Below are 55,022 nucleotides of genomic sequence, written 5' to 3' on the forward strand. Positions count from 1 at the left end.
CGGCTCCACACGACAAACACTCGCCATGGCCACGGCGGGGGACGGGACGATTTCGTTCGATGTCGGCGGAACGGCCACGAACATCGCGACAGGCGGCCTTGCCGGGCATTCGGCCACTCTCAGCGGCGTCGTGTCTTCAAAGGCGCAGATCGATGCCGCGGCAGACAACATCATAAATCTCGTCAATGCCTCACAAGCTGGGGGCGTGGACCTCGCGGGCAATCCGGGCAACCCGATTTTCTCAGGTTCTGGTGCTGCGGGGATCGCGATGACCCTTGCATCTCCGTCGGGAATTGCGACGGCTCCGGCCGGATCGCCAGCAAGGAGTCTGGACTCCTCGCATATCCAGGCGTTGGCAAACGCTCTCGACAGCGGCGCTGCGGCCGGACGCGTCAGTGATGCGATCTTTTCCGTGTCCAGCACGGTGGCCAATCAGCGTATCGCCACCGAAGCTCTCGAAACCATTGCTTCGAAGGCACGGATCGCACTCGATCAACAGAGCGGCGTCGACCTCGATGAGGAAGCGGCCAACCTGGTTCGATACCAGCAAGCGTTCCAGGCTTCCGGCCGAGCTATGCAGGTTGCCTCGGACCTGTTCGATACATTGCTGGGGATCGCACGATGACTACTGTCAGCACTTCGGCATTCTACGAGCGCAGCAATCTCCAGCTTTCAAGCTTGCGTAAGCAAACCGAAAAACTTCAGACGCAAATCGGAACCGGGCAACGACTTGGGACATCCGCAGATGATCCGGTAGCTGCGGCACGGTTACGCGTCCTCGACCGTCGCGGCTCGCTCGCGACGGTGGACAAAGCCTCCGCTGACCGGGCGCAGGGCAATCTCGACCTTGCCGACAAGGCAATCGGTGAAATGGCCAAGCTTGTCATTCGAGCCAAGGAGTTGGCTCTTCAGGCGGCCAGCGATACGCTGGGCGACGCGCAACGGTCCTCGCTTGGCAGCGAGCTTGCTGCGCTGCGCGAAAACCTGCTGACTTTGGCCAATGGGCGCGATTCCAACAACAATGCGTTGTTCGGCGGGCTGACCAGTGGCCAAGCTTATCAGTCCACCCCGCCCGGCGCGACCTATCTCGGTACCAACGTGGCACCGACGACCGACCTCGGAGCCGGCCAATCGGTAATTGAAGGCGTACCGGGCCCCGATCTTTTCGATTTTTCGCACAAGGGTTCGCCGACCAACCTCTTTGCTGTACTCGGCAACCTGGCCGATGCTTTGACGGCGGGCGGGACGGGGGCCGGCGCCGCAGCGTCGGACGCGCTTGGCGCATTCGACACGGGCTTGGACAAGCTTACTACCACGCAGACCGTCGTGGGTACGCGTTTGGTGTGGATCGATACGGTCAATGACCGGCGCCTGGATCGTTCGGAACTTGAGGCCAATGAGCAGTCCGAGATCGGCGGTGCCGATCTCGCAGCCTCCATATCCAAGCTTCAACAAACAATGACCATTCTGGAAGCGAGCCAGGCCAGCTTCGTCAAACTGGCCAACCTGTCGCTCTTCGACCTCCTGCGCTGATCAGCGCGGCCATAAATTACTGGGGACACTGAGTTATGTTTGTTGCGGTCGGATTCGTCCTGCTCATCCTTTTTGTCTTCGGTGGCTTTGTGATTGCCGGTGGCGCGCTTGGGCCGGTTTTGCATGCTCTGCCCCATGAGATGTTGATCATCGGAGGCGCGGCGGTTGCCGCCGTCGTCACGGGCAATTCGATGCATGAGCTCAAGGCTTTGGGAGCAGGCTTTGCAAAGCTGTTCAAAGGTCCCCGCCATGACAAGCAGGACCACATCGACGCCATCGCACTGACCACCCGGCTGATGAAGATCATGCGCACGGAAGGACCGGTGGCGCTTGAATCTCATCTCCAGGATCCAAAGGCATCACCGATTTTCGCGGAATATCCCAAGCTGCTCGCCAACGGGCCGCTCATTAGCCTGGTTGCAGACGCACTGACCCTGATCGTCGTGTCTTCCGGGACGCTCGATCCGCAGGCGGTGGAAGATGTGATGGACAATGCGTTGAAGACGCATTTCCACGAAATGCACGAACCGCAGCACATCATGCAGAATCTGGCGGATGCGCTTCCGGCGCTCGGCATCGTTGCGGCCGTGCTCGGCGTCGTGAAGACCATGGGATCGATCGACAAGCCGCCCAGTGTTCTAGGCGGGATGATCGGCTCAGCTCTGGTCGGAACGTTCCTTGGCGTGCTTCTGGCCTATGGCATCGTCGGTCCGATGGCGGGCCGTCTTAAGCAGATTGTCGAGGCGGACGAACAAATCTTCCACGCGGTCAAACAGGTAATCATCGCGTCTCTGCGCGGGCATCCGCAGCCGCTGGTGGTGGAAAGCGCCCGTTCCGGCTTGGGCCATGCTTTCCGCCCTGGCCTGTCGGAGTTGCTCGACACTTTGAGGAAGCGTTGAAATGGCTGCTAAGCGCGGCAAGAACGAGCTGCCAACGCCTATCATCGTCAAGAAGATCACGATCGTCGAAGGCGGGCACCACGGCGGTGCATGGAAAGTTGCCTATGCCGACTTCGTGACCGCGATGATGGCGTTCTTCCTGCTCATGTGGTTGCTCGGTGCGACGACGGAGAAGCAGCGAAAGGGTCTGGCGGATTACTTCACGCCCACACTCGTGAAGCTCAAGGAGCAAAGCGCCGGGGCCAATGGCCTTCTGGGCGGAGCATCGATCACCGACGTGGATAATTACCCAAATCGCCAGGGCCAGACCGGGACGAAATCCTTGACGATCCCGCGGGATGCTTCTGGCGGCCCTCGCGAAGCCGCCAATCACGTCACCAAGATGCGCGAGCGCCTCGAAAAGGCGATGGCCGAGGATCGCAAGCTGCGCAAGCTCGCCCGCAACATGCGCATGGTGATGACGAAGGAGGGCGTAAGGCTCGATCTCGTGGACGATGCCAACTTTTCCATGTTCCACCTCGGAACCACTGTGCTCACTTCCGATGCGCGGGCTTTGATCAGTGCGATCGGTCAAGCCGTGGGACCGGTCGGGGGCGGGCTGGTCGTGCGTGGCCATACCGATTCGCTGCCATGGAAACCGGGAACGCAGGCCAACAACTGGTCCTTGTCCGCCGGCCGAGCCGAAGCAACCCATCAGGAACTCGCACGCCGTGGCATCGCGGAACGGCGATTCACCAGGATCGAGGGTGTCGCTGATCGCGAGCCTTTGATCGCGGACAATCCTCAGGATCCACGTAACCGCCGGATTTCGATTACCATCCTCAACAACTGACCTGAGAACGTCGGCCTTGAGTATGGGGCCATTTAAACGGGTCGCAGGATTGGTCGCCGGGGTGACGTGATTCACGTCCGCGTAGCGGAGGCGTTGGTGATGTCTGGCCCGTTTTTATGTAACGAGGCGCAGATTCCGCATCGATCCGATTTGCGTTGTAGCGATGTGAGTCTTCTTACCGACCGCAAAAGATCATCTGCAATCGTCGCATCGGATGGAGCCGCCCTGGCGTATCCAATCGCCTGTTAGCCGAGCTGACCCTAGCGTGCTCAACAAGAAGTTCTGTCCCGATCTATCGGGCGAGCGCGAGGCGACCTGAACCCTAGGCTGCCCGAGGAGTGCGATGGTGCATCAAGCTGGCCGCCATTGGTGACGGCCCAAATGCGCGTCCACAAGGGTGCGGCTCTGCTGCCGCCATCCCGCGACCTGATCGCTGACCGGGCTACAACAGCGATCGCTTGCGCGCCGATCCACCGGACGCGGCAAGCCCTTCGTGCGATGGTGATGGAGTGAAGGGGCGGCTTTATAAGACGGGGCGAAGAGCGATCCGATGATCTGCTGAATGCCAAGACTTGGAATCAAAGAGGGGCCCATCCTTCGCAGGATGGGCCCCTCTCTATTAGTCTAACTAGGCGGCTGCGCGGCTGCGTCCGTCGGCCTCTTCCAAGCGTTCGCGGAGGCTTTCCAGGTGAATATGCTCGAAACTATTCGGCATGCCTTCCTCGCACAGTACCAGGCCGACCTGACGGACCGTCTGGCAGATTAGGTCCAAGCCCTGGAGGGAGCCCATGTGCTTTTCCATCAACGCAAAGTCGCTGCACAGGCTTGCCCCGAGCACTTCCACCGCTTGTGCGGTTTCGTCGAGTATGGTGGCAAGCTCGCGCAGGGTATGAGTGGAATGCGAGCTGGCGCTCATGCCGCCTTCGCCATCGCCGAATCATCGGCCAGCTTGGACAGTTCGAGAACCATCAGCATCTCGCCCGCCTCGTCGATCGTGGTCAGCCCTTCGATGCAATCGGAAACGGTATCTTCCGCTCCGGCGGCCGGCTGCTGCAGTGTCTCATCGTCGATGGTCACGATATCGTTGACGGTATGCACGATCAGCCCACGCAGCTGACCCTCCCATTCCGCCACGATGATCGGATTGCGCGGCGTTGCTTCCACAGGCTCCCAGCCGAGACGGGCAGCCAAGTCCACGACCGGCAGCACCACGCCACGCAGATTCACCACGCCAACGACATGGCTGGGTACCTTGGGCAGGCGGGTGACCGGCGACCAGGCGCGGATTTCGCGGATCGCCATGATGTCCAGCCCGAAGAGCTGATCACAGACCTCGAAGGTGATTAATTCGCGTCGCATTTCGTTTGCCTCCCGTATCTCAGTGAACCACGCGGCGAACCGCGGTTGCCAATTTGTCCGGATCGAACGGTTTTACGATCCACCCGGTGGCGCCGGCATCGCGGGCGCGCTTCTTCTTTTCGTCGCTGCTCTCGGTGCTGAGAACCAGGATCGGGCGGTCGGCATGCCGCGCGCTTGAGCGCAGTTCGGAAATCAAACCGAACCCATCGAGGCGAGGCATATTGATATCGGTAATAACGAGGTCGACTTCGTTGGTGGCCAGCCACTCCAGTGCTTCCTGGCCGTCTTCGGCCTGTTCGACGCTGAAGCCATGCGCGGCGAGAGCATGGCGCAGCAACGCCCGCATGCTGGCGCTGTCGTCGACCGTAAGGATACGCGTTGACTGAGACATGTTTTCCCTCACTAGAAAAGCTCGACGTCACCGAGCGAAGCATCGCGCGTCGTGACTGGTTTTTGGACAACTGGTACTTCGGTAACGTTCTTCCGACATTTGACCTGGCCGGACGCAGGGCGAAAATGGACGCGGCGCGCGCAGGTGTCGCCCGTGTCCGCATATGTCAGCTCGATGCCTTCGCGTTCGAGGAAATCGCGCGCGAACTGAGCGTTGACAGTGCCGATCGGCCGCCATCCGGCATGCATGTTGGCGCCGCCGTAGATGCGAGCCTTCATGCGCCGTTTGGATGCACCCAATGCCATCATTTGGTTTATGAGCAGTTCCATCAGATACACGCCAAAATGCTCATCTACCTCTGAACCGGAAGAATTCTTGGGCGGTTCGGCGAGAAGAAAATGGTTCATTCCACCCACACGCGCTTTTGGATCGTAGAGACAGGTGGCGATGCAGCTTCCAAGTACGGTGTTGAATTCGACGTTTGCATCGTCGCTTGCGCGCACTTCTCCCTGGAGAACGGTGTCGCGAACGATAGGGCGCCCGGTCGATGAGGATGAATTAGGCAACATGGCGTTCCAATCCCCTTACGAGTGCGCGGCGAGCGATGGACTTGAGCGGAAGAACCTGCTGTGCGGCACCAAGAGCGATTGCTGCCCGCGGCATGCCGAAGACGGTGCAGCTCTCCTCATCCTGCGCTATCGTCATCGCCCCTTTCTGCGCCAGCGCCAGAAGGCCGCGCGCGCCATCCTGGCCCATGCCCGTCATCAGAATCCCGGTGACATCGCTGCCGATCTTTTCCGCTGCGGCACAAAACAGGGCATCGACGCTGGGGCGGTGGCCGCTGATGGAATTCCCTGCCCGCAGGACAGTGCGCATCGGCCCACCACTTCCCCCGGCGACCATGAGATGGCGCTCGCCGCCAGGGGCGAAATAGATATGGCCAGGCTGCATGAAGGTGTCCGCCTCTGCCAGGACAACCGTGGCCTGCGTGGTTTCGTTCAGCGAACGGGCGACAGCTTCAGCGAATGACGGGTTCACGTGCTGAACGATCATGGTCGGCGGGCAATCCGGGCCGAAATCAGGCAGCACCTGACGCAGCGCTTCAATGCCGCCGGTCGATGCGCCGATCACGATCAATTTGGCAGCCGTGCGCGGTCCGCTCGACGGTATTGAAGAATGGATGGGTGTCGGTTGGCTCGGGGCTCGGCTCTGATCGCGTACGGCCCTTTGCGGGCGGGCTTGCGAAGCTTCGCGCACCAGATTGCCGAGCGACCCGCAACCTTCGCCGCTCGCGGCAGCCGTCAGCTCGGATTTCCCGAAGCAGCCGATCGCGCCGAGACCCAGTGCGCGGGCGGCGATTTCCGTGCCTTTCTCGGCCAGGCTGGAAACGACGACCACCGGCGTGGGGCGCAGTTCCATGATCTTCCGCAGGAAGGACAGACCATCCATGCCCGGCATTTCGATGTCCAGGGTGACGACATCGGGATTGAGGGCTTTGATCAATCCGCGAGCCTCGTTGGCATCGCAGGCCAAGCCGACGACTTCGATATCTTCTTCCCGCGACAGGGCAAGCTGCATCAGCTTGCGCATGGTCGGAGAATCATCGACGATGAGAACGCGAATGCTCATTGCGCCACCCTCCGGTAAACGGTTGGACCACAGGGCTCGAGAAGGCGGGTCGCCGGCCCCGAGACGCGTTCGGAGTGGCCGATATAAAGGTAGCCACCCGGTTGCAGCTGCTGCGCGAAGCGGGCGACGAGCCGTTCCTTGGTAGGGTTGTCAAAGTAAATCATGACATTTCGACAGAAGATGACATCGAATAATGAACGAAGCGGCCAGTCGCCCAGCAAGTTGAGCTGCCGGAACCGGACGAGATTGCGCATCTCATCGACGATCACGCGCTCATCCCCCTGTGCGCGGGTCCAATTCGACCGCAGGTCTTCCGGCATCGGTTCGATCGCCTTGCTCGCATAGGTCGCGGCCTTGCCCGCCGCGATAGCGTGCTCGGCCAGATCGCTGGCGAGCACGACTAGATCCTTGGACGCGATGCGCCGGCCCTCTGCTTTGTCGCTGCCGAGAAAGTAAGAAAGCAGCGTCCAGATTTCCTCGCCGCTCGAGGAACCTGCCGACCAGATGCGTACGCTGCCGCCGCCCATAAGGCGCGTCACCAGTTCGGTGCGAAGATTGTCGCGGAAATGATCGAAGTGATGGGGTTCACGATTGAAATAGGTGTGGTTGGTGGTGAGCGCTGCGACCGTCTTGTTCAGCAGGTCCGCATCGCTTTCGATAAGGGAGAGATATTCGGCGAAGGTGATGCACTGGTTGCGTCGCAGCAGGGGGCTGAGGCGGGAGTAGGCGAGCATACGCTTGCCGTCGGACAACACGATGCCCGATTCACGCCCGATGAGGGCAGCGATGCGGTCAAAATCCGCCTGCGAATAGATCGCTGGACTCACGCCTGGAACGATCGATCCGCCTTGGTTTTTTGCCAGAACTTGCGACATCGTCAGGCCGCCTCGGCCTGCTGAACGGCGCTGACGCTGTTCTCGACGAGTTTGTCGACATCGGTGATCAATGCGACGCGACCGTCGCCAAGGATGGTCGCACCAGCGAGACCTTCGATTGAACGATAGTGAGTTGCCAGGCTCTTGATGACCATCTGGCGCTGGTCGATGATGTTGTCGACCAGAAGTGCCGCCTGATTGGACGTTTCGGTTTCCACGATCACAAGAACGCCGTTGCACGGATCGCACGATGGAGCCCCGTGATTGAGCACCTTCGCAAGCGAGACGATGGGGATGTAGCGGCCGCGCACATTGAGCATCTGGCGGCTCATCCCAACCTTCTTGATGTCCTCCGCAACAGGTCGCAGGCTCTCCACGACATGGGTGAGCGGGATGACGAGCGTTTGATTGTCGCTGACGACCACCATGCCGTCGGCAATTGCAAGCGTCAGGGGCAGCGCAAGCACGAAAGTGGTGCCTTTGCCCTCTTCGCTTTCGATGGTGATGCGGCCGCCCAGGTCCTTCACGTTCTGGCGGACCACGTCCATGCCCACACCGCGTCCCGAGATCGATGAAACCTGCTGCGCGGTCGAGAAACCGGGGGCGAAGATGAGGTTGCAGATCTCTTCGTCGCTGAGCGAGGCGTGGGCATCGATGACACCTTTTTCGACCGCCTTGGCCAGCACACGTTCGCGATTGATGCCGCGTCCATCGTCTCCGATACGGATCACAATGCGGCCTGCCCTCTGCTCGGCGGAGAGGGTCAGTACCCCCTCGTGCGACTTGCCGGCGGCAACGCGTTCCTCTGGACCCTCGATCCCGTGGTCGACGGCATTGCGGATCAGGTGGGTGAGCGGTTCGCTCAGACGCTCGATCACGGTCTTGTCGAGTTCAGTCGCCTCGCCCTCGATCAGGAGCTTCACGTGCTTGCCGGTGGAGCCGGCCAGTTCGCGCAGGAGGCGGGGGACGCGATTGAAGACAGTGGCGATAGGCTGCGCGCGGAACGCCATCGCCCGTTCCTGGATTTCACGCACCAGTCCTTCGACTGCGACCAGTTCGTCGATGCCGCCAAGGCCGGAACCCGCGAGACGCTGCGCCAGCATTGCCTGCGCAATGACGAGTTCGCCTGCCCCATCGATCAGGCGGTCCAGTTTGCCCAATTCGATCCGGATCGATGCGTTGGCGTTGGCTGAGTTGGATGCAGCGGGTGCGCTGCTGGCGGGCGTCTTGGCCTGTTCGTCGGCAGGCACATCGGCCGTGGACTTCACTGCCTCGGCGGGGGCGGGGGCGGGCGAGGCAGCCGGAACTGGGGGGCTGGCGGGAGCCTGCCCGGCTTCGGGCTCGGCCGATTCCTTCCGGGCAATCGGCTCCGCGCTCACGAGCTTCGCCTGCGAGAGCTTTGCGGGGGGCATGGCGGCATCCTCGCCCAGCGCAACCGAGCAGTCATCGCCTACGAAGTCGAATATCTCGCGTACCGCATCCTCCGAGACACTCTTCGGCATTTCGCAAACCCAGCCCAGATAGCCTTGCCGGGGATCGCATTCGTCGATCGACGGCATGTCGCCAATGTCGCAGCTGATCGAAACCGCGCCCAGCAGCTTGAGCTCGCGCAGCCATAGCAGCGGTTCACTGCCGTTCGACATCGCACCGCTGTGGGGGCGCACGAATACCTTGTAGGTTTCGACATCGGCATCGGTAGCTGCGCCGCCTTCGGAAGGCGCGGGCTCGTCGGAAGCGCTCAGATCGTCGAGCAGCGCGTCGAGATCGAAGTCGAGATCGAGTCCGTCATCCGCTGGCGCATCGGCTGCGGGCGCGCCTTCTGCAGGCTCGGCGGCGGCTTTCGAGGAAGCCTGGGCCGCTACGATCTGCGCGATCACAGCCTCGTCCGAAGGCGAATCCGTGCCATTCTGCGCGGCGTCAACGTGATAGCGCAGCGTATCGAGCGAGATCAGGAGCAGATCGACCAGCTCGGGCTCGATCGACACCGTTCCGTCGCGCACGTCGGACAACAACGATTCGAACTCGTGCGTGAAACCTTGCATCGGCATATAGCCGAACGCGCCCGCACCGCCCTTGATGGAGTGGACGGCGCGGAAGACCGCATTGATCGTCTCGTCGTCATGCGTGCCTTCGCGGCAGGCCGTCAGACCCGCTTCGGCGGCTTCGAGCGCCTCTTCGCATTCAACAAAGAAAATTGACTGGATGTCGTCGGAGTTCATTATGCGGCCTCCAGCGAGAGCACACCGGCCAGACCGGTCAGGGCCACCGCGGACGTGAAATTCTCACTCGGGTTCTTGATGGCGATGCCGCCGCTTGTGCGGGCCGCGGCTACGAGTACCTGAAAACAGGCCTGGCCAATTTTCTCGACATCCGACGCATCGACTTCGATCACGCCGATGCCGCAGACATCGCTCATTTCCGTCTTCAGCGCTTCAGATGCGAGGCTATCGCACACCGCCGGCATTTTGATTTCACACATTATTTCTCTCCAACCCGCGGTGTATTCAGATTAATTCCCGGTAAAGTTCGACCGGCTCTTCGGCCATGGCGGCTTTTATTGCGTTGCCGCGCTCACCTCAGCCCCGCCGAGCCTGCCCAAGCCCGATCGCACCCGCGATCAGCAGCGTGGGGCACAACAAGCGGCGATCCGATGAGCTGGATCAGGCGGGTGAGAATCATGCAGTGGCCCCCGAAAAGCAGGTTGCGAGTTCGATGCCCCTGTTAACCAGCTTTGATCGAAGGATGCTTTTCCCGGCCTTAGGCAGAAGTACCTATCGATCAGAAATCTTTGCTTGAGAGGCGATGGTTAAGAAGGGCCCGTGATCCGGCGGCCCAAGTCGCGGCCGCAAACCAATTTTCGCAAGGAAACCGGGAAAGATGCACACCGTTAAGGTTTTGGTGGTCGATGATAGCGCGGCTATGCGCGCCTTGTTCTGCGATATCCTGGAAAAGGCCAAGGGCGTGGAAGTCGTTGGTGCGGCGCGCGGTGCCGACGAGGCCCGCGACATGATCACCAGCCTGCGTCCCGACGTGCTGACGCTCGACGTGGAAATGCCGGGGATGAGCGGCCTGGAATTCCTGACCGAGATCATGGAGGAACGGCCCATGCCCGTGGTGATGCTGTCCAGCGTGACTCAAAGCGGGACGGGTACGGCGCAGAAGGCTCTCGATCTGGGCGCGTTCGCCTGTTTTCCCAAGCCCCTGCGCACCTCGCCCGAAGAATTCAACGCCGTTGTCCAGAAGCTCGGCAGCCTGGTCATCAAGGCCGCCACCGCGAAGGATGCCAAGCCTAGCGCTCCGGCGTCTCAGCCCGAAACCAGCATGGTGCCCAATGGCACCGCAGTGGTCATTTCGGGCGGCAGCGGAGCGGTCGACGTGGTGCGCGAAGTGCTGGCCACCTATCCCGCGAATTGCCCGCCGACCGTTATCACTTTGGATGCGGAAACCGAGGGGGCCGGGCTCATCGCGAGGCTGGACGGGTTGGTCGCCTGCCAGATCAAGGCGGCTACCGACGGGTGCAAGCTGGAGCCGGGCGTGGTTTACATCGCCAACAATGGCGGCGCTCATGCCATCATGGAAGGCGCCGACACGATCCGACTGAGCCCCCGCGACCCGGTGGCCGGGGTTCGCCCTTCCGGAGATCTGCTGTTTGGGACTGCCGCGCGCGGATTGCAGAAGGCAATCTGCATTCTCCTGGAAAATGCGACCGGCGACGGAGCCAAGGGCTTCAAGATGGCCGCCGACGCGGGTCTGAAGGTCATCGTGCAGAAGCCGCGGGCAACCGGGGCAGTTGCGGGCCATGACACCGCCCGCCGTCTCGTGGGCGGGGCCGAGGTGCTGGAAGCGGGCGATCTGGGCGCCAGGATCATGTCGGAGGCGATGGCCGAAGTCGCGCTCGCCTAGGACTGCATTCCCTGTTTGGGGCGGGGGCTCGCCCTCCGTCCTGGCGCCGGCCGTTCAGGCGATGGCGCCGCTTTCGCGCAAGGAAGCGATCTCGCCGTCATCCATGCCAAGCAGGCGCAGGACCCGATCGCTGTTTTCTCCGGGCAAGGGGGCCGGCTGCGGAACATCCGCAACGGTGCGTGAATAGCGCGGCGCGGGCGCCGGCTGCGTATCGGACCCCACCGTCACGAACGTCTCGCGTGCCTTGTTGTGCGGATGTTCGATCGCCTCGCTCATGGTGAGGACAGGGGCGTAACACACGTCGGTGTGTTCCATGATCGCGTCCCATTCGGAGCGTGTCCTGGATTTGATCAGGGCGGTCAGCTTGTCCTTCAGGACCGGCCATTGCGTCCGGTCGTGCTGGGCGTCGAAATCCTTGTCATCCTCAAGACCGGCAAGCCGGCGCAATTCGGCATAAAACTGCGGTTCGATACTGCCCAGCGAGATGAAGCCGCCATCGGCCGTTTCGTAGGTGTCGTAGAAATGGGCGCCGGTATCCAGCATGTTGCTGCCCAGATCCTCGTTCCACACGCCCATGGTCCGCATGCCATGGATCATGCTCATCAGAACTGCGGTTCCATCGGTCATCGCCGCATCGATGACCTGGCCTTCGCCGCCGCGCGCCACATTCAGCAGGGCAGATGCCATCCCGAAGGCCAGCATCATGCCTCCGCCGCCGAAATCGCCGACCATATTGATGGGGGGCGTGGGTTTCCCGCCCTGCCGGCCGAAATGCGCCAGCGCGCCGGCCAGCGCGATGTAATTGATGTCGTGCCCTGCATAGGGGGCGTAAGGCCCGTTCTGACCCCAGCCCGTCATCCGGCCGTAGACCAGCTTGGGATTGTCCGAGAGCAATTCGTCGGGTCCCAGGCCGAGCTTTTCCATGACGCCGGGCCGGTAGCCCTCGATCACACCATCGGCACTGGCGCACAGGCGGCGGGCGAGGGCGACGCCTTCCTCGCTCTTCAGGTTGAGGGCAATGGACTGGCGGCCCCGTGCGAGAACGTCGCTGCGGGTGACGGGCATGGATCCGCCCCTGCTACCGCTGACACGGTCGATCCGGATCACCTCCGCGCCGTGATCGGCAAGCATCATTCCGCAGAACGGACCCGGTCCGATCCCCGCGAATTCGATGATCCGCAATCCCTTGAGCGGTCCGGCCACAGTCATTCTCCCATTGCGTTTCGCAACGCAAAGCAGGCCCGTCCGGCCAAAGCAAGCGCCCAGCGCAAGCTCTCCCGACGCCGGGTCTCAGCTTCTATCGCAGAGCAATCTTGCCCTTGCCGCCCTCGCCGCGTAGCCACGCGGGGATGGATGACAGCGCGCAAGCAACCAGACTGGTGGACGGGTGTGGCCGCCGCATAGATTACGTGCGGCTGTCGCTGACCGATCGCTGCAATTTGCGATGCCATTACTGCATGGCGGAGAGCATGACCTTCCTGCCGCGCCGCGATCTGTTGACGCTGGAGGAAATTGCCGAGTTGGCGCGCCACTTGGTCGGGCGGGGCGTGCGCACGATCCGGCTGACGGGGGGCGAGCCGTTGGTGCGACGCGGGTTCGGCAACCTGATTAAGGCGCTTGGCGCCTTGCAGTCCGAAGGGCTGGAAGAGCTGACGCTGACCACCAATGGCACGGCCTTGCCGAAATTTGCCGCGCAATTGGCGGAGGCTGGCGTGCGGCGGGTAAATGTCAGCCTCGATACGCTGGATGCGGAGCGCTTCTGTGCCATTACCCGCGGCGGAAAGATCGCAGAGGTTTTTGCCGGGATCGAAGCCGCGCGCGATGCGGGGCTGGCGGTGAAAATCAACATGGTGGCCCTTCGCGGCACCAACGATGGTGAATTCGCCCGGATGCTGGCGTGGTGCGGCGAGCGGGGGCTGGACCTGTCGCTTATCGAGACCATGCCGCTGGGCGAGATCGAGGGTCAGCGCGAGGACAGCTTCCTTTCGTTGACTGAGGCGCGCGCGGCCCTGGAGAGGCAGTTCACGCTGGTTCCTTCGCTGCATCGCACCGCCGGCCCGTCGCGCTATTGCGATGTAGTGGAGACGGGCACGCGCGTCGGCTTCATCACCCCGCTCAGCGCCAATTTCTGTTCGGCCTGCAACCGTATCCGGATCGCAGCGACGGGGACGGTGTATGGTTGTCTGGGCCATGACCAGCATGTCGAGCTGCGCGAGATCATGCGCAGCGGGCAGGACGGCGCGCTCGATGCGGCGCTCGATACCCTGTTGGCGGGCAAGCCGGCCCGGCACGATTTCGACATCGCCCGCGCCGAACCGGCGGTGGCGCGCCATATGAGCGTGACCGGCGGATGAGCTGGAACAGCTTCGGACGCGTGTTTCGCTTCACCACCTGGGGCGAGAGCCACGGGCCGGCGCTGGGCGCCGTGGTGGACGGGTGCCCTCCGGGCCTCGACTTGGCCGAGGGCGACATCCAGCCCTGGCTCGACGCACGCAAGCCGGGCCAGAACAAGTTCACCACCCAGCGCAAGGAACCCGACCAGGTGCGGATACTGTCCGGCGTGTTCGAAGGGCTGACCACCGGCACGCCGATCAGCCTGATGATCGAGAACACCGATCAGCGGTCGAAGGACTATTCCGAGATATCGCAGGCCTATCGTCCGGGCCATGCGGATTATGCCTATGACGCGAAATACGGGCTGCGCGACTACCGGGGCGGAGGGCGCAGCAGTGCGCGCGAAACGGCGGCACGGGTTGCGGCGGGTGCGGTGGCGCGGCTGGTCATACCCGAGGTGCGGATATTGGCCTATGTCGCCGAGATCGGCGGGGACGCGATCGATCCCGAATGCTTCGACGTGGACGAGATCGGCAAAAACCCGTTCTGGTGCCCGGACCCGGCGGCGGCCATGCGCTGGGAGGCCTTGGTGGACGATGCCCGTAAGGCCGGATCTTCGCTGGGCGCGGTGGTCGAATGCGTGGCGAGCGGCGTTCCGGCGGGCTGGGGTGCGCCGATCTACGCCAAACTCGATGCCGATCTGGCTGCGGGAATGATGGGCATCAACGCGGTCAAGGGCGTGGAGATCGGCGACGGTTTCGGCGCGGCGCGGCTTAGCGGGGAGCAGAACGCGGACCCGATGCGGCCGTCTGTTGGCGGTGAACCCGGCAATGGTCCCCGGTTCGAGGCGAACCACGCGGGCGGAATCGCAGGGGGTATCTCCACGGGTCAGCCGGTCGTATGCCGGGTTGCGTTCAAGCCGACGAGTTCGATCCTGACCCCCGTACCCAGCATCACCCGGGACGGTGAGGCGACCGAAGTGCGAACCAAGGGCCGCCATGATCCCTGCGTGGGCATTCGCGGCACGCCGGTGGTGGAAGCCATGATGGCGCTGGTGCTGGCCGACCACAAGCTGCTCCACCGCGCGCAATGCGGCTGAACGCCGACTAAGTTTGCACGGGGTCCTGCGTCGCATGGCTCCCCTGACTGGCGAGCTTCCCAGCCGAAACAATGGCTTGAACCATGTTGCACAGCGTTGGGAAACAGAAACACCCCATTCACGACGCGCAACTAGTTGCTCAAACTGCAACATCACAACGCCTTCCATTGCAATAAAAGAAAGTGTCGAGCCACTGATCGATTATTTCAATCTTAGCGTTCGCACAAAATCGCTTTTTTGCGTCGCAGCAGGACCTATCTGGGGTCGTGACAATTCAACCCACACAGATGGAGACACGACGCATGGGTATCATCGGAAGCCAGATCAAACCGTTCACCGCCACCGCCTTCCAGGCTGGCAAGGAATTCTTCGACGTCAGCGAAAAGGACATCGAAGGCAAGTGGGCGGTGTTCTTCTTCTATCCCGCCGATTTCACCTTCGTCTGCCCGACGGAGCTTGAGGACCTGGGCGAGAAATACGACATGCTCCAGGGCATGGGCGTCGAGGTATTCGGCGTTTCGACCGACACGCATTTCAGCCACAAGGCATGGCACGACACCTCGGACAAGATCGGCAAGCTGAAGTTCGCCTTCCTGGGCGATCAGCACCACACGCTGTCGAACAATTTCGGCGTGCTGCGCGATGGCGCCGGTCTGGCCGACCGTGCGACCTTCGTGGTCGATCCGGATGGCGTGATCCAGATCATGGAAATCACGTGCGAAGGCGTGGGCCGCAACGCGAACGAACTGACGCGCAAGATCAAGGCCGCACAGTATGTGCGCAACAATCCCGGCCAGGTCTGCCCGGCGGCGTGGGAAGAAGGCAGCGAGACGCTGGCTCCCTCGCTCGACCTCGTCGGCAAGCTCTGATCGCATAATCGCGCCCGCCCCCCAACCGCGGGCGCGACAAGAGCCCGAGCCCTGCTCGGGTCGCTGGAAGACCCGGGGTCACCTCCCCCCAACCTCAGGCCCCGGGTCTTTTTCCTTTCCGCCATCCCTATCCCGGAGTTTCCCCATGCTCGATGCCGCGATGAAGCAGCAGCTTTCGACCTATCTCGCCAATCTGCGCGAGCCGATCGAACTGGTCGCCTCGCTGGGCGATGACGACAAGTCGCGCCAGACACGCGAGCTGTTGACGCAGATCGCCGAACTGCACGAGCATGTCGGCGCAAGCTTCGACGGGACCGACGATCGCAAGCCCAGCTTCATTATCCGCCGCGCCAGCGATGCGGAAAAATGGGTCCGCTTCGCCGGGCTTCCCATGGGCCATGAATTCACCTCGCTCGTCCTGGCATTGCTCTGGGCGGGCGGCCATCCGCCCAAGGTCGATGCCGATCTGCTCGAGCAGGTCCGCGGGCTTGAGGGCGATTTCGCCTTCGAGATGTATTTCTCGCTCAGCTGCCACAATTGCCCCGACGTGGTGCAGGCGCTGACGCTGATGGCGCTGGAAAACCCACGCATTACCGCCACGCTGATCGAAGGCGGCACCTATCAGGAGGAGATCGAGGCGCGCGACGTGATGGCCGTGCCCGCCACCTTCCTGAACGGCGAGCCGTTCTACAACGGCAAGATGGAACTGGCCGAGATCCTGGCCAAGATCGACACCGGCGCCGATGCGAAGGCGGCCGAGAAATTGTCCGCGAAAGATCCTTTCGAGGTGCTGGTGATCGGCGGCGGGCCCGCCGGTGCCACCTCCGCGATCTATACCGCGCGCAAGGGTTTCAGCACCGGAATCGCGGCGGAGCGGTTCGGGGGCCAGCTGCACGATACGCTGGGGATCGAGAACCTGCCCGGCACCCCTTATACCGAGGGACCCAGGCTGGCGGGAGATCTGGAACGCCATGTCGGCGAATACGAAATCGACCTGATGAACCTCGCGCGCGCGGTGGAGCTCGTCCCCGCCAGAGAGAAGGGCGGCTTGCACGAGGTGAAGCTGGCCAACGGCGCCAGTCTCAAGTCGCGCAGCCTGATCCTTGCCACGGGTGCGCGCTGGCGCAACCTGGGCGTGCCGGGCGAAGCCGAATATCGCAACAAGGGCGTGGCGTACTGTCCGCACTGCGACGGGCCGCTGTTCAAGGGCAAGCGTATCGCGGTGATCGGCGGTGGCAATTCCGGCGTGGAAGCCGCCATCGACCTCGCCAAGATCGTGGGTCATGTGACCCTTGTCGAATTCGACACCCAGCTGCGCGCCGATGCCGTTCTTCAGACCAAGCTCAAGAGCATGGCGAATGTCGAAATCGTAACCAACGGCCAGACAACCGAGATCACGGGCGAAGGCGGCAAGGTCAACGGAATGATCGTCAAGGATCGCGCGTCCGGTGAAGAGCGCCGCATCGAGCTGGAAGGCGTGTTCGTCCAGATCGGCTTGGTGCCCAACACCGAGTGGCTGCAATCGAGCGGGCTGGAACTGTCCAGGCACGGCGAGATCGTGACCGACACGGAAGGTCGCACGAACCTTCCCGGCATTTTCGGCGCAGGCGATTCCACCGCGACACCGTATAAGCAGATCGTCGTGGCGATGGGCGAGGGATCGCGCGCAGGCCTTTCGGCCTTCGACTATCTGATCCGCACCGAACCGGCCGAAGCCATAGCGCAGGCGGCCTGACCCGAACGTACCGGTGCCCCCGAAGGGTCACCGGTACCGGTCGGTCAATCGGAATAGAAGGTGTAGGTCAGGGCCACGCCGCCCGAGTATTGGTCGCGCGATCCATAGACGCGCACGATGGGAGATTCCGCCGCATCCCCCACGAGACGATCGTATTTGGCATAGGCATATACGCCCCAGTGCCTGCCGAACTGGCGCGTAAATCCCGCGGTCGCGCCGACCGCCTGGATGCCGCCGCCCGCATTATAGACAGGAAGGCCCGCCGCCGCCGCATCCTCGGGGCGAACCGAGAAATAGGCATCCTGGAAGCTGTTGTCGGCGATCGTCAGGCGAGGGCCGATGGCGAATTCCTGCACCAATCCTTCGCGTAGGATATAATCGGCGCTCAGCAGCGAAATCAGCCCCTCATGCCCGGTCACGCCCTTGCGAACTTCCGCGCGCGCACGAAAGTTGTCGCCGAACTCCTGCTGCACGAATCCGCCGATCTCGACGGAAAAATCGACTTCGGGCAACAGCGTCCCGGTCTCCGTGTCTTCCCGCTTGCCCTCGAATCCCACAGATGGGCCGATGGAGAACCCGCCGGATCGGAACAGGGAAAAGCCGAAGCTTTCGTCAGGGGCTTCGAAGGTGAACGGCTCGTCTACCTTGGCACGGTCGAAGTTGAACAGCGGGGCAATGCTGACACCGTCGGACCCGGGGAAACTTGGCACCAGTTGCGGGCCGAGCGCGATGCGGGTTCGCTTCGTCTCGGTCGGTTCAGTGTCGTCGGCCTGGCTCCAGGCGACCACGGACAGGCAGAGATAGGCGGCGGACAAGCCGGCAGTGGCGAGGCGAATTGCAATCATCGAGAAGTCCCTTTTTTTCGCGTTCTATGCCAGCTCGGCCCGGCGCACAACAAAACTGCTCGCAGCAGGTCCGCGCGAACTGGCAATGCCCTGCCGACAAATCGCCTCAGTCAATCGAATACACCCATTCAATCGATTGGACGAATGACTGTTCGCAAGCCAAGGTGGTGGGGTAATCAACGGAAACCTTGCAGGAGAGCGAGACATGGACGCGAAGACAGGTTCGATTTCGGGCGGATGCCCCTTTACCGGCAATGGCGATATCCGAAGCCTTCTGGGCCGTCGCAATCGCGACTGGTGGCCCGACAGTCTCGATCTGGAAGTTCTCACTCAGGAAGGCCGCAAGGTCGATCCGATGGATGAGGATTACGATTACTGCGAAGCGTTCAACGCGCTCGACTACCAGGCATTGAAGGCCGACCTTACCGCCCTGATGACCGACAGCCAGGAATGGTGGCCGGCGGATTACGGACATTACGGCCCGTTCTTCATCCGCATGGCCTGGCACGCGGCGGGCACCTATCGCACCGGCGACGGTCGCGGCGGGGCGAGCAGCGGTCAGCAGCGCTTTGCGCCGCTCAACAGCTGGCCCGACAACGGCAATCTCGACAAGGCGCGCCGCCTCTTGTGGCCGATCAAGCAGAAATATGGAAAGAACATCAGTTGGGCCGATTTGTTCGTGCTCACCGGCAATGTCGCCATCGAAAGCATGGGCGGCCCGGTGTTCGGCTTCGGCGGGGGCCGGAAGGATGTGTTCGAGCCCGAGCACACCTATTGGGGCACCGAGGAACAGTGGGTGGATGAAGGCGTGGAGACGCGCATCATCCCCGACGAGGGCAAGGCGCTGGAAGACCCGCTCGCGGCGATCCAGATGGGCCTCATCTACGTCAATCCCGAAGGACCGGGCGGCAATCCCCACGATGCCGAGGGCATGGCGCGCGACATGCGCGAAACCTTCGCCCGCATGGCGATGAATGACGAGGAAACCGTCGCGCTGACCGCCGGGGGCCACGCCTTCGGCAAGGCGCATGGCGCGAAGCCCGCCGACACTTTCGGCAAGGCTCCCGAAGGCGAGAACCTGCACACCATGGGCTTCGGCTGGCTGACCGACCCCGAGGAGATCGGAAAGGGCCACATCACCACCAGTGGCATCGAAGGCGCGTGGACCAACACCCCCACCTCATGGGGCGGCGACTATTTCCGTCTGCTGTTCAAATACGATTATGAGCTCGTCCAGAGCCCGGCGGGTGCCAACCAGTGGCAACCGATCGATCAGGAAGAGGCGGACATGGCGCCCGACGCCCGGGACCCGAACAAGAAGGTCCCGACCATGATGACCACCGCTGACATGGCGCTGAAGCGGGATCCCGAATATCGCAAGATTTCGGAGCGCTTCCGTGACGATCAGGCGGCGCTGGACGATGCCTTCGCCCGCGCGTGGTTCAAGCTGACACACCGGGACATGGGGCCAAAGGTCCGCTATCTCGGTTCCGATGTCCCCAGCGAAGACCTGATCTGGCAGGATCCGATCCCTGCCGGGTCCAAGCCATCGGACAGTGCGGTGGCCGACTTCAAGGCAAAGGTTCTCGATAGCGGGCTGACCGTGTCCGAACTGGTCAAGGCGGCCTGGGCCTCGGCCTCCACCTACCGTCATTCGGATCATCGCGGCGGCGCCAATGGCGCGCATATCCGCTTCGACGCAATCAGGAACTGGAAGGTCAACGACCCGGAGGAACTCGGCAAGGTCCTGGCCAAGCTCGATGAACTGCGCGGCGACCTGTCGATGGCAGACGCCATCGTGCTGGCGGGCGCAGCGGCCGTCGAGAAGGCGGCGAAGGATGGCGGTTTCGACGTGAAGGTCGATGTCACCACCGGTCGCGGCGATGCCCGGCCCGAGGATTTCGATGCCGAAAGCTGGGAGCCGCTCGAACCCTTCGCGGACGGTTTCCGCAACTATCTCAAGACCAAGGCGAGCGTGAAGACGGAAGACATGCTGCTCGACCGGGCACACCTGCTCGGCCTGTCGGTACCGGAAATGACCGTGCTGGTCGGCGGCTTGCGCGCCTTGGGCGCGGTATCCACGCACACCACTCATGGCAATTCGATCGGCGTGTTCACCGATCGCCCCGGCGTGCTCAGCAACGACTGGTTCGTGAACCTGCTGCATATGGGCACCGTATGGGAAGTGGTCGACGAGAGCGGTGACGAGGAGTTCGTGGGCAAATGCCGCCTCAAGGGCCACGAAAAATGGCGCGCGACCCGCACGGATCTCGTTTTCGGCTCCAACTCGCAGCTTCGCGCCGTCTCCGAAGTCTATGCGGAAAACGGGCACGAGAAGAAATTCGCACGCGACTTCGTCAAGGCCTGGACCAAGGTGATGGACGCCGATCGCTTCGACCTGACCTACGCCAAATACCACTGATAAAGAGCCCGGTCCCCCGGGTCGCGAAGGAGGGGCCACGGCAGCGATGCCGTGGCCCTTTTTGCATGAGTGAGACAGTCGGGCTGCAATAAATGATGATTCGAAGGTCTCGGGTGGAACGGAGGCAGTAAGCGGTTCGTAGGGATAGCGTGGTTGCGCCGGCGGGGCGCACCGCTTTACCTGAAAGGATTCCCATGGCCGACGAATTCGAGCTTTCCGAGGGCGGCGCCAATCACCAGAAGCCGCTCGGCGACGACGATATCATGACGACGGCTCAGGGGGCCCCGGTGGCCGATGACCAGAACTGGTTGACGGCCGGACCGCGTGGACCCCAGCTTCTGGAGGATCACATTGCGCGAGAGAAGATCTTCCACTTCGATCACGAGCGCATTCCCGAACGTGTGGTCCACGCGCGCGGATACGGCGTTCACGGCCATTTCGAATTGAAGAAGGCGATCCCCGAGTACTCGCGCGCCGCGATCTTCAACGAAGAAGGGGTAAAGACCCCGACTTTTACGCGCTTTTCCACCGTGGCGGGCAACAAGGGTTCGCCCGATCTCGCGCGCGACGTGCGCGGTTTTGCCACCAAGTTCTATACCAATGAAGGCAATTGGGACCTGGTCGGCAACAATATCCCGGTCTTCTTCATCCAGGATGCTATCAAGTTTCCGGACCTCATCCATGCCGCGAAGCCCGCGCCGGATCGCGGTTTTCCTCAGGCCCAGACCGCCCACGACAACTTCTGGGACTTCGTTTCGCTGACCCCTGAATCCATGAACATGATCATGTGGATCATGTCCGACAGGACGATCCCGCGTTCGTTCCGCTTCATGGAAGGGTTCGGCGTGCACACCTTCCGTCTCGTGAACGCCGAAGGCAAAGCCAGCTTCGTCAAGTTTCACTGGAAGCCCAAGCTGGGGCTGCAATCGGTGATCTGGAATGAAGCGCTCAAGGTTAACGGTGCCGATCCCGATTTCCATCGCCGCGACATGTGGGATGCCATCGACGCAGGTGACTTCCCGCAATGGGACCTCGGCATCCAGGTCTTCGACGAGGAATTTGCTGAAAACTTCGAGTTCGATGTTCTCGACGCAACGAAGATCATCCCTGAAGAACAAGTGCCCGTAGAAATAATCGGAACCCTGACGCTGGATGCCAACGTCGACAATTTCTTCGCGGAAACCGAACAGGTGGCGTTCTGCACGCAAAACATAGTTCCCGGCATGGATTTCTCGGAGGATCCGCTGCTTCAGGGTCGCAATTTCTCGTATCTCGATACGCAGCTGAAGCGACTAGGCGGCCCCAACTTCACGCATATCCCCATCAATGCCCCCAAATGTCCCGTGCGTCATTTTCAGCAGGATGGGCACATGGCCATGACCAATCCCAAGGGTCGCGTGAATTACGAGCCGAACAGCTGGGGCGAAGGGACTGGTCAAGATCGAGGCCCCCGTGCGTGCCCGATGAATGGTTTCACAACCTACGAAGCCCCCGTGACCGGTGCCAAGGTGCGTCATCGCTCAGAGACCTTTGCCGATCACTACAGCCAGGCGCGCCAGTTCTACGTGTCTCAGACGCCGGTTGAACAGACGCATATGGCCAATGCACTGACCTTCGAACTTTCCAAGGTCGAACGAGTGGACATTCGCGAACGAATGGTCGGTCATTTGCTGCGCATCGACGAAGGTCTTGCGCAGGAAGTTGCCGATGGCCTCGGCATGGAATCACTCCCCGACAAGGTCCCGGCCGCGCGTGAGACGATCATGGATTTGAAGCCCAGCCCGGCGCTTTCGATCATCAAGAACGGTCCTGATTCGTTCAAAGGGCGCAAACTGGGCATCTATATCGCCGAGGGAGCGGACGCCGCGGTCGTCAAGGCTCTGAAGGATGCAGCAAAAGATGCTGGCGGGATGGCCGAAATCATTGCGCCACATGTCTCCGGTGCCAAACTTTCCGATGGCTCCATGATGAAAGCCGATCAGAAAATAGATGGCGGTCCGTCGGTGGTTTATGACGCCGTGGCGGTGGTGATGAGCGAGGCTTCGGCCAAACGTTACAACACCGACAAGCCGAGCATCGACTTCGTTAATGACGCCTTTGCCCATGCGAAGTTCGTGGCTTATGTCCCGGCGGTGCAACCGTTGTTCGAAACGGCGGGCGTCTGGAACTGGATGGACGATGGATTCGTCGACGTTTCCGACGGGAAAAACTCCGCGAAAAGCTTCATCGGTAAGTGCGGACAACTTCGCTTCTGGGATCGGGAGTCGGTCAAGCAGGACTGAAGACGATAGCGATACCGTGAGCTTGCCCCACTCAGGGCAAAAAGGCTCGCGCGACTAAAGACGGCAGGGCGTCGAGCCGGGTGATGACCCGCTCGGCGCCCGCTTCTTTCAGGCGCTCTGCGTGGCCCGGGCCGACATGGCTCGCGCCGGCAAACCCGATCACGCGCATCCCGGCCGCGACGCCGGCACGAACGCCGTTCTCGCTGTCTTCGATCACAATACATTCGGAAGGGCGCACACCCATCCGTTCGGCGGCGTAGAGAAAGATGTCCGGCGCCGGCTTACCATGGCGCACCGCATCCGCACTGAAGATCGCGTTTCCGAATAGACCGGCCAGACCGGTGATCTTCAGCTTCTGATGAAGCAGATATTCCGAACTGCTGGATGCCACGCAGCGTGGGCCGGTGATGGCTGCGACCGCGGTTTCGACGCCGGCAACGGGCTTCAATTCCGTTTCGCTCCGCCGGATGATTTCCGCCTTTACCCGCCTGTCGTAATCGCCGGGCAGGGGGCGCCCCAGATCCCGAGCCAGCTCGCGATACATGGCGCGGTCCGTCATCCCGAGGAAGCGCTCGTGCAGTTCGTCGTGCGAGATGTCGAGGCCGCACTCGCGTAGGGCCCGCACGTGGACATCCGTGACAAGCAGCTCGCTATCGACGAGGACCCCGTCGCAATCGAAAATGACAAGCATCAGGTTGCCTTCAAAGCCAACCGGCCTGCTTGAGTTCGGCGAGACGTGCGCGGGCGACAGGAGCCTCGAGCCCGCCTTCGAGTTGCAGGCGGACGTTTCGCCCGTCGCGCTTCACGCCCGTGACCGAATCGCGCGCGACCCACCAGCTGCGATGGACCTGTTCCCCCTCCAGGCTGTCCAGCTCGGCAACGGCATCGCGCATTCGCATCAGGACGAGTTCGCTTCCCAGCACGGTGTGCGCGCGCACGTAATGGTCCTCCATCTCCAGCGCGATCAGATCGCTGCCGATCGCGGTTCGAAGCCGGTAGATCAATTTTGCAGCTTTCGGACGGACAGTATCGTCACCGCGCACCGGCGACATCGTGGGGCACAAACGCCAGCTGGTGGGCACCTATCTGGGCGCCCTGCTGTTCGGCTGAGCGTTCAGCGGTCGCGCTTAAGGATCACGTAGAGCGCACCTTCGCCTCCGTGGCGGCGGTGCGCCTTGCGGATTGCCGCGATGGCGGAGGCATGGCGGCTGGCGGCCAGCCAGTCGAGCAGCTTGGCCCGGATCGCGCCGCGCTTCTCCGCACGGTCCGCGGCATGGGTCGGCCTTTCGCGCCCGGCGATGATCAGGATCACGCGCGCGCCTGTTTCGCGGGCGATGTCGATCCCGCCGAGCACCCGGTTGTAAGCCGCGTCCAGCGAGTGTTCGTGAAGGTCGAGCGTGAAATCCGGCGAAAGCGATCCCGCACGCAGCTTCCGCTCCCAGTGGCCATCCAGGCCCGAACGGTCCTGGCCGGAGCGGGGAGGGGGGGCGACCGGCGGCGACCGGACGGCCACGATCTGCTTCGGGGCGGATTTGACAGGCACAGGGCGATCCAGCAGCGCCGCGCGTGAGGGCGCTGGCTTTGCGGCGCTTGCCCCATCTTCGCGCTGCGCCTTGGCCCCACTGCTCGGAGAATTATGCAGAGGCGTAACGCTCGCGGCGACCCGGGCCCAGGCGTCCGATTCTTCGTCACTCAGGCCGCGCGGCGGCCTCATTGCGTCAGCAGGCGCGCGGGCACTCCCTTGGGCAGCAGCACCAGCGCATCGCCCCGCGCGGTCATGCCTCCGGCGATACGCCGCGCGTCCTCGCCATTGCCCCAGAAGGTATCGAACCTGTTGGCCCCCTTGATCGCGCCGCCCGTGTCCTGCGCGATCCACAGCCCATCCGCCTCGGCGCGGTCGACATCCAGCCAGACGGGCGCGCCAAGCGGCGTAAACGCCGGATCGGCGGCAACCGATGCGCGGGCGCGAACTGGCACGTTCAGCGCGCCATAGGGGCCATCGCCCACGACCTCGCGGAAGAAGATCCAGCTCTGGTTGCGATTCATCAGCGCCGCCCCTTCGACCGGATGCTCGCGAATATATTGCATCAGACCCTGCATGGAGCCGGGATACTGGCCTGGCCCATCGCCCAGTAAACCCTGTTCACGCATGACCGCGCCGATCGCGGTGTAGCCCCGGCCATTCTGCCCGGCGTACCCGATTCGCATGATGCCGCCGTCGGGCAGGCGGAGCAGCCCGGAGCCCTGAATTTGCAGGAAGAAGAATTCCACCGGGTCCGCGGCCCAGGCAATCACCGGCGCGCGGCCATCGGCGGCGGGGGGTGGGTAATCGACCCCGTCCCGATAAACGAGCGGCGTGTTGGAAGGCAGCAGCGATCCGGCCACGATCTCGGCCCGATCGTCGTAGGGTTTGAAGCCGTCTGCGGTCATCTTGCCCAGCGGAGCGCGGCCATCCCCGGTCCAGTTGGGATCGCGGATCAGATCCCCCGGCATGGCGAACACGGGTTGATCGTATCCGACGCGCCGTTCGCGCGATCCGCGAATTTCGGGTTCGTAATAGCCGGTGAGGAAGGCCTTGCCGTCGGCGATCCTTACGGTTTCGAATCGGTCACGGAAGAACGCGAGCGCATTGCCCGGTGCGATCGTGGTCGCGGCCTCGCAGACCCCGCGCCAGTCTTCCGCTCTCGTCAATTCGCTGTCGTCCTCGCGCGCGAGCAGCTTGGGGCAGGATTCCACGAAGGATCGGAGTGCCCGGTCGGCCTGCGCCTCGCTGATCGCAAGGCTCGCAACATCGGGACCACGCGAGATACGTGGCGGCAATTGCGCCTCGGGCGGGGATGGGGGCGCCGTGCCGGGGCCATGCCCCCCGGGAACGGCCGCGCAGGCGGACAGCGCCAGAGCGCCCAGGATGGCAGCGAAAAAGCGCATGTCCCGAGCCTTCCCGGATAGAATGAGCGTCAGCCCTCGTCGGTTTCGTCGAGTTTCCAGTCCGGCGCGCTCGAATCGACATGGCGCATGAACGTCCAAATGTCGCGGCTTTCGATCGCATCGTCGAGCGATCCGGCGACGACGTTGCCATCCTTGTCGCGGGTGACAGCGGCGATATCGGCCACGAACAGCACCGCGATTCGCGCGATGCGTCCGTCCAGTTCCGCGCTCTTGATCGCGGCGTCTTCGATCCGGATCAGGCGGTTGTCCATCGTCTCGCCAGCGGCTTCGCGCTCTTCGATGGCTGCGGCAAACTGCGCATATACGTCATCGTCGCACAATTCGCGCAGCGCCTCATGATCGCCCTTCCAGAATGCTTCGAGCACCATGCCGTAGGCGGACTTGGCGCCTTCCAGGAAGGCGATGATGTCGAATCGGGGATCGGCCTGGGCAATGGCGCGCACACCCGCCTCGTTCGGAAGCGCGGCATCGCGGCGCTTGAGAATATCGTGCGGCAGCATGGCGGGCTTGGCCGCGGGGCGTTCGGCGCCAGGCTCTTCGGCGCGTTCGAATCGGGAAGGGATCGCTTCTTCCTCGTGTTCGGCACGGCGGCCCAGCACGGCGAACAGACGCAGGCCGAGAAATGCGGCCACCATGGCGAGAATTACGATTTCGAGGATCACGCTGTCAGCTTGCTCCTGAGCGCGACATGACGCGCCCTTTAGGGGGTTTGGTCTCTAATGCCCTAGATAGGCATCGATTTCAAACGAACAACAGTGTGGGGAGATTGCCCCCGCTTTCTGCCGGTGCTACGCGCGCCGTTCGTTTCAAGGGCGCTCATGCCAGCGCCCCTCCCGATACCGCAACCGAAAGCGACAGATCCCATGGCCGACGAAGGCGACATTCTCACTGACATCAATCTCGATCCTGCAGCGGGTGGCAACGGCGCGGACAATGGTCCTGTCGCTGGCCTTATCGCGCAGTATATCAAGGATCTTTCGGTCGAAAACCCGAATGCGCCCACCTGCTATCAGTGGACCGACCAGCCGAATGTCGACGTGCAGTTCAACATCGCCGCCACGCCGGTAAATGACGAAGTGCACGAGGTTGAGCTGAAGATCACGGCCGGCGCCAAGATGCCGCAGGGCAATCTCTATCTGGTAGAGCTGAGCTACGGCGGCCTCGTCGGCCTGCGCAACATGCCAGAACAGCACAGCCACGCCTTCCTCTATGCCGAAGCGCCGCGCCTGCTGTTCCCGTTCGCCCGCCGCGTGATTGCCGATGCAACGCGCGATGCCGGCTTCGCGCCGCTGATGCTGGATCCGATGGATTTCGGCGCGCTTTACCAGCAGCAGATGGCCGCCCGCCAGCAGCAGGGCGAAGGCGAATCGCCCGCGCCGGGTTCGATGAACTGAACCAGGCCCGCACGGCCGGCCCCCGGTTGAGCGCCCCATGAGCAGTCTGGTCCGCAGCGTCGGAACGATCGGCGGGCTGACAGCGGTCAGCCGCGTGTTCGGATTCGCGCGCGACATGCTGCTCGCGCGCGTGCTCGGCGCGGGGCTGGCGGCGGACGCCTGGCAACTCGCCTTTACGCTGCCCAACACCTTCCGCCGTCTGTTCGCGGAAGGGGCGTTCAGCGTCGCCTTCGTGCCGATGTACACGCGCCGGCTCCACGCCGAAGACGGGGGGGAGGAGGCTGCGGACCGCTTCGCCAACGATGTATTGGCGATCTTCGTGTGGGTCCTGCTTGGTTTTTCCGCGCTCGCCATGCTGGTGATGCCCGGCATCGTCTGGCTGCTGGCGCGCGAATATCAGGATGTGCCGGGCAAGTTCGAATTGTCCGTCAACCTCAGCCAAATCACCTTCCCTTATCTAGCGCTGGTCAGCCTGGTCGCGATGCTGTCGGGCGTGCTCAATGCGCGCAGCAAGTTCGCGCCCGGCGCTTTTGTGCCCGTGCTGCTGAATATCGTTTTGATCCTGGGCATCCTGACGGGTGCCTATCTGCGCGACAATGCGGGCGGCAGCGATGTGACGGTCGCCTATGCGCAGGCCATAGCGCTGGCGGCGGCCGGGGTGGCCCAGCTGGCATACATGTGGTGGGCCACGCAGCGCGTCGGCGTGAAGCTGAAGGTCACGCTCCCAACCATCACACCCGAAGTGAAGCGGTTGGGCATGCTGATCCTGCCGGCCACCTTCGGTGCCGGAATTTACCAGATCAGCCAGCTGGTCGACACCTTCTTCGCGACCAGCCTGCCGCAGGGCTCGCTGACGCTGCTCAAGATGGCGGACCGTTTGAACCAGATGCCGCTGGGCATCTTCGGCATCGCACTGGGCACCGCTATCCTGCCGATGCTTGCCCGCCATATCCAGTCGGGCGACGACCGGGAGGCGCAGCGGCTCCAGGGCAATGCGATAGAGATCGCCATGCTGCTGTGTCTTCCCGCGGCGGTGGCGCTGGGTATCTGTGCCGAAGCGTTCACCACCGGTATTTTCCAGGGCGGCAAGATGACGCTGGCCGATACGCTCATCATGGGCGATATCGTGATCGCGCTGGTGGCGGGGCTGCCGGCCTATGTGCTGATCAAGGTATTCCAGCCCGCCTTTTTCAGCCGCGAGGATACGCGGACCCCGGTGTGGGTGGCGGCAGGGGCGTTGACCATCAACATCGCGATCAATTTCTATGTCGTGCCGCGTTACGGCATCGTGGGCCTCGCGGCCGCGACGGCATTCACCGCCTGGCTGAATGTGACGAGCCTCTACGTCATTCTGCAGATTCGCGGCTGGTTCCGGATGACGGCCCGGCTCGCCGGAAAGGTACTGCGCCAGCTCGCCGCGACCGCGGTGATGGCAGCCGTGCTGGTCTGGCTCACACCCCTGCTTGCACCCTGGTGGCAGGGGAGCGCGGGTCCTCGCATCGCGGCGCTGGGAATACTGGTGCTATCGGGCGCGGTTGCCTTCTTTGCGTCGGCTATGCTGTTCGGTGCGCTCGACAAGGACCTGCTTGCCCAGCTACGCCGCCGCCGACCGGCTCGCCCGGTCGATCTGGCAGAATAAAGTAACGGATCTATCATGCGCGTCGTCTCCGGCATTCAGCCTACCGGCAACCCCCATCTCGGCAATTACCTCGGCGCCATCCGCAACTATGTGAAGATGGAAGGCGATGCGATCGCTGCCGGGGGGGAGAACCTGATCTTCATCGCCGATCTTCACGCGATTTCCATGCCGCACAAACCAGCGGATCTGCGCGCCTCCACGCTGGAGCTCGTGGCGATGCTGGTCGCGGCGGGGCTCGATACGAACCGCACCATCCTCTTCAATCAGGCGCAGGTCGCCGCCCATGCCGAGCTGCAATGGCTGCTGAACGGCACCGCGCGGATGGGCTGGCTGAACCGGATGACGCAGTTCAAGGACAAGTCGGGCAAGAACCGCGAAGGCGCCAGCATCGCGCTGTTCACCTACCCGGTGCTGCAGGCGGCGGACGTGCTGCTCTATCAGGCGACCCATGTTCCGGTAGGCGAGGATCAGAAGCAGCATCTGGAGCTGGCGCGGGACATCGCGCAGAAGTTCAACAATGATTTCGCGAGCGAAGACGCGCCCGTCTTCACCCTGCCGGAACCGATCATCCCGCCGGAAGCGGCCCGGATCATGAGCCTGCGCGACGGTGGGGCGAAGATGAGCAAGTCCGATCCCAGCGAGATGAGCCGGATCGAGCTGCGCGACGATGCCGACACGATCATGAAGAAAATCAAGAAGGCAAAGACCGATCCCGAACCGCTGCCGAGCGAGGCGGCCGGGCTGGAGGGGCGCCCCGAAGCGCTCAATCTGGTGACGATCTATGCAGCGCTGGCCGAAACCAGCACCGACGCGGTCCTGTCCCAATTCGGCGGCCAGGGGTTCGGCACCTTCAAACCCGCGCTGGGCGAGTTGATGGTGGAAGTGCTGGCGCCCATTACCGCGCGTTTCCGCGAACTGCGCGAAGATCGCCAGTCGCTCGATGCCATTCTCGCCAGCGGCGCCGCACGAGCACGCGAAATCGGGCGCCCGACGCTGGACGCCGCTTACGAGGCTCTCGGTCTTGTCCGCTGACAAGCGAGACGAGGCGCTGATCGCGGCGGCCCGCGCGGCGGCCGATCGCAGCTATTCGCCCTATTCGAACTTCCCCGTCGGCGCGGCGCTGCGCTTCGATGACGGGACCGTGGTGACCGGCACCAACATAGAGAACGCCAGCTATGGCCTGGCACTTTGTGCAGAGACGGTGGCGGTGTCCAGGGCGATGGCGGAAGGGCGGCGCGGCGGGCTGGAGGCGGTCGCGGTGACGGGACCCGGCGCGCATCCCATCACTCCCTGCGGCCGTTGTCGGCAGGTGCTCAACGAACTGGCGCAGCTCGGCAGCACCGATCCCGATATCCTGTGTGTCGGTCCGGGCGAAGTGCGCCGGGTCAAATTGTCCGCGCTGCTGCCCGCAGCCTTCGGTCCGGCCAGCCTCGACTGATGCGGCGGCGCACCGTCCTGGGCGGGTTGGGCGCCCTTACCGCGCAATTCGCTGCCTCTCCCGCATGGCCGCGCTTGCATGACAAGCCGCCACGCCTGCGCGAAGGGGATACGGTCGCGCTGGTTTCACCGGCCAGCGCCGCCGACGCGGAAGAGGGCGTTGGGCGCGCCGAATATTATATCCGTGGGATGGGGCTGGTGCCCAAAACCGGCGCCAATGCGGCTGGCAGCTTCGGCTATCTGGCGGGAACCGATGCGCAGCGCGCCGCGGATATCAATGCCGCCTATGCCGATCCGGAAGTGCGCGCGGTCTTCGCGGTGCGGGGCGGCTGGGGCGGCGCGCGCATCCTGCCGCTGCTGGATTGGGACACCATCCGAGCAAACCCGAAATTGCTGATCGGTTTTTCCGACGTGACCGCACTGCACCTCGCCTTCGCGAAGCAGGCCGGTTTTTCGACCATCCATGGGCCCAACGGCACGGGGAGCTGGCGCAAGGAAAGCTGGGAAAGCCTGTGGCGGCTGGCCTTCGCCGCCGACACCCCGGTTCTGGGTGGAATGGACGTGGAAACCGTGACCGAACGCCCTGCGCGAACCGTCACCGGGGGCAGGGCGACGGGGCGGCTGCTCGGCGGCAATCTTACCGTGCTCAGCACGTTGATGGGCACCGGCTGGCTGCCCGATTTCACGGATGCGATCCTGTTTCTGGAGGATGTGAACGAGGCGGAATACCGTGTCGATCGCATGTTCCAGCAATTGAGGCTGGCGGGCGTGCTCGATGGTCTGGCAGGCGTGGTCTTCGGCCAGTGCAGCCGCTGCGCCACGCAGGATCCGGATTATGCCGGCTTTACCGTCGATCAGCTCGTGGACCAGTATCTCGGTCCGCTCGGCATCCCGGCTGTAACGGGTTTCGATACCGGTCATATCGCGAACCAGCTCAGCCTGCCCAGCGGCGCCGCTGTCGAGCTGGACGCGGATGCCCGCACCATCCGCTTGCTCGAACCCATCGTCGCCTGAGGATCAGGCCGCCAGGCTCTCGTTGGATAAGCCCGGCAATTGCTCCAGCGCCGGACGCGCGTACCAGAAGCCCTGGTGATAACGGACGCCCAGCTCGCGCAGGGTCGTGGCCTCCGCTTCGGTCTCGATCCCCTCGGCCACGATGCGGGTATCCAGCTGCTGGCCCAAGGCGGCCATGCTGGCAATAATTGCGCGGCGGCGGGGATCTCTATCGATTCCGCCCAGCAGCTGCCGGTCGAGCTTGATCACGTCCGGGACGAGCACCGCCAGCCGGTCGAGGCCCGAGTAACTGCTCCCGAAATCGTCCAGCGCCACTGTAAAGCCGAATTTTTTGTAGGTGGTGATGATGTCGGCGACATGCTCGGGAGAGGCCATCTCCTCGTTCTCGGTGAACTCGAAAACCAGCCGTTCGAGTGGAAGCGCTTGCGCGCGCGCAGTTTTCAGCGTGAGCTGAATGCAGGCCATCGGCGAATAGACCGCATTGGGCAGGAAGTTGATCGACAGCTTCGCCTCGGTTTGCAGCAAGCCCGCAGCCACCGCCTTCTCGATCGCCTTGACGCGGCAAGCCTGATCGAAGGCATAGCGATTCTGATCGTTCACCAAGGACAGGATCTTGTCCGCGCTCTCGCCATTCGAACCGCGCACCAGCGCTTCATAGGCGTAGATATGGCCGGTTTCGGTGTCGACGATGGGTTGGAACGCCATGGTAAAGGGCGCGGCGAAGGCAGCCCCGTCACGACATCCCTGGCAGGAATTGGCGGTCATAACCGACCGGATACCCGATTTTCGCTAAAAATGCGATAACGTCCTGATTGCCATACGTTCGGGCAGTTCGCGATCCGGTTGCGGACGCTAGGTCTTCGATCAGGTGGCCCGCAGAACGAAGTTGATTTCTCCGTCAGCCAGAGTGGACATTTCGTAGGACCACGCGTTAGCATCCATGAACGAACATGTCACAGCCGGGCAGTGGACACCCAATCGCTCTTCAATTTCATCTAGAAAGTCGTCTTTGCATTCATCAGACATTTTAAGTCGCACGCCGTAGGTGAAGTCAGGTTCGTGATCATAGTCACCAACACGGACATTTCGGACTTGCGCGTCTCGACAAATCGCCAGTCCTGTTTTCGACTCGAAAAACTCAGGCGATTCGAGGCGGTCTTCCGCGCACCCGTTTAGAAAGACGCCAACTGATAATAGGCCTGCGATGATCGTAGCTCGGCAACGCATAAGCTTTGCTTACCATGCGAATGTCAGCTTCCCATCCCATTTCAGCTGCTGGTCGAGAGGTTCTAAATAGGGATTGGCCGTGCCGATCCTACACAGCGCCATCTTGACAAAAGTAACCAAAATGGTTATATCTGCCCTCGTCTTCGCTGGGCCTCACCGGCGGGGGCATTGAGGACCGATGCGGACGCGAAGCTGGCGTTAGGATCGGGTCGGGGCCCCAAAGCCCCGACAGCGTGCCCGGCGTGATGCCGCAAAAGAGTTTGATCTGGGTTCGCCGATCCGAATGAAATCCGCTCCGGCAACGCAATTTTTCCGAGTTTGCCTTGAATATATGACCCGCCTCAGACTGGCTCGCTCTCGGCGGGCCCACAGGGCGGTGACGCGTGAATGACAGGGTCACTCTGTCATGTCATCGCTGTTCAGCCCTCCAGCCACTCCAGCAGCGCGGCGAGGCAGTCGCGGGCCAGCATCTTGCTGCGCTCCGGGCTCCAACCCTGCGCGGGCTCGGGGGCAGCGGGGTTGTCCTTGAACGGCATTTCCAGCGTCATCGCGCAGGCGCCGAAGCGCTCCGCCACCTGGTTGGTGCTCATGGACAGGTTGGCGCTGCCGGGCTTCGACTTGGTGTAGCCCTTTTCCATCTGGAAATCGGGTGTGCGGCGGTCGAGGATCTTCTGATAACGGTAGAAGTCGTCACCCTGCTTGTCGGTCCAGCTCGGAATGCCTTCGAACCCCGCCAGGAATGCCACCGGAATTGCCTCGTCCCCGTGCACGTCCATCGCGAAATCGACGCCGGTTTCGTCCATCGCATTGCGGATCGCCAGCACCTCGGGCGATTTTTCCGCGCTGGGCTCGCTCCATTCGCGGTTGAGGTTGGTGCCCACCGCATTGGTGCGCAGATGCCCGCGCCGCGATCCGTCGGGATTGCAGTTGGGCACGATATGGAACCGGCATTGCTTGCGCAGACCCATTGCCACGGGATCGGCCGGATCGGTCAGCACTTCGAGGGCGCCTTCCATCCACCATTCGGCCATGCTTTCGCCCGGATGCTGGCGCGCATAGAGCCAGACTTGCGTCGCGCCTTCTCCCAGTTCCAGGCAATCGAGCGGCTGCCCGTCCAGCGTGGTCCCCAGATGGCGATGATCGACACCCTCGGCCGCCGCCGCTTCGGACACCAGATCGTGATGCCGCTCCATGGAGTAGGGCGCGAAATAGGCAAACCAGGCGATGTCGCTGGCGGGCGTGTACCGAATGGTCAGGGCGCCGCCATCCGTGTCCTTGTCGAAGCTGGACCGTGCACGGCCCCAGTAATGGCGATCTTCGGAAACGCAGGCGTCGTAATCGGGCCACCCGCCGGGGTAGGCACTGTCGTTCAGGCCGGTGATGACCAGTTCCAGTTCGCGCCCCTTCGCGCCCGACACCCGGAAATGGAACCACTGGCGAAATTCACTCATGTGGTCCTTGGGAATGGCCAGGCGGGCACGCTGGCCCGAGACTTCCAGCACCTCGATGTTGCCGCTGTCGAATTGCGCGTCGATCCTGATATCGCTCACTCGTTGACCTCTACTTCTACCGTCTCGCCATTGGTGCCTGGGAAACCCCGAAACAGGGCGGCGGCGAGCGCTTGGGCGTTTCGGGTTCGATCCGCAAGGGGGGAGTTGTCCGCGGCTCGCAGGTCGGCGCGCCCTTCCCACAAGGGCTCTCCGCTCGCCGCATCGCGCAAGGTGACGCTGAGCTGTGTGCCGATCGAATCGCGCGCCCCGCCGCCGAGGTTGATCCCGAGGCCGAGACCGACGCCCGAGCCATAGCTGCCGGTGGATCCGCCCACCCCCACGCTTACCGGGCTGCGCCGTCCTTCGGCGGTCTGGACATAGCGTTCGATACCCACCTGGGCGATCTGGCCGGCGGCGGCGCGGTCTGTCTCGCGATAGCCAAGGCGAACGAGTTCCGCTGCCACCGCGGCCTTGTAAGGCGCAAGCTCCAGCGCGTCCGCGGTGCCGGGCGCGCTCTCGAGGAAGACGGCACCCTGGCCGAGGCGTGAAACGCTTTCCGGCGCCACGAAGCGGGTGACCTCGGCCGGGCCCTGCGGGGTGGCGCAGCCAGACAGCGCGAGACTTGCCATCGCGGCGGTGATTGCCAGGGGACGCAGCATCGTGAATTCCTCTCGTGTGACCTCTCGCCGTATCAACGCGCGAAAGGACAAAAAGCACCGAAGGCAGTGGGCTGCGGCGATCGGCATGCTATTCGCCTGTCTATGGATGACAGTGCAAAGGTTCCGGTGCTGGTCACCGGGGGTGCGGGATACATCGGCAGCCATGCGGTGCTCGCCTTGCGCGACGCCGGTTGGCCTGTTGCAGTGATCGACAATCTGTCGACCGGCTTTCGCTGGGCGGTGCCGGACGATGTCCCGTTTTTCGAAGGGGACATCGCGGATACCGCGCTTCTCGCGAGGATTTTCACCGAGCACAATATCGGTGCCATCATGCATTTCGCCGGCTCCATCGTGGTGCCGGAGTCCGTGGCGGATCCCCTCAAATACTACGACAACAACACCTCCCGAAGCCGGACGCTTATTCAGGCGGCGGTCGAACACGGGGTCCCGCATTTCATCTTCAGTTCCACCGCCACCGTTTACGGAGAGCCGGAGATCAAGCCCCTGACGGAGGACGATCCGCTCCAGCCCGTCAATCCCTACGGCATGAGCAAGCTGATGACCGAGCGGATCCTGGCTGACATCAGCAGGGCCCACGCCATGAACCACTGCGTGCTGCGCTATTTCAACGTGTGCGGGGCCGATCCCGCGGCACGGTCCGGGCAATCGACGGCAGGCGCCACCCATCTCATCAAGGTCGCGGTGGAGACCGTCACCGGCAAGCGGGACCATGTGGCAATCTTCGGCTGCGACTATCCCACGCCCGACGGCACCGGCATCCGCGACTATATCCACGTATCCGATCTCGCGAGTGCGCATGTCCACGCGCTATCGGCGCTGATCGATCGGCCCGAGCGCAGCCTGACGATGAATGTGGGTTACGGTCGCGGATTTTCCGTGCTCGAAGTTCTCGATGCCGTGGACAGCGCGACGGGGACCACGATTGTCCGCAAGCAGGAGCCGCGCCGTCCGGGCGACGTGCCGGCGCTGATCTCGAACCCGGCGCGTATTCACGAGGTGACCGATTGGCAGCCCGTTCATGACGACCTTGAAACCATCGTCTGCCATGCCCTGGCATGGGAGCGCAAGCTGCACGATATGCGACGCAACTCTTGACCCCTGCGACAGGGTTGTCTAGGGGATGCGCTTGATCTGGCGCGTCGGGAGTCGCTTCCGGCGCGCATTTATTTGCCGAGACCAGCCATGAAAATCCGCAATAGCCTGAAGTCGCTCAAGGACCGCCACCGGGATTGCCGCGTGATCCGTCGTCGTGGGCGCACTTATGTCATCAACAAGACCAACCGTCGCTTCAAGGCCCGCCAGGGCTGATTGACGCGCGGGGCTGCGGCTCCGCAAGTTAGGAACTGATCGGCCCGGCTCCACCAGGAGTTCGGGCCGATCGCGTTGGGGATGGTCGTTCTGGTCCGGGCCAGTCGCTCCGTTTGCAATTTTTTCCGGAACATCGTCGTCTCCTACCTGCCGGGCGCGATGCATCCGTCGTCGTCGGCAGAACTATTTTCGATCACATCATTTGCTCCCGGTGCAAAAAGGCCCCGACGCCGCAGCGCCGGGGCCAGTGGGCCACCTTGATGGAGAGAGTGGTGGCGAAACGATCGAGGAGTCACGCATTGCAGCGCGCAAGCTCCTCGCTGGACATCACGCTACCGGCTGTCACGAATCGGGAAACCTCGCCGGACTTTCGATTGAGCGTGCGGCATACGCGGAGCGCGCGGCTGGTCCCCTTGGCGGCAACGCAGGCCGTCTCGGCACAGCGCCAGACGAGGCCGCCGACCACCAGCTGCTTTTCCGCGACGGGTTCGACCAACGAAGCAGAGTAATAGCTGGTGCCTGGGTCCTGTGCCCGCGCGGGGGCGGGGCTCACCAGGAAGGACAGGCTGGTTGCCGACCAGATGATCGCGGCACCGAGGGCGCCGATCCGGGCAGGTATGGTATTGGACGAGGGCATGATGGATGCTCCTTGCGCAGGGTGGAGAGATCGAACTGATGCAATATCAGTTGCGAATCGCTACCTATCAATTTGGGTTGCACTTTGCAATGTAAAACCGAAACTCTTTTTGCAGCCCAAGCGTTTTCGGATTACAAACGCTTGCCGGGAAAGGAAAATCATGGGCGAAACACGCGAACCGCTGCGCGAACTGACCGAATGCGGTCTGCCGCAAGCGCTTGAGGTGATGGGAGAACGCTGGAGCTTCATGATCCTTCGCGCGAGCTTCAACGGAGTGCATCACTTCGAGGAATTTCTCAGCGTTCTGTCCATTGCGCGCAACATCCTGTCCAATCGGCTGGCGAAACTGGTCGGACACGGCATCCTCGCGCGTCAGCCGATCGAGGAAGACCGTCGCAAGATCGAATATCGCCTCACCCCCAAGGGTATCGACCTGCTTCCGGCGATGATCGCACTGCGGCAGTGGGGCCAGAAGTACGGCGACGCGGTCGTCGAGAATCCGGTACTTGTCGATGAGAGAGACCGCCTGCCCATCGGCCCGGTCTCCATTCTGGCGCATGATGGCCGGATCCTCGGCCCTGCCGACCTCAATATGGTCGACAAGGCCCGGCTCGGGGTAAGGGCGGACGGATCGGTCACGGAACCGTCTGGCGGTTCTGTGAAGGAAATGGCCTGATCGGCCAGCCAGAGCGGACCGGCGACGGTCGATACATCATTGTAGACGGGCGGTTGTGGCGAACCAGCAACCCCGCACTGAAGCCGGATGAGCGTCAAAAGCTGGTTGAGGCGCTGATGGATGCGCGCCGTGCCATTGCAGCCGCACGACGGGCCGGCGACATCCCTGCGGAAAAGGAAGCCCGATCCCGGGTTCACGAAGCCAAGGTCGCGCTTGGCGAGCGTGGCCCGGTCTGGTGGCAGGATGGGGCCCCGGATTACACGCGCTGTCGGATCGAAAACACGCCTTACGCAGGCGACCAGCAATAGCGCGGCGGCGTGACGTCATCGTTAAAACCATCTCAACGCCTTCGTGTCATACCGCACGGGACCACCCTTCAGGTCGGTTGCAAACTGTAGACGGGCCCCGCGTGATCGAGATCGAAATCCAGAACGAGACGCATCAGACGGTCTTTCGTCTCAAGACAGTCGTCGTGCCGCGTATCGGAGAAGGGCTTCGCTTGCAGGAGCCGGACGGGCGGTGGGCCAGTTACGATGTGCTCGACGTCTGGTATCAAAAGGCCGAATACGGCGATGTGTGGGTGCCTTATCTCCACGTCCGGATGACCCCGGAGGAGATCGGCGCGGTCGGCCTCGACAATCGCAACCCAATGGTCGATCGCACGCAGGCAGTTCCCATCGAAGATTTCCTCAAGAAATTCGAAGGCGCGGAGGATCACCGCACCACCCCGCTCAATCTGGATCTTGGCGAGATCGTCGGCTCGTAGGGTCCGGACTTGTTAGAGCCATTCCGTGACGAATGCGGCGATGGCGATGGTGGCCATCAGGGTCTTGCCGTTGCGGTCGACCCGGGTGGCGAAGCGTCGGAAGAAGCCCGACGAAGGGCTCGGCGACGTAGTCAGCTAGTTTAGGAGACAAGCCCGTTAGTTCCAGGCGAGTTCGTGACGATCTCTGGCGAGCAGCCAAAGAACCGTCACGGCGCGCGAGAAAATCTCCGATCAATCAGAACTGACAGACCTAGACTGGGAAACCGTGGCCTCCAGGCCAGGATGGGCATCGCGACGCACAATCTTTCCCTCCAGGATCGCGAGGAGCTCGCAAATCAAGGCACTACCCGAACCCTTGCCCGCCCCTGCGCCTAAACCTACCCCATTATCCTTCACCCGAAGCACGATCCCGCCGGTGCCACGCCTTAAAGACAGCTTGATCGTGCCCCCGGAATTTTGCGGAAACGCGTACTTCAAACAGTTGATGATAAGTTCGCTCGCGATCAGGACGAGAGCCCGCCTTTGAATAGCCGGCAGACGAACGTCATGAAAGTTTGTCAGAACGATGATGGGCCTTCCGCCGTTGAAGAGGCTTACGAGGCCGCCAGAAATCCTGGCGAGCAGATCGGCGCACGGCAACAATTCCGTGCCCACGGACGGATGACTTAACTCGCGATAGGATTCAGCAAGTGAACCGACCGCTTCAGAAACTATTTCGTCGGACAGGTTGAAGCGTTGCCTGACTGACGGGGTACTAAGGGAGTAGCACATCTGAGCCAGGTTCTTGACGCGGTGGCTCGCATCGGCCTCCCATAAACGTCGATGAGCATCGCCTGAGCTGATTCTCTTCGGCTGGGTGTAGCTTTCCGTTCGACTGAACGATTGCAGCAAACCAATATGATCGGCGTGTTCCAGCCGGTGTCTTGTTGCCAAGCGGGGATATTTTTCCACCATACGCCCCCCCCTTTCGCATGAACACTAACGGGAGAGGGGGCTTCACTTATTAATCGATATCAAGCTCGCGAATATTTATTGACGCAACGGGGGCCATCATGATCTGCCCACATCGATTTGTAGAGTGTGCAGGATCTGGTCAAGTAGCATCGCTGTCCCTCCTGGTTCGTTGACTTCCAGTCCGTTTTCCAAACAATGTTCTAGGTGTACATCGATTGCACAGCGCACCGCCTCGCTGGCATCGTGATGATCGAGGATCGATCGACCGATCATGCTGTGAAGCAGGCTTTCGACGAGCAGCAGTGCAGCCCGGCCATGCGGTTCAACCCCCTGCGTGACACTTGCATGTGTCTTCGGATCGGAATCTGTCATCGCTTTGTCCCGTCTTATCGGGCGAAAGCGTTGGCTCTCAATCACCGCGGCCCGGATAGTGAGCGGCAACGCGATCTAGATAAGATCAGAGCGCTCATCTGAACAGGCTTATGTTGATTTTGGACAATATAGCCTGATAATATATATTGCGGCTTCAAGCCCGTAGGGTCCGTTAATGGCGAACGCATTCATCCGGAAACTCTCTGGCTTTGCAGAGTTATCCGGCGACGACGTGGCCGCTCTCACCAAAGCCACCGCTTTTCCGCGACGGGTCGCCAAAAAAACCGACCTCATCCGTGAGGGCGACCGACCGGGGCCGGTCTTTGTGATGATCGATGGATGGGCTATTCGCTACAAGGTCCTGCCGAATGGATCCCGGCAGGTCACGGCTTTTCTGATGCCCGGCGATTGCTGCGATCTGCACATCGGCATGCTCGCCGAAATGGATCATAGCATCGCAACCACGGTCGATGCGCGGGTCTGCACGATTGGTCGAGCCGACATGGACACTCTACTCGACAATCACCCCAAGGTTGCGCGTGCCATGTACATCGCGCAGCTGACGGACGAAGGGACGCTGCGAGCCTGGATTACCAGCATGGGCCGTCGCAGTAGCGTCGAGCGAGTCGCGCATTTGATGTGCGAGCTCTACCTGCGGGCGCGCAACATCGGTCTGGTGACCAGCCGCGAGTTCGATCTCCCAATTTCGCAGATCATCCTCGCCGATGCGCTCGGGATGACGCCGGTTCATATCAACCGGGTTCTGAAAGAGCTGCGTCTTGCGGGGGCCATGCTCCTGAAGCGCGGCAGCCTGACTGTCCATGATCCGGAAAAATTGGCCGAGATCGCGGGCTTCGATGAGAATTACCTTCATCGTAAGATGCGCGAGCTTTAACGAAAAATTCCGCAGGTTGGCGCTGTTGATTTCACGCGGAAATCTACGGAAGCCAACGCAAATCGGGCAGGAGTCGCCTCCCGCCCGATCCGGCGACCCAAACTCGGTGAATCAGGTCGCGCAGATGAACTGCGCCTTCGAGGTAACGAATTTCCGCGCTCGACGGCGAAGACCGCCGCCGATGGCCCCAAAGCCCAAGACCATTATCGCCCACACCGCCGGTTCGGGCACAGCACCCATCCCCGTCATCGCCGTGAACGAGAACTGACCCGTGTAATCCGCAGGATCATCTCCCGAGACCGCCTGGTAGCGACTGACGTTATCGGCATTGCTCCTGTCCCAGCCGAACCCGGTGAGCGTGTAAGTTGTATTGCCGACCATGGCGCTGGTCCCACCGGTAAAGGTGCTGCCGGCGTATTGGCCACTGATCGTGGCGCCGTCCGCGAACATCAGCGTCAGCGTATAGGATGGGTCGGAATTGCCCGTCTCCCCGGGACGAAAGCCGTCGCCTGCGATCGTAAAGTTGTTCCCGCCTTCGGTAGTCGCTGCGCCTGCAAAGTCGTCGTCCGGATTGAGCAACGTCCCGATAGGTCGCTGCAGAAACACGGCGTAGAAACTATCCTGCGCCGTGTTCCAAACCGTTCCACTCGGTCCGGTGACCATCACGCTCGTCAGGTCGGTCGCGGCATTTGCGGCCGAACCGATAGTAGCCGACAATGCAAAGGCGATAAAAAAGTTCTTCATGGCGCTCCCCTTCATACGCCCAACGGCAGGCGTCTGAAGGGAATACCCGACGATTATCGGGGCTAATTATCTTACATCAAGAAATGCTGGCTCTTTATTTTGGCTCATTTTAACCACGACGGTGGCGGGGCGCCTAAGGTGCGGTGGGTCAAATGCCTGCAATGGGATCGTTTACCGACAGCCATTTCGTGGATCCAAGCTCCAAAAGTAGAAAAACCGCCTACGACACAGAAGGTAGGAGCCAAGCGTTGTTCGGCGTCCCAAACATGAGCATTTCTATCCGTCAATGAAAATTGGTGCGGTCGAGAAGACTCGAACTTCCACGGGCTTTCGCCCACAACGACCTCAACGTTGCGCGTCTACCAATTCCGCCACGACCGCACATGGAGATGAGCACGGGTGGCTGGCCGCCCGCGTCGGTAGGAGCGCGCCCCTAGCAGCAGGTCATGATCCCGGCAAGCCGGATTCAACGCTTCGAAGCAGGTTAGCGGGGCGCCCATCCGATATCGGCGAAATGGGCCGATTTCGGCACATCGGTGACCGCTTCGTTGATCGTCATCGACTCCCCAGGGGCCAGCGAGCGCTGCGGCGGATTGACCTCCCAGCTGTAGACGACCCTGTCGCGGCTATCCCTCAGCACGATCAGCAGCGGAGGCACGGCCTTCGTTTCCCGTGTATCGTTCTTCACGATCACCCGCGCTCCGAAGAATTCCGCGCCATTGGGGAGGGTGCGCGTTTCCTGCTCTTCGGGCGGAAATTCGACCGTCAGCCCGGGATCGGCGCCGTAGAGAGGTTTTTCTACCGGCAGCCAGCTGGGCGTGCCGAGCGTGGTCATTGCGACAACCGCTGCGATCGCGAGCACTGCAAAGGCCCCGGCACCCCACGTCAGCGCCTTCAGCCAATTACGGCGGGGGCGGAACGGCGGCGCGTGGTCGAACTGGGAAACCTCATCGTCCCCGCTGTCGAAGGCATCGCGTTCGCGGGACCGGGCGGTCGGCGCTGGCCCCTCGACCGGCGCGGGCTCTTCATCGACGGCTGTCGGGGCAACACCCTCGGCCTGCGGATCGGTGATCGGGGCAGGATCCCGGACAGGGGGACGGGGCGCCGCAACCGGCGGCGGGGGCGGTGGATCGATTGCCTCCGGCCGCCCCGAAGCATCTTCGGAAGGCGAGGGAGCATAGGCGGCCGCGATCGGCTCAGCCATCTCGGGCCCGTCCTGATACCAGCTGTGCTTGCACTTCGCACAACGCACGGTGCGGCCTTCGGGGCCGATCGCACTGTCGGGCAGTACGTAGCGCGTGGCGCACGCGGGGCATGAGATGATCATGGTGACGGGGAGCCTAAGCGCAGGTTCGAATCGCGACAAGCGCATGGGCTGTAGACACAAGCCGCAGGCGGCTTTTTTCCACATCGCAGCGCGGCTATAGGCGGCAGGAAGACGATGGACGCCCTGAAACTTTCCCCGATGACAGCGATTTGCGGCGCGGCCTGATGGCGGGCGAGGGCGAAATCGTGCGTTTCGACAATGTCGGATTGCGTTATGGCACCGACAGCGAAGTGCTGAGCGACGTGACCTTCACGCTGCACGCGGGCCGGTTCTATTTCCTCACCGGGGCGAGCGGCGCGGGCAAGACATCGCTGCTCAAACTGCTTTATCTCGCGCAGAGGCCCTCGCGCGGGGCGATCCGGATGTTCGGCGGGGATGTCATCACCCTGCCCCGCGCCCGCCTTCCCGCATTCAGGCGGCGGCTGGGCGTGGTATTCCAGGATTTCCGCCTCGTGCCCCACCTTTCCGCCTTCGACAATGTCGCCTTGCCGCTGCGTCTGTCGGGCGTGGCGGAGGGCGAGCTGCGCCAGCCGGTCGCGGATATGCTGGACTGGGTGGGTCTGGGCGCGAGGCGTGACGCCCGCCCGGCGACGCTTTCCGGGGGAGAGCAGCAGAGGGTAGCGATCGCCCGCGCCGTCATAGCGCGGCCCGAACTGCTGGTCGCGGACGAGCCGACGGGTAACGTGGACCCCGAGATGGCGCTGAAACTTCTCCGCATGTTCGAAGCGCTGAACCGTCTCGGAACGACCGTGGTCGTGGCAACGCATGATGTTCAGCTGCTGCGCAAGGTGCCCGATGCGCTGATCATGCGGCTCGATCGTGGGCGCCTGTCCGATCCCACGGGGGCCCTGCGCTATCCGCCGCGGCGAGAAGCCGCGCGGGCCAGGCCGGTCACGCTGTCTTGAAAATGCCCGCGTCCTTTGCGCGAATCCTGCGCAGTGCCTCCGCGGGGCGGGTTCCGGCACGCGTCCTGCCCGCGACGCGCCTGGGCGGCCCGATGCCGTGGATCATCGCGATCATGGTCACGCTGACCGTTCTGGCCGTGGGCGGTGCGCTTGCCCTCGCCAATTTTGCGACGCAGGCCCGCGCCGGGCTCGAAGGTGGCATCACGGTGCAGATCGTGGAAGCGGACCGTTCGGAACGAGACGCCCAGGCCCGCCGTGCGGTCCGCGTGCTGGCTGCGCAGCCGGGTGTGACCGGGGTGCGGCTGGTTCCGGAAGAGGAGATCGCGGACCTCGTGGAGCCTTGGCTGGGCGAAGCCGCAGATTCGGAGGCCATAACCTTGCCCGTCCTGATCGACGCCACGCTGAGTGGCGCGGCCGACGAGGCGCAATTCGCGAAGGTGCGGGACGTGGTCCGGCAGGCCGCGCCGGCGGCGCGCATCGGCAGGCAGGCGGACTGGCTCGGCCCCGTCTTCGGCGCGGTGCGGGCGGTGCGCTGGCTGGCCTTCATGCTGATCGTATTGCTCACCATAGCCAGTGCCGCGTCCGTATGGCTGGCTGCGCGCAACGCGCTCGACGCCAATCGGGAGACCATCGAGATCGTCCATCATCTTGGCGGAAACGATGGGCAGATCGCGTCGATCTTCCAGCGCTCGGTGCTGGTTGATTCCATGCTTGGCGGCGCGGCGGGCCTCGTGCTCGGCCTCGCGACCCTACTCTTCGTCGGCGGGCGGCTCGACAATCTTGGGTCCGGTCTGGTGCAGGGCGGTTCGCTGTTACCGATCGATTGGGTGCTGATGGCGCTGGTCCCGGCCTTTACGGCCGCGCTTGCGGTCTTTACCGCCAGGCGCACCGTGTTGGCGCGCCTTGGAGCAATGTTGTGATCGCACGCCTCGCCGGCTTTCTTGTCCTCGCCTATGCGATCGGCTTCGTCGTCTTCGCGCTCACGCTCCAGGCTCCGGCCGGGCATATCAAGACCGATGCCGTCCTGGTTCCGACCGGCGGCGCCGGGCGGATTGCCCGCGGGCTGGAGGTGCTGCGCGATGGCGATGCCAAGCAGATGTTCGTCTCCGGCGTCGATCCCGAGGTGAAGGCCAAGGAGTTCGCCAAAGAATTCGACGTCACCGCGCGCGAAATGCGCTGCTGCGTCACCCTGGGATATCTGGCGGTCGATACGCGCAGTAATGCGGGCGAGGCGGCGCAATGGTTCGCCAGCAACGACATTCGCACGGTTCGCCTGGTTACGACCGACTGGCACATGCGGCGCGCCGCGGCGGAGCTGGCCTATTCCATTCCCGAAAATGTCACGGTGGTAGAGGACGCGGTCCCGTCCGTCCCCAATCTTGGCCAGCTCTATTTGGAATACAACAAGCTGCTGGCGGCGCTGGTCACGCAAGGCTGGACGGGCTGACGAGCACCATGCAGCTTCTCCGCAACATCCTGTTTTACCTAATATTCTATCCAGGCTCTGCGGTGCTTTCCGCTTCGGCCGCGCTGACCGCACCCATCAACCGGCGCGTTTTCCTGGCTTGCGTCCATGCCTGGTCGGGTCTGCAGCGCTGGTGCGTGGAAAATATCCTGGGCTGCCCGGTGATTATCGAGGGGCAAAAGCACGACGGGCCGGCGCTCTATGCCGTGAAGCATGAAAGCTTCTTCGAGGCGATCGACGCGCCCACGCTCTTCGACATGCCGGCCGTTCTCGCAAAGTCGGAACTGTTCCGCATCCCCGCCTGGGGACGGGCGGCGCGCGCCTATGGCCTGATCGAGGTGGATCGCACTGCCGGGGCGAGAGCGCTGATCGGCATGATGCGGCAGGCGCGCGAGGCCGCAGAAGCGGGCCGTCCGCTGGTCATCTTTCCCGAGGGCACGCGCGTTCCCCATGGTGAAGAGCGCAAGCTCGCGGCGGGTTTTGCCGGGCTGTACAAGGCGCTGGGCCTGCCCGTGGTGCCGGTGGCGGTGGATAGCGGCCCTACCTACAAGCCTGGTCTCAAGCCCCGGCGGCCGATAACCTACAGGTTCGGAGAGGCGATCCCGCCCGGCCTGCCGCGCGGCGAGGCGGAAGCGCGGGTGATCGCCGCGATCAACGCGCTCAACCGCTGATCGAGCGGCTCTGAGCAATCAGTGATCCGCGCGTCCGAAGTCGGGGCGCGCATCGTCCTGCCCCTGTTCGATGACCTTGCGTCTGATCGCGCGTGTCCTCTCGAACAGGGCGAACAGCGTCTCGCCGTCGCCGGACCGCACGGCGCGCTGCATCGCGGTAAGGTCTTCGGTGAAGCGGCCCAGCATTTCCAGCACCGCCTCGCGATTGGAAAGGAACACGTCGCGCCACATGGTGGGGTCGCTCGCGGCGATGCGGGTGAAGTCGCGAAAGCCGCCGGCCGAGTATTTGATGACCTCGCTCTGCGTTACCTCCTCCAAATCGGACGCGGTGCCCACGATGGTGAAGGCGATAAGGTGCGGGATATGGCTGGTCACGGCTAGGACCAGATCGTGGTGGGCCGGGTCCATGATCTCGATCCTGGCGCCCAGCGCGGTCCAGAGCCGTCCCAATTTTTCGGTCGCTTCGGGTGGCGCGTCGCCATCGGGTGTCAGGATGCACCAGCGGTTGTGGAACAGCGCGGCAAAGCCGGCATCCGGTCCGCTGTTCTCCGTCCCGGCGACGGGGTGAGCTGGAATGATCGTCGCTCCGGGGAGGGCCGTACGAAGCAGCTCCCCGACCTTCTGCTTGGATGATCCGACATCGGAGACGACGACATTGGCGCCGAGGCCCGGCGCGATGGCCTCGGCTGCGGCGGCCATCGCACCGACCGGGACACACAGGATCACGAGTTCGCAATCCTTCACCGCATCAACCGCGGTCTCGCACACCGTCCCGACCAGGCCGCGTTCCGCTGCCCGCGCCCGCACGTCAGGGTCCCGGTCCCAGCCCGTGGTCCGGCATTCCGGCAAGGCCTGCCCGATGGCGAGGCCGACGGAGCCGCCCAGCAGGCCGAGGCCGATCACCGCCACGCGTGAAAAAGCCATCAGGCCTTTTCCGCTGCAGCGGCGAGAATTTCGGTTACGGCTTCCATGTCGGATCGGGAGCCGATGGTGATCCGCAGCGCGTCTCCCAGCCCCTGCGACGGCAGATGGCGCACGGCGTAGCCGCCGGCGGCGAGCGCCTCGAGCGCGGATGCGGCCGTGAGCGGCCCGGCGAACCGCACCAAGCTGAAATTCGCCTGGCTCGGCACGGCGGAGAGGCCGTGGTTGCCGAGCGCGGCGATCGCGGCCTCGAACCGGTCGAGTTCGCGGCGGTTGTGATCGCGCGAGGAAGCAACGAAATTCTGATCGCCGATCGCCGCCCGCGCTGCGGCGAGGCCCGCGGCATTGACGTTGAAGGCGCCGCGCAACCGGTTGACCATATCTATGAGATGCGCCGCCCCCGTGGCCCATCCCACGCGTGCCGCGGCAAGACCGTAAGCCTTGGAAAAGGTCCGCGTGACCAGCACATTGTCCGTGGTTGCCGCCAGCGCCAACGCGCCATCGGGGTCCGGATCGTCGATGTATTCGGCATAGGCCTGATCGAGGATGAGCAGGACATCGCCCGGCAGGCCAGCGTGCAGCCGCGCCACTTCGTCTCGCGCCACGAAACTGCCCATGGGATTGTTCGGATTGTCGAGCAGCACCACGCGGGTGTTCGCCGTTACCGCCCCCAACAGCGCATCGACCGAAGCGGTGTCGCCAGCCATGTCGGCGAAGATCGGTGTGGCGCCGACCTTGTTCGCAAGGAGGGGATAGAGCGAGAAGGAATGGCGCGGCATCACCACCTCGTCGCCCTCACCAGCAAAGGCCTGCACCGCGCAATGCAGCAATTCGCCCGATCCCGTTCCGCACACGATCCGCGCAGGGTCCACCTGATGCAGAGCACCGATCGCCAAGCGTAATTCGGTGGCGTCCGGATCGGGGTAACGCGCCGGATCGGCTGGAGCAGCAAGCGCGGCACGTGCGGCGGGGCTGCATCCGAGGGGGTTTTCGTTGGCCGACAGTTTCACCAGCGGCTTCCCCTCCCGGCCTGCGCTCTTGCCCGGAACATAGGCGTGGATCGTCTCGATCCAGGGCTTGGGCACGGGACGAGGCGAGGAAATGGCGGCGGGGCTGTCCATGGCGGCTCGCTTGGACAAAAATCAGCCCTTCGACAAGCGTCCGCCTTGCGGTTAAGCGCGCCCGATGGCTGTGTCGCCCCGCTCGCTCGTGCTCCCGGATCCGCTGCCCCTCGACGGGGGCGGAACATTCGATGGCGTGCAGATCGCTTTCGAGACCTACGGCACGCTCGCCGAAGATCGCTCCAACGCGATACTCCTTTGTCATGCGCTTACCGGCGATCAATTCGTGGCGAGCGAGCATCCGCTCACGGGAAAGCCTGGCTGGTGGGCGCGCATGGTCGGACCGGGCAAGCCCATCGACACGGACCGGTTTCATGTCATCTGCGCCAATGTGGTGGGAAGCTGCATGGGCTCCACCGGCCCCGCCAGCCCCGCTCCCAACGGCGTGCCCTACGGTACCCGCTTCCCCGTCATCACCATTCGCGACATGGTGCGCGCGGAAATCGCCTTGCTCGATGCGCTGGGGATCGAGCGCCTGCATGCCGTCGTCGGCGGATCGATGGGCGGGATGCAGGCGCTGAGCCTTGCGGCCAACTGGCCCGGACGGGCAGACAAGGTCCTGGCAATCGCCACCACCGCGCGGCATTCGGCGCAAAACATCGCTTTCCATGAAGTGGGTCGCCAGGCGATCATGGCTGATCCGGCCTGGAACGGCGGAGATTATTACGATGCGGCGGGGCCGGATGCCGGGCTGGCGGTCGCGCGCATGGCCGCGCACATCACCTATCTTTCGGAAGACGGGCTCACCGAGAAATTCGGGCGCCGCCTGCAGGATCGGGCTGCGAAGAGTTTCGGCTTCGAGGCCGATTTTCAGGTCGAAAGCTATCTGCGTTATCAGGGCAGCGGCTTTACCAAGCGTTTCGACGCAAACAGCTATCTCTATATCACCCGCGCCATGGATTATTTCGACCTCGCGGAAGAGCATGGCGGTATGCTGGCCGATGCGTTCGCCGGGGCGAAGGCGCGGTTCTGCGTGATCAGCTTCGATTCCGACTGGCTCTACCCGACGGCGGAAAGCCGCCATCTGGTCCATGCCCTTAACGCAGCCGGCGCCCCCGTCAGCTTCGTGGAGCTGTCCGCACCGTTCGGACACGACAGTTTTCTTCTCGATGTCCCGGCGCTCGACCGGGTGGTGGCGGGGTTTCTGCAATGACGGGCGAATCCCCGCGGCCCGATCTGCGCGTCATCGCGAACAGCATTCCGCCTCGCTCGCGCGTGCTCGACGTGGGCTGCGGCGATGGGGCCTTGATGGTGGCTTTGCGCGCGAAGGATTGCGATGTTCGGGGCATCGAGATCGACGGCGCGCTCGTGGAGCGCTGCGTGGCGCGGGGGCTCTCGGTGGTGCAGGGCGATGCCAACCGCGATCTCGCCTTCTATCCGGACGGCACCTTCGATTATGCGGTGCTGAGCCAGACGTTGCAGACGGCGGTGCGCCCTGATCACATGCTTGGCGCGCTGCTGCGGGTGGGACGCCGGGCCTACGTCAGCTTCCCCAATTTCGCCTTCTGGCGGACGCGCGCCGCTCTCCTGTTCAACGGCCGGATGCCGGTGACGCGGCACTTGCCGATCAGCTGGTATGAAACGGCCAATATCCATCATATGACGATCCGCGATTTCGAGACGCTTGCCAGCGATCTAAGCCTTGTCCGCACCGGTCGCTGGGCTTTTGCCGCAGATCGCGAGATAAGCGGCCCTGGGGCCAACCTGCGTGCCGAATATGCTCTTTACGAATTGTCGCGAGCGGACGGTCGGGAACCTTGAACACACGAGGCCATTAATGATAATTGCGCCTCTTCTCGATTTTCGGCTGGTCACCCGCCTTACCAAGCACGAGAATTCAGCGCTAAAATCTGGACGGGAGATCGATGGTCGCAGCGAATGTTACCGAAGAGCCTATGGCTCTTCGCGCCATATTGAAGACATACACCGCGCCTCAACACGCGCGACTGGATGAGCGACTCTCGCGTCTGGGTCTTGGATCCAGCGACGCTTATGCTGCTTTCCTTTCGGTCCAGTTCGCCGCTCGTGCGCCGATCGAGCGCTGGGCGCAGGATCATTGCTGTGCGGATTATCGCCCGCCGGCGATGGCTTCTCTCATTGCCGCCGACCTGAACGAGCTGGGGGCACCTCTCCCGCCCGAGTGCGATTTTGCGATGCCTGCGGGAGGTCACGACCTGGGGCTGGCCTGGGCACTGGGCGGCTCCGCCCTCGGCAATCGGGCCATGCTCGCCGAACGGCGCCGCGTTCAGGCGGATGGCCCTCAGCGATTCCTTTCAGATCGCAGTATGGCCAAGTTTTTCGCTTCGCTTCTTCCTCACCTGGAAGGGGGAAGCGAGGTGGCGGATGGCGCCGTGGCCGCGGCGCGCACGGTTTTTGAAACATTTCTCGCTGCGGCGGACGCACACGTCTACGAGGCCGCTGAATGAGTTCCGCCCCCGAATCGCTCGACCGCTCGGTCGACCTCAGTAATTGCGACCGTGAGCCAATCCACAAGCTTGGCGCCATTCAGGATTTCGGCGCACTTATAGCGGTAACCAGCGACTGGATGGTGGCGCACCGCTCCGCCAACACCGCGCAAATCCTCTCCGGAGGAGAGCAGGTCGAGGTCGGTATACCGCTCGACAGGGTCTTCGATTCCGAAGCGATGAAGGTCCTGCGCCGTGCGACATCTTTGCTGGTTGGCGACGACGATGTGGAACGGCTTTTCGCCATCGACCTCCTGGGCGGACGGGAGAAATTCGATTGCTCGCTTCACGCCACGGGCGATCTCGTCGTCCTTGAGATAGAACCAAGTTCACACGAAGGCTTCGACCGTCAGCTCAGAATGATCCAGCCGATCATGCGCCAGTTGGAGCCGGTCGACGATCTCGAGGAATTGTGCCGGATCGCCGCCGATCGGCTGAAGGACATGCTCGGTTTTGACCGGGTGATGGTTTATCGCTTCCATCCCGATGGCAGCGGCGACGTGATTGCCGAAGCGCGCGAAGATCACCTCGAGGCGTTTCTCGGCCTGCGGTATCCTCACACCGACATTCCCAAGCAGGCGCGGGCGCTCTATCTGCGCAACCGCTTTCGCATCATCAGCGATATCGAAGCGGACCCCGTACCGATCGAGCCGGAACAGGTCATGGGAGGCGGCGCGCTCGATCTGTCCATGAGCACGCTGCGCGCGGTTTCTCCGATACATATCGAGTATCTGCGCAACATGGGTGTTGGCGCGTCGCTCTCCATATCGATCATCGTCCGCGGCGAGTTGTGGGGCCTGTTCGCCTGCCATCATTATTCCGCCAAGGTTCTACCTTACTCGTTGCGCACGACCGCAGAGTTGTTCTCGGAACTGTTTTCTCTGATGGTGGAGCGTGTCTATGGGCGCGCGGAGGCTTCTTTCCTCGCGACCGGTCGCGAGATGCACGACAGGTTGATGCGTGCCGTGGCTGGCGGCAATTCGCTCGTCGGCAGCCTGCCGGAACTGCGCCCGATTATCCAGAGAGTCATCCCTCACGACGGCATCAGCGTGTACGTCGACGGGCATTATGACTCGCGGGGTTCAGCGCCCAATTCGGAAGAGTTCAGGGCTCTTATTCCGATGCTCAACGCGGCAGCTTCCAGTCGCGTTATCGCGACCGAATGTCTCACCGAACGCATTCCGCAGGCGGAGGTTTTTGCGGATCGCGCAGCGGGCGCGCTGATCATTCCGATCTCGCGCAGTCCGCGCGATTATTTCGTGCTGTGGCGCCGGGAGCTTCGCCAGGTTGTGACATGGGCCGGCAATCCGGTGAAATCGGTCGAAACAGGGCCGAATGGCGATCGGCTGACGCCGCGGAAAAGCTTCGAGGCGTGGCAGCAATCGGTAGAAGGCTGCGCGAAGGAGTGGTCTCCTACGGAGCGGCAGATCTCGGAAAGCCTGCGGGTCACGCTGCTCGAGGTCATCCTGAGGCTGACCGACGAGGCGGTTCAGGAGAGGGCGAAGGCGCAGCAACAGCAAGAATTGCTGATCAGCGAATTGAACCATCGCGTTCGCAACATTCTCAACCTGATCCGCGGTCTGATCAACCAGTCCAGGCACGAGGCCATCGATGTCGAGGCCTTCGCCAAATTGATCGGCGGCCGTATCAACGCCCTGGCTATCGCGCATGACAATATCACCCGCGAGAACTGGTCGCCGGCCTCTCTGGTCGACCTGATCCAGAGCGAGGCGGAAGCCTATGTTTCGGGGAAAATGGACCGGTTGATCATCAGCGGCGAAGAAGCGCTCGTCTCTCCCGAGGCCTATACCGTTCTCGCTCTGGTGTTTCATGAGATGATCACCAATTCGGTCAAATACGGTTCGCTATGCGATCGGTCCGGCACACTGGAAATCGACGTAAGATGCGATGAATCCGGTATGACGGTATTGTGGAAAGAGCGCGGGGGACCGCCGGTGAAACCCCCCGAGCGGCGCGGGTTCGGCACTACCATTATCGAAAAGTCGATTCCGTTCGAACTGAACGGACGGGCGCAGGTCGATTACAAACTGTCAGGCGTGGAGGCGGAATTCTGGATACCCGGCCGCTTCATCACCTGCCAACCAAATGGGGGCGCTCGCGAACGGCGTCGCAACGGCGGAGATAGAGCGCAAATGCAAGGTAAAATCGGCGTGAAGAATGTGCTCGTGGTCGAAGACAGCATGATCATCGCCATTGATACCGAAGAATGCCTGCTCGACCTGGGTGCGAAGGACGTGGCCGTTCAAGGGACGGTGGCAGGCGCGTTGAATGCGATCTCGGCCCAGCCCTTCGATCTCGCTCTGCTCGACTTTAATCTGGGCAATGAGTCGAGTGAGAAAATTGCGGAGGTTTTGCGCGAAAAGGGCGTGCCGTTTTGGCTGGCAACTGGATACGGAGAAATGTCCGAGCGGCTTGAGGAACTCGGCGCCCAGGGTCTTCTCGTTAAGCCATATGGCCGCGAGGAGTTGGCAAAGATGCTGAGGGATTACGCGGCCCGGGACGCAAGCTAGGCTCCAGAAACCAGCAGCGTGCGCAGCGCTGATTGGAAACCGACGGAGTCCAGAGACTCAGCTTCTCCGCATTCCCCGGCGGTTATGACGTCATCGCCGATCATGATTTCGCCTTCCAAGGGAAGCACCAGCACGGGCCCGGTGTGAAGTCGGGCCAGGTCGCCTTGCGGCGCCCCGCGACATTGCGAAAACCGGAAATGGGGGCCGTCGACCAGAACCTCGCTCGCCGATTTGTCCGTCTTGCGATGGAGCCGGGCGGGATAGGGTTCGCCTTTTGCGACCTTGAGCCCATCGTCGAGGTGAAGCTCCCGCGGTCGCCCGTAGTCGTAGAGGCGGTAGGTGATGTCGCTGTTCTGCTGCACTTCGACAAGCGTCAATCCGGGCCCGATGGCATGAACCGTCCCTGCGGGCAGGTAGAAGAAGTCCCCACTTTGCGCGGCGTGCCATTCCAGCAGATCCTCGATGGATCCATCTAGCGCAGCCGCCTTCATCTCGTCTTCGGAAACCGGTTTCTTGAAACCGATGGCCAGCTTGGCGTCCGCGTCCGCGTGGAGGATCAGCCAGCATTCCTCCTTGCCCGCTTCGCCGGTCGGGGCCTGATCATCCGAAGGATGGACCTGAACCGACAGCTTCTCGCTCGTGAAAAGATATTTGACCAGGATGTCCGAAAGACTGCTCGGCGGCTCGAACCAGATTTCTCCGATGGGCTCCTTGCCCGGGACAGTAAAAGGCTCTGGCAAGTCACACCGGCCCCAGACCTTTTCGACCGTCTTGGTTTCGAGTTTCATTGGCTCGTGGCTCCAGGCAATTTCCCCACGCTCTGCGCGCCTTCTCGGGAAGTGACCAAGACCTCGTCTCCATCGACTATCACGATGACGTTCTCCAATCCGACGACCGAGACGCGGAGGCGATCTGTTTCGACCATCACGTTGCGGCAATTCGCCAGATCGGCTGCGCCGCTCACGAAATTTCCCGATTCGTCGGTCTGGCGCGCGGTCATCAGGGCATCCCAATTGCCGATGTCCGACCAACCCATATCGGCAGCCACCATCGCTGCGCGATCGGTGTTTTCCATCACCGCATAGTCGACCGATTCCCCGCGGATTTCCGAAAACGGCTCGGCGGCCGGCTGCGTGCGCCAACCATTGCGAACGGCATCGCTCCAGGATCGCGAAACGAGATCGGCCATGCCCGGGCGATGGTGTGCGAGTTCGTCGAGAAATGCACCGGCACGAAACGCGAAAATGCCGCCGTTCCAGACATAATCGCCGCTCGCGAGAAACTGCTCCGCGGTTGCGAGATCGGGTTTTTCTACGAACTGGGCGACCGCGTGCCCGGCGCCAAGAGCCGGACCTTTGCGAATATAGCCATAGCCCGTCTCGGGAGCGACGGGGTGTATGCCGAAAGCAACCATGTAGTCTTCGCGCGCCAGTTCGACCGCATCTTCGACACCTTTTTCGAATGCGTCCCTGTTGGCGATATGGTGATCGCTGGGGCACACCAGCATGATGGCATCGCGAGGCAATGCATGTGCCGCCAGAGCAATGGCCGGTGCAGTATTCTTCGCTTCCGGCTCGACGATGAGCGTCGAGCCGTCGATTTGAGCAGCCTGCTCCTCGATCAAGGGGCAGTGGTCCGACCCGGCCACGATCGTCGGAGCAGCGAAGCGGTTGGGATCGGATGTGCGGTCCAGACTCTGCTGGAAAAGCGTCCGTTCTCCAAGAAGCGGCAGAAAGGGTTTTGGCTTCTTTTTGCGGCTACGGGGCCATAACCGCGTTCCGCTTCCGCCGCATAGCACAACTGGATGAATCAGGCTCATTATCGATTCAATACGCGCAGGCCAGACATGGTATCCAGCGCTAATTTCTGAACCATTCCTGCCGCCATCCATAGGTGGCAGGGACGGGATTGCCGGCACTGTCCGTTGCGGGCCGAAAGCGGAACCTTTCCACGGCAAGCCGACAGACGATATGGTCTGCGACAGGATCTCCGCTCGGCCGCAGGACGCGGCAATTGCTGGCCCGGCCATCGGTCCTCACGGTCATTGCGACGGTGACCGCCGTGCCAAACCGGGCCTGACGACCGCCAGGGGGAACGGGAAAGTCCGAAGCCGAATTGATGTCGCCAGCAATCTTGACAGGCTTGGTCACGGCCAAGCCGCCCTGGCCCCCGCCACCACGTCCGCTACCCGTACCCGAGCCGTTACCCGCGGCGCCCGTTCCCTCTCCGCTCTGTGTCGCACCCGAAGTATTGGCGGATCCGGTGGAGGACGCGCGGGGGAGAGGCTTTTCGGGTTTGATCGGTATCTTGGGTGAAGGCGCCGTTACCGGCTGTGGAACCGCCTCGCGCCCCGGATCGCCCGCCGCGCCCTCGTCGGGTTCCGGCTGGTTTTCAGGCGGCGGCGGAGGAGGGGGCGCCGTCACCGTG

The 55,022-nt window shown here is 62.7% G+C and carries 58 protein-coding genes and 1 tRNA gene (2 of these 59 cut by a window edge); 30 read left to right on the plus strand and 29 right to left on the minus strand.

All coding sequences use genetic code 11. The features are described 5' to 3' along the window. The 4 genes in view from flgK to ACFDTG_RS00300 are tightly spaced (at most 35 nt apart) and all read left to right on the plus strand, a layout consistent with a single transcriptional unit that may run on beyond the window. Positions 1-625, plus strand: partial view of a flagellar hook-associated protein FlgK gene (flgK, locus tag ACFDTG_RS00285; RefSeq protein WP_375289072.1) — the 3' portion only. Its footprint begins 716 nt before the window's first position; only the last 625 of its 1,341 coding nucleotides appear in the window; the start codon falls outside the window, past its left edge; it ends in the stop codon at positions 623-625. Next, positions 622-1,533 (plus strand): flagellar biosynthesis protein FlgL, encoded by a 912-nt coding sequence (locus ACFDTG_RS00290; protein WP_375289073.1) that lies wholly within the window; start codon positions 622-624, stop codon positions 1,531-1,533. The genes flgK and ACFDTG_RS00290 overlap by 4 nt, the downstream gene beginning before the upstream one ends. Before the next feature lie 35 nt (positions 1,534-1,568). Next, positions 1,569-2,432 carry a flagellar motor stator protein MotA gene (gene motA / locus ACFDTG_RS00295; RefSeq protein WP_375289074.1) on the plus strand — a complete coding sequence of 288 codons (864 nt, stop codon included), beginning with the start codon at positions 1,569-1,571 and terminating at the stop codon, positions 2,430-2,432. Between the two features lies 1 nt (position 2,433). Next, positions 2,434-3,264, plus strand: a complete 831-nt coding sequence (locus tag ACFDTG_RS00300; protein WP_375289075.1) for a flagellar motor protein MotB — start codon at positions 2,434-2,436, stop codon at positions 3,262-3,264. 628 nt (positions 3,265-3,892) lie between these two features. On the opposite strand, the gene ACFDTG_RS00305 is transcribed toward ACFDTG_RS00300, so the two are convergent. From ACFDTG_RS00305 to ACFDTG_RS00340, 8 genes are read right to left on the minus strand one after another with little or no spacing between them, the layout of a single operon-like run. Beyond that, positions 3,893-4,180, minus strand: a complete 288-nt coding sequence (locus tag ACFDTG_RS00305; RefSeq protein ID WP_375289076.1) for a hypothetical protein — start codon at positions 4,178-4,180, stop codon at positions 3,893-3,895. Continuing rightward, positions 4,177-4,623, minus strand: a complete 447-nt coding sequence (locus ACFDTG_RS00310) for a chemotaxis protein CheW (protein WP_375289077.1) — start codon at positions 4,621-4,623, stop codon at positions 4,177-4,179. Before ACFDTG_RS00310 ends, ACFDTG_RS00305 begins: the two co-directional genes overlap by 4 nt. A 19-nt stretch (positions 4,624-4,642) precedes the next feature. After that, positions 4,643-5,014, minus strand: coding sequence for a response regulator (locus ACFDTG_RS00315; RefSeq protein WP_375289078.1), 372 nt, complete (start codon positions 5,012-5,014; stop codon positions 4,643-4,645). A gap of 11 nt (positions 5,015-5,025) precedes the next feature. Further along, positions 5,026-5,583, minus strand: a complete 558-nt coding sequence (locus ACFDTG_RS00320; RefSeq protein WP_375289079.1) for a chemotaxis protein CheD — start codon at positions 5,581-5,583, stop codon at positions 5,026-5,028. Beyond that, entirely contained in the window at positions 5,573-6,643 is a 1,071-nt protein-coding gene (locus ACFDTG_RS00325; protein ID WP_375289080.1) for a chemotaxis response regulator protein-glutamate methylesterase, read from the minus strand. Before ACFDTG_RS00325 ends, ACFDTG_RS00320 begins: the two co-directional genes overlap by 11 nt. After that, the gene (locus tag ACFDTG_RS00330) at positions 6,640-7,518 is read right to left on the minus strand and encodes a CheR family methyltransferase (RefSeq protein WP_375289081.1); all 879 of its coding nucleotides are present in this window, start codon (positions 7,516-7,518) and stop codon (positions 6,640-6,642) included. The genes ACFDTG_RS00325 and ACFDTG_RS00330 overlap by 4 nt, the downstream gene beginning before the upstream one ends. 2 nt (positions 7,519-7,520) lie before the next feature. Continuing rightward, complete coding sequence (locus ACFDTG_RS00335) at positions 7,521-9,737, minus strand: chemotaxis protein CheA (RefSeq protein ID WP_375289082.1); 2,217 nt, start codon at positions 9,735-9,737, stop codon at positions 7,521-7,523. Further along, on the minus strand, positions 9,737-9,997 hold the full coding sequence (locus ACFDTG_RS00340) for an STAS domain-containing protein (RefSeq protein ID WP_375289083.1): 261 nt from the start codon (positions 9,995-9,997) through the stop codon (positions 9,737-9,739). Before ACFDTG_RS00340 ends, ACFDTG_RS00335 begins: the two co-directional genes overlap by 1 nt. A gap of 398 nt (positions 9,998-10,395) precedes the next feature. Between ACFDTG_RS00340 and ACFDTG_RS00345 the strand changes: the two genes are divergently transcribed. Next, positions 10,396-11,421 (plus strand): chemotaxis protein CheB, encoded by a 1,026-nt coding sequence (locus ACFDTG_RS00345; RefSeq protein ID WP_375289084.1) that lies wholly within the window; start codon positions 10,396-10,398, stop codon positions 11,419-11,421. Positions 11,422-11,475: 54 nt separating this feature from the next. On the opposite strand, the gene ACFDTG_RS00350 is transcribed toward ACFDTG_RS00345, so the two are convergent. Continuing rightward, entirely contained in the window at positions 11,476-12,624 is a 1,149-nt protein-coding gene (locus ACFDTG_RS00350; RefSeq protein ID WP_375289166.1) for a CaiB/BaiF CoA transferase family protein, read from the minus strand. A 146-nt stretch (positions 12,625-12,770) separates the two neighbouring features. On the opposite strand from ACFDTG_RS00350, the gene moaA reads away from it, so the two are divergent. The 4 genes from moaA (at position 12,771) to ahpF (ending at position 17,458) form a co-directional block, all read left to right on the plus strand. Beyond that, on the plus strand, positions 12,771-13,775 hold the full coding sequence (gene moaA / locus ACFDTG_RS00355; protein WP_375289085.1) for a GTP 3',8-cyclase MoaA: 1,005 nt from the start codon (positions 12,771-12,773) through the stop codon (positions 13,773-13,775). Then, on the plus strand, positions 13,772-14,854 hold the full coding sequence (aroC, locus tag ACFDTG_RS00360; protein WP_375289086.1) for a chorismate synthase: 1,083 nt from the start codon (positions 13,772-13,774) through the stop codon (positions 14,852-14,854). Before moaA ends, aroC begins: the two co-directional genes overlap by 4 nt. Before the next feature lie 302 nt (positions 14,855-15,156). Then, the gene (gene ahpC / locus ACFDTG_RS00365) at positions 15,157-15,723 is read left to right on the plus strand and encodes an alkyl hydroperoxide reductase subunit C (protein ID WP_375289087.1); all 567 of its coding nucleotides are present in this window, start codon (positions 15,157-15,159) and stop codon (positions 15,721-15,723) included. Between the two features lie 145 nt (positions 15,724-15,868). After that, positions 15,869-17,458 carry an alkyl hydroperoxide reductase subunit F gene (gene ahpF, locus ACFDTG_RS00370; protein WP_375289088.1) on the plus strand — a complete coding sequence of 530 codons (1,590 nt, stop codon included), beginning with the start codon at positions 15,869-15,871 and terminating at the stop codon, positions 17,456-17,458. Positions 17,459-17,502: 44 nt separating this feature from the next. Here the strand turns inward: ahpF and ACFDTG_RS00375 are convergent, their stop codons facing one another. After that, entirely contained in the window at positions 17,503-18,303 is an 801-nt protein-coding gene (locus tag ACFDTG_RS00375; protein WP_375289089.1) for a MipA/OmpV family protein, read from the minus strand. A 205-nt stretch (positions 18,304-18,508) separates the two neighbouring features. Between ACFDTG_RS00375 and katG the strand changes: the two genes are divergently transcribed. Together katG and ACFDTG_RS00385 are read left to right on the plus strand one after the other, a co-directional pair. Continuing rightward, the gene (gene katG / locus ACFDTG_RS00380; RefSeq protein WP_375289090.1) at positions 18,509-20,725 is read left to right on the plus strand and encodes a catalase/peroxidase HPI; all 2,217 of its coding nucleotides are present in this window, start codon (positions 18,509-18,511) and stop codon (positions 20,723-20,725) included. Between the two features lie 194 nt (positions 20,726-20,919). Then, positions 20,920-23,007: a catalase gene (locus ACFDTG_RS00385; RefSeq protein ID WP_375289092.1), complete on the plus strand. Its 2,088-nt coding sequence runs from the start codon at positions 20,920-20,922 to the stop codon at positions 23,005-23,007. 31 nt (positions 23,008-23,038) lie between these two features. On the opposite strand, the gene ACFDTG_RS00390 is transcribed toward ACFDTG_RS00385, so the two are convergent. The 5 genes from ACFDTG_RS00390 to ACFDTG_RS00410 form a co-directional block, all read right to left on the minus strand. After that, positions 23,039-23,698 carry an HAD family hydrolase gene (locus tag ACFDTG_RS00390; RefSeq protein ID WP_375289093.1) on the minus strand — a complete coding sequence of 220 codons (660 nt, stop codon included), beginning with the start codon at positions 23,696-23,698 and terminating at the stop codon, positions 23,039-23,041. A gap of 10 nt (positions 23,699-23,708) precedes the next feature. After that, entirely contained in the window at positions 23,709-24,059 is a 351-nt protein-coding gene (locus tag ACFDTG_RS00395; RefSeq protein ID WP_375289094.1) for a LytTR family DNA-binding domain-containing protein, read from the minus strand. Positions 24,060-24,121: 62 nt separating this feature from the next. Beyond that, the gene (locus ACFDTG_RS00400; RefSeq protein ID WP_375289095.1) at positions 24,122-24,550 is read right to left on the minus strand and encodes a Smr/MutS family protein; all 429 of its coding nucleotides are present in this window, start codon (positions 24,548-24,550) and stop codon (positions 24,122-24,124) included. A 167-nt stretch (positions 24,551-24,717) separates the two neighbouring features. Further along, positions 24,718-25,935: a murein transglycosylase A gene (locus tag ACFDTG_RS00405; RefSeq protein ID WP_375289097.1), complete on the minus strand. Its 1,218-nt coding sequence runs from the start codon at positions 25,933-25,935 to the stop codon at positions 24,718-24,720. A 29-nt stretch (positions 25,936-25,964) separates the two neighbouring features. Next, positions 25,965-26,618: a Tim44/TimA family putative adaptor protein gene (locus tag ACFDTG_RS00410; protein ID WP_375289098.1), complete on the minus strand. Its 654-nt coding sequence runs from the start codon at positions 26,616-26,618 to the stop codon at positions 25,965-25,967. Between the two features lie 201 nt (positions 26,619-26,819). On the opposite strand from ACFDTG_RS00410, the gene secB reads away from it, so the two are divergent. The 5 genes from secB to ACFDTG_RS00435 are packed head-to-tail and all read left to right on the plus strand — an operon-like array spanning position 26,820 to position 31,440. Then, on the plus strand, positions 26,820-27,350 hold the full coding sequence (secB, locus tag ACFDTG_RS00415; protein WP_375289099.1) for a protein-export chaperone SecB: 531 nt from the start codon (positions 26,820-26,822) through the stop codon (positions 27,348-27,350). A 37-nt stretch (positions 27,351-27,387) separates the two neighbouring features. Beyond that, positions 27,388-28,989 (plus strand): murein biosynthesis integral membrane protein MurJ, encoded by a 1,602-nt coding sequence (murJ, locus tag ACFDTG_RS00420; protein WP_375289100.1) that lies wholly within the window; start codon positions 27,388-27,390, stop codon positions 28,987-28,989. A 15-nt stretch (positions 28,990-29,004) separates the two neighbouring features. After that, positions 29,005-30,021, plus strand: a complete 1,017-nt coding sequence (trpS, locus tag ACFDTG_RS00425; RefSeq protein WP_375289101.1) for a tryptophan--tRNA ligase — start codon at positions 29,005-29,007, stop codon at positions 30,019-30,021. Then, positions 30,011-30,427, plus strand: coding sequence for a cytidine deaminase (locus tag ACFDTG_RS00430; RefSeq protein ID WP_375289102.1), 417 nt, complete (start codon positions 30,011-30,013; stop codon positions 30,425-30,427). Before trpS ends, ACFDTG_RS00430 begins: the two co-directional genes overlap by 11 nt. Further along, entirely contained in the window at positions 30,427-31,440 is a 1,014-nt protein-coding gene (locus tag ACFDTG_RS00435) for an LD-carboxypeptidase (protein WP_375289103.1), read from the plus strand. The genes ACFDTG_RS00430 and ACFDTG_RS00435 overlap by 1 nt, the downstream gene beginning before the upstream one ends. A gap of 3 nt (positions 31,441-31,443) precedes the next feature. Here ACFDTG_RS00435 and ACFDTG_RS00440 read toward each other — a convergent pair whose 3' ends face one another. From ACFDTG_RS00440 to ACFDTG_RS00450, 3 genes are all read right to left on the minus strand, one after another. After that, positions 31,444-32,205 (minus strand): EAL domain-containing protein, encoded by a 762-nt coding sequence (locus ACFDTG_RS00440; RefSeq protein WP_375289104.1) that lies wholly within the window; start codon positions 32,203-32,205, stop codon positions 31,444-31,446. 881 nt (positions 32,206-33,086) lie between these two features. Next, on the minus strand, positions 33,087-34,217 hold the full coding sequence (locus tag ACFDTG_RS00445) for a M14-type cytosolic carboxypeptidase (RefSeq protein WP_375289105.1): 1,131 nt from the start codon (positions 34,215-34,217) through the stop codon (positions 33,087-33,089). After that, the gene (locus ACFDTG_RS00450; protein ID WP_375289106.1) at positions 34,214-34,816 is read right to left on the minus strand and encodes a DUF4136 domain-containing protein; all 603 of its coding nucleotides are present in this window, start codon (positions 34,814-34,816) and stop codon (positions 34,214-34,216) included. The genes ACFDTG_RS00445 and ACFDTG_RS00450 overlap by 4 nt, the downstream gene beginning before the upstream one ends. A 102-nt stretch (positions 34,817-34,918) precedes the next feature. Between ACFDTG_RS00450 and galE the strand changes: the two genes are divergently transcribed. Both galE and ykgO read left to right on the plus strand, forming a co-directional pair. Then, positions 34,919-35,932, plus strand: a complete 1,014-nt coding sequence (gene galE, locus ACFDTG_RS00455) for a UDP-glucose 4-epimerase GalE (protein WP_375289107.1) — start codon at positions 34,919-34,921, stop codon at positions 35,930-35,932. An 87-nt stretch (positions 35,933-36,019) separates the two neighbouring features. Further along, positions 36,020-36,145 (plus strand): type B 50S ribosomal protein L36, encoded by a 126-nt coding sequence (gene ykgO, locus ACFDTG_RS00460; RefSeq protein ID WP_029941846.1) that lies wholly within the window; start codon positions 36,020-36,022, stop codon positions 36,143-36,145. Positions 36,146-36,437: 292 nt separating this feature from the next. Here ykgO and ACFDTG_RS00465 read toward each other — a convergent pair whose 3' ends face one another. Beyond that, complete coding sequence (locus tag ACFDTG_RS00465; RefSeq protein WP_375289108.1) at positions 36,438-36,782, minus strand: hypothetical protein; 345 nt, start codon at positions 36,780-36,782, stop codon at positions 36,438-36,440. Positions 36,783-36,942: 160 nt separating this feature from the next. On the opposite strand from ACFDTG_RS00465, the gene ACFDTG_RS00470 reads away from it, so the two are divergent. The 3 genes from ACFDTG_RS00470 to ACFDTG_RS00480 all read left to right on the plus strand — a co-directional run bounded on the left by ACFDTG_RS00470 (position 36,943) and on the right by ACFDTG_RS00480 (position 38,224). Beyond that, positions 36,943-37,458, plus strand: coding sequence for a winged helix-turn-helix transcriptional regulator (locus ACFDTG_RS00470; protein WP_375289109.1), 516 nt, complete (start codon positions 36,943-36,945; stop codon positions 37,456-37,458). Between the two features lie 53 nt (positions 37,459-37,511). After that, positions 37,512-37,766, plus strand: a complete 255-nt coding sequence (locus tag ACFDTG_RS00475; RefSeq protein WP_375289110.1) for a hypothetical protein — start codon at positions 37,512-37,514, stop codon at positions 37,764-37,766. A 101-nt stretch (positions 37,767-37,867) separates the two neighbouring features. Next, positions 37,868-38,224, plus strand: a complete 357-nt coding sequence (locus ACFDTG_RS00480; RefSeq protein ID WP_375289111.1) for a hypothetical protein — start codon at positions 37,868-37,870, stop codon at positions 38,222-38,224. Between the two features lie 231 nt (positions 38,225-38,455). On the opposite strand, the gene ACFDTG_RS00485 is transcribed toward ACFDTG_RS00480, so the two are convergent. Beyond that, the gene (locus tag ACFDTG_RS00485) at positions 38,456-39,178 is read right to left on the minus strand and encodes an ATP-binding protein (protein WP_375289112.1); all 723 of its coding nucleotides are present in this window, start codon (positions 39,176-39,178) and stop codon (positions 38,456-38,458) included. 96 nt (positions 39,179-39,274) lie between these two features. Then, positions 39,275-39,550 (minus strand): hypothetical protein, encoded by a 276-nt coding sequence (locus tag ACFDTG_RS00490; protein ID WP_375289113.1) that lies wholly within the window; start codon positions 39,548-39,550, stop codon positions 39,275-39,277. 175 nt (positions 39,551-39,725) lie between these two features. Here ACFDTG_RS00490 and ACFDTG_RS00495 point away from each other — a divergent pair, with 175 nt between their 5' ends. After that, positions 39,726-40,445 (plus strand): Crp/Fnr family transcriptional regulator, encoded by a 720-nt coding sequence (locus ACFDTG_RS00495; RefSeq protein WP_375289114.1) that lies wholly within the window; start codon positions 39,726-39,728, stop codon positions 40,443-40,445. Positions 40,446-40,556: 111 nt separating this feature from the next. On the opposite strand, the gene ACFDTG_RS00500 is transcribed toward ACFDTG_RS00495, so the two are convergent. The 3 genes from ACFDTG_RS00500 to ACFDTG_RS00510 form a co-directional block, all read right to left on the minus strand. Next, positions 40,557-41,189 (minus strand): PEPxxWA-CTERM sorting domain-containing protein, encoded by a 633-nt coding sequence (locus tag ACFDTG_RS00500; RefSeq protein ID WP_375289115.1) that lies wholly within the window; start codon positions 41,187-41,189, stop codon positions 40,557-40,559. Positions 41,190-41,483: 294 nt separating this feature from the next. Then, positions 41,484-41,570 (minus strand) — tRNA-Leu (locus tag ACFDTG_RS00505). A 103-nt stretch (positions 41,571-41,673) separates the two neighbouring features. Beyond that, a complete protein-coding gene (locus ACFDTG_RS00510; RefSeq protein ID WP_375289116.1) occupies positions 41,674-42,516 on the minus strand; it encodes a zinc-ribbon domain-containing protein in 843 nt (280 codons plus the stop codon). A gap of 164 nt (positions 42,517-42,680) precedes the next feature. Between ACFDTG_RS00510 and ftsE the strand changes: the two genes are divergently transcribed. The 4 genes from ftsE (at position 42,681) to ACFDTG_RS00530 (ending at position 45,557) form a co-directional block, all read left to right on the plus strand. After that, the gene (gene ftsE / locus ACFDTG_RS00515) at positions 42,681-43,421 is read left to right on the plus strand and encodes a cell division ATP-binding protein FtsE (protein ID WP_375289117.1); all 741 of its coding nucleotides are present in this window, start codon (positions 42,681-42,683) and stop codon (positions 43,419-43,421) included. A 92-nt stretch (positions 43,422-43,513) separates the two neighbouring features. Further along, entirely contained in the window at positions 43,514-44,341 is an 828-nt protein-coding gene (locus ACFDTG_RS00520; RefSeq protein ID WP_375289118.1) for a cell division protein FtsX, read from the plus strand. Beyond that, positions 44,338-44,868 (plus strand): YdcF family protein, encoded by a 531-nt coding sequence (locus ACFDTG_RS00525; protein ID WP_375289119.1) that lies wholly within the window; start codon positions 44,338-44,340, stop codon positions 44,866-44,868. Before ACFDTG_RS00520 ends, ACFDTG_RS00525 begins: the two co-directional genes overlap by 4 nt. A gap of 8 nt (positions 44,869-44,876) precedes the next feature. After that, positions 44,877-45,557: a lysophospholipid acyltransferase family protein gene (locus tag ACFDTG_RS00530; RefSeq protein ID WP_375289120.1), complete on the plus strand. Its 681-nt coding sequence runs from the start codon at positions 44,877-44,879 to the stop codon at positions 45,555-45,557. A gap of 18 nt (positions 45,558-45,575) precedes the next feature. Here ACFDTG_RS00530 and ACFDTG_RS00535 read toward each other — a convergent pair whose 3' ends face one another. Next, positions 45,576-46,481, minus strand: coding sequence for a prephenate/arogenate dehydrogenase family protein (locus ACFDTG_RS00535; RefSeq protein ID WP_375289121.1), 906 nt, complete (start codon positions 46,479-46,481; stop codon positions 45,576-45,578). Further along, a complete protein-coding gene (locus ACFDTG_RS00540) occupies positions 46,481-47,599 on the minus strand; it encodes a pyridoxal phosphate-dependent aminotransferase (protein ID WP_375289122.1) in 1,119 nt (372 codons plus the stop codon). Before ACFDTG_RS00540 ends, ACFDTG_RS00535 begins: the two co-directional genes overlap by 1 nt. Positions 47,600-47,663: 64 nt before the next feature. On the opposite strand from ACFDTG_RS00540, the gene ACFDTG_RS00545 reads away from it, so the two are divergent. From ACFDTG_RS00545 to ACFDTG_RS00560, 4 genes are all read left to right on the plus strand, one after another. Beyond that, positions 47,664-48,752 (plus strand): homoserine O-acetyltransferase, encoded by a 1,089-nt coding sequence (locus ACFDTG_RS00545; RefSeq protein WP_375289123.1) that lies wholly within the window; start codon positions 47,664-47,666, stop codon positions 48,750-48,752. Continuing rightward, positions 48,749-49,360 carry a methionine biosynthesis protein MetW gene (metW, locus tag ACFDTG_RS00550; protein ID WP_375289124.1) on the plus strand — a complete coding sequence of 204 codons (612 nt, stop codon included), beginning with the start codon at positions 48,749-48,751 and terminating at the stop codon, positions 49,358-49,360. The genes ACFDTG_RS00545 and metW overlap by 4 nt, the downstream gene beginning before the upstream one ends. Before the next feature lie 104 nt (positions 49,361-49,464). Then, complete coding sequence (locus ACFDTG_RS00555; protein ID WP_375289125.1) at positions 49,465-50,025, plus strand: biliverdin-producing heme oxygenase; 561 nt, start codon at positions 49,465-49,467, stop codon at positions 50,023-50,025. Continuing rightward, positions 50,022-52,595, plus strand: coding sequence for an HWE histidine kinase domain-containing protein (locus ACFDTG_RS00560; protein WP_375289126.1), 2,574 nt, complete (start codon positions 50,022-50,024; stop codon positions 52,593-52,595). The genes ACFDTG_RS00555 and ACFDTG_RS00560 overlap by 4 nt, the downstream gene beginning before the upstream one ends. Here the strand turns inward: ACFDTG_RS00560 and ACFDTG_RS00565 are convergent. The 3 genes in view from ACFDTG_RS00565 to ACFDTG_RS00575 are tightly spaced (at most 40 nt apart) and all read right to left on the minus strand, a layout consistent with a single transcriptional unit that may run on beyond the window. After that, positions 52,592-53,383 (minus strand): class I mannose-6-phosphate isomerase, encoded by a 792-nt coding sequence (locus ACFDTG_RS00565; RefSeq protein ID WP_375289127.1) that lies wholly within the window; start codon positions 53,381-53,383, stop codon positions 52,592-52,594. The genes ACFDTG_RS00560 and ACFDTG_RS00565 overlap by 4 nt on opposite strands. After that, a complete protein-coding gene (locus ACFDTG_RS00570; protein ID WP_375289128.1) occupies positions 53,380-54,414 on the minus strand; it encodes a mannose-1-phosphate guanylyltransferase in 1,035 nt (344 codons plus the stop codon). Before ACFDTG_RS00570 ends, ACFDTG_RS00565 begins: the two co-directional genes overlap by 4 nt. A 40-nt stretch (positions 54,415-54,454) precedes the next feature. Further along, positions 54,455-55,022: the 3' portion of an energy transducer TonB gene (locus ACFDTG_RS00575; protein WP_375289129.1), read on the minus strand. It continues 167 nt past the right edge of the window; only the last 568 of its 735 coding nucleotides appear in the window; the start codon falls outside the window, past its right edge; the stop codon is at positions 54,455-54,457.

The organism is Qipengyuania sp. (assembly GCF_042095715.1).
In the GTDB taxonomy this organism is placed as follows: Bacteria; Pseudomonadota; Alphaproteobacteria; order Sphingomonadales; family Sphingomonadaceae; genus Qipengyuania.

Coding starts and splice junctions, on each gene's coding strand:
- ACFDTG_RS00290 (WP_375289073.1), top strand. CDS start 622: ATGACTACTGTCAGCACTTCGGCATTCTACGAGCGCAGCAATCTCCAG.
- motA (WP_375289074.1), top strand. CDS start 1,569: ATGTTTGTTGCGGTCGGATTCGTCCTGCTCATCCTTTTTGTCTTCGGT.
- ACFDTG_RS00300 (WP_375289075.1), top strand. CDS start 2,434: ATGGCTGCTAAGCGCGGCAAGAACGAGCTGCCAACGCCTATCATCGTC.
- ACFDTG_RS00305 (WP_375289076.1), bottom strand. CDS start 4,180: ATGAGCGCCAGCTCGCATTCCACTCATACCCTGCGCGAGCTTGCCACC.
- ACFDTG_RS00310 (WP_375289077.1), bottom strand. CDS start 4,623: ATGCGACGCGAATTAATCACCTTCGAGGTCTGTGATCAGCTCTTCGGG.
- ACFDTG_RS00315 (WP_375289078.1), bottom strand. CDS start 5,014: ATGTCTCAGTCAACGCGTATCCTTACGGTCGACGACAGCGCCAGCATG.
- ACFDTG_RS00320 (WP_375289079.1), bottom strand. CDS start 5,583: ATGTTGCCTAATTCATCCTCATCGACCGGGCGCCCTATCGTTCGCGAC.
- ACFDTG_RS00325 (WP_375289080.1), bottom strand. CDS start 6,643: ATGAGCATTCGCGTTCTCATCGTCGATGATTCTCCGACCATGCGCAAG.
- ACFDTG_RS00330 (WP_375289081.1), bottom strand. CDS start 7,518: ATGTCGCAAGTTCTGGCAAAAAACCAAGGCGGATCGATCGTTCCAGGC.
- ACFDTG_RS00335 (WP_375289082.1), bottom strand. CDS start 9,737: ATGAACTCCGACGACATCCAGTCAATTTTCTTTGTTGAATGCGAAGAG.
- ACFDTG_RS00340 (WP_375289083.1), bottom strand. CDS start 9,997: ATGTGTGAAATCAAAATGCCGGCGGTGTGCGATAGCCTCGCATCTGAA.
- ACFDTG_RS00345 (WP_375289084.1), top strand. CDS start 10,396: ATGCACACCGTTAAGGTTTTGGTGGTCGATGATAGCGCGGCTATGCGC.
- moaA (WP_375289085.1), top strand. CDS start 12,771: ATGGATGACAGCGCGCAAGCAACCAGACTGGTGGACGGGTGTGGCCGC.
- aroC (WP_375289086.1), top strand. CDS start 13,772: ATGAGCTGGAACAGCTTCGGACGCGTGTTTCGCTTCACCACCTGGGGC.
- ahpC (WP_375289087.1), top strand. CDS start 15,157: ATGGGTATCATCGGAAGCCAGATCAAACCGTTCACCGCCACCGCCTTC.
- ahpF (WP_375289088.1), top strand. CDS start 15,869: ATGCTCGATGCCGCGATGAAGCAGCAGCTTTCGACCTATCTCGCCAAT.
- ACFDTG_RS00375 (WP_375289089.1), bottom strand. CDS start 18,303: ATGATTGCAATTCGCCTCGCCACTGCCGGCTTGTCCGCCGCCTATCTC.
- katG (WP_375289090.1), top strand. CDS start 18,509: ATGGACGCGAAGACAGGTTCGATTTCGGGCGGATGCCCCTTTACCGGC.
- ACFDTG_RS00385 (WP_375289092.1), top strand. CDS start 20,920: ATGGCCGACGAATTCGAGCTTTCCGAGGGCGGCGCCAATCACCAGAAG.
- ACFDTG_RS00390 (WP_375289093.1), bottom strand. CDS start 23,698: ATGCTTGTCATTTTCGATTGCGACGGGGTCCTCGTCGATAGCGAGCTG.
- ACFDTG_RS00395 (WP_375289094.1), bottom strand. CDS start 24,059: ATGTCGCCGGTGCGCGGTGACGATACTGTCCGTCCGAAAGCTGCAAAA.
- ACFDTG_RS00405 (WP_375289097.1), bottom strand. CDS start 25,935: ATGCGCTTTTTCGCTGCCATCCTGGGCGCTCTGGCGCTGTCCGCCTGC.
- secB (WP_375289099.1), top strand. CDS start 26,820: ATGGCCGACGAAGGCGACATTCTCACTGACATCAATCTCGATCCTGCA.
- murJ (WP_375289100.1), top strand. CDS start 27,388: ATGAGCAGTCTGGTCCGCAGCGTCGGAACGATCGGCGGGCTGACAGCG.
- trpS (WP_375289101.1), top strand. CDS start 29,005: ATGCGCGTCGTCTCCGGCATTCAGCCTACCGGCAACCCCCATCTCGGC.
- ACFDTG_RS00435 (WP_375289103.1), top strand. CDS start 30,427: ATGCGGCGGCGCACCGTCCTGGGCGGGTTGGGCGCCCTTACCGCGCAA.
- ACFDTG_RS00440 (WP_375289104.1), bottom strand. CDS start 32,205: ATGACCGCCAATTCCTGCCAGGGATGTCGTGACGGGGCTGCCTTCGCC.
- ACFDTG_RS00450 (WP_375289106.1), bottom strand. CDS start 34,816: ATGCTGCGTCCCCTGGCAATCACCGCCGCGATGGCAAGTCTCGCGCTG.
- galE (WP_375289107.1), top strand. CDS start 34,919: ATGGATGACAGTGCAAAGGTTCCGGTGCTGGTCACCGGGGGTGCGGGA.
- ykgO (WP_029941846.1), top strand. CDS start 36,020: ATGAAAATCCGCAATAGCCTGAAGTCGCTCAAGGACCGCCACCGGGAT.
- ACFDTG_RS00465 (WP_375289108.1), bottom strand. CDS start 36,782: ATGCCCTCGTCCAATACCATACCTGCCCGGATCGGCGCCCTCGGTGCC.
- ACFDTG_RS00470 (WP_375289109.1), top strand. CDS start 36,943: ATGGGCGAAACACGCGAACCGCTGCGCGAACTGACCGAATGCGGTCTG.
- ACFDTG_RS00485 (WP_375289112.1), bottom strand. CDS start 39,178: ATGGTGGAAAAATATCCCCGCTTGGCAACAAGACACCGGCTGGAACAC.
- ACFDTG_RS00490 (WP_375289113.1), bottom strand. CDS start 39,550: ATGACAGATTCCGATCCGAAGACACATGCAAGTGTCACGCAGGGGGTT.
- ACFDTG_RS00495 (WP_375289114.1), top strand. CDS start 39,726: ATGGCGAACGCATTCATCCGGAAACTCTCTGGCTTTGCAGAGTTATCC.
- ACFDTG_RS00500 (WP_375289115.1), bottom strand. CDS start 41,189: ATGAAGAACTTTTTTATCGCCTTTGCATTGTCGGCTACTATCGGTTCG.
- ACFDTG_RS00510 (WP_375289116.1), bottom strand. CDS start 42,516: ATGATCATCTCATGCCCCGCGTGCGCCACGCGCTACGTACTGCCCGAC.
- ftsE (WP_375289117.1), top strand. CDS start 42,681: ATGGCGGGCGAGGGCGAAATCGTGCGTTTCGACAATGTCGGATTGCGT.
- ACFDTG_RS00520 (WP_375289118.1), top strand. CDS start 43,514: ATGCCGTGGATCATCGCGATCATGGTCACGCTGACCGTTCTGGCCGTG.
- ACFDTG_RS00530 (WP_375289120.1), top strand. CDS start 44,877: ATGCAGCTTCTCCGCAACATCCTGTTTTACCTAATATTCTATCCAGGC.
- ACFDTG_RS00535 (WP_375289121.1), bottom strand. CDS start 46,481: ATGGCTTTTTCACGCGTGGCGGTGATCGGCCTCGGCCTGCTGGGCGGC.
- ACFDTG_RS00540 (WP_375289122.1), bottom strand. CDS start 47,599: ATGGACAGCCCCGCCGCCATTTCCTCGCCTCGTCCCGTGCCCAAGCCC.
- ACFDTG_RS00545 (WP_375289123.1), top strand. CDS start 47,664: ATGGCTGTGTCGCCCCGCTCGCTCGTGCTCCCGGATCCGCTGCCCCTC.
- metW (WP_375289124.1), top strand. CDS start 48,749: ATGACGGGCGAATCCCCGCGGCCCGATCTGCGCGTCATCGCGAACAGC.
- ACFDTG_RS00555 (WP_375289125.1), top strand. CDS start 49,465: ATGGTCGCAGCGAATGTTACCGAAGAGCCTATGGCTCTTCGCGCCATA.
- ACFDTG_RS00560 (WP_375289126.1), top strand. CDS start 50,022: ATGAGTTCCGCCCCCGAATCGCTCGACCGCTCGGTCGACCTCAGTAAT.
- ACFDTG_RS00565 (WP_375289127.1), bottom strand. CDS start 53,383: ATGAAACTCGAAACCAAGACGGTCGAAAAGGTCTGGGGCCGGTGTGAC.
- ACFDTG_RS00570 (WP_375289128.1), bottom strand. CDS start 54,414: ATGAGCCTGATTCATCCAGTTGTGCTATGCGGCGGAAGCGGAACGCGG.